Source organism: Erwinia sp. INIA01 (genome assembly GCF_025947915.1).
In the GTDB taxonomy this organism is placed as follows: domain Bacteria; phylum Pseudomonadota; class Gammaproteobacteria; order Enterobacterales; family Enterobacteriaceae; genus Erwinia; species Erwinia coffeiphila.
Map to the genome: position 1 here is coordinate 1 of NZ_JAPDNC010000018.1, position 57,100 is coordinate 57,100.

A 57,100-nucleotide genomic window follows, 5' to 3' on the forward strand; every position below is an offset into this window, starting at 1 on the left:
GGCGGCCTCAGCCCGGAACAGTTCGAAAACCAGACCCTCGCTTAGGGACGTGTCCACATTACGTGGGTAAGATCAAACAGCATGCCAATCAACTGGTGGTAATGGCGCTCCTCTTCGATTCCAGAAGCATGTTCTAACTTTTGAAGAAGCCGCGTACAAATCGCCTTACGGTTGAGGTTTTTACCTGAAACGAGTATCTCTGTGACGATACGACCTAAAGTCTCTTGCCTAGTAGGGATCATACCTTGAGCAAAATACTGCGCTATCTGGTCAGCAGTCTGGGGATTGTCTTCACCATGATGCATGCTCACTTTCCTTCATGATTAATTTGTAAGCTATCCATGAACTACAAGTTATACAAAAATCACAATCTTGTACAGCACCAATAAAAATAACACTCAAAAAAAATTAGCAAAAAGTGCTTATCATTTAAATTCAACAAGTTAAAAACAACAGCTTACACATTCAAGATCAATCCTCTTGGCAAGATGTACAATAGAGAAAATATTTTCAGGACCAATCTTTCTTTGAGAGAAACTGATATAGTGGTTCCTGAAATATGTCAGGAGGTTCCTTGAGAGATGGTGTCGATAGTTTAAATGAACTCAGGTACGTGATCGGCAGTGCCGTTTCTCGTTTGCTGAAAATCAGAGAAGAGCCCCATATTGAAAACATAATGTGTATGTTGCAAATTATGAGTATTGAAAGTCAGGAGGATAAATTAAAAGAAGTCTGCGCTGAGGCAATCAAAATGTTATCGAGGAAATGATTGGCCTGTGGTAAAAGGTTCTGTGTGAGTTCAGCTTCTCGCTGATAGTCTGCATGCCTATTGCCATACAATTTACTTATTATGCATAAGGTTATCTAAAACCAGTACTATTCCATCTTCTGAATTATTCTCACCGACTGACTGTCCCCCGGTAGCAGTGAAACGTGATTGTTTATTAGCATGCAGGCTACCATGCCTTTTGTGATTATTTAACCATTTCACTGTTTGTTGAATGCATTCTTTGCGTGCATTGTTCGCAGAAGAGTTTTCCAACAAGTTTTTAAGCTCATTGATAAGCCCTTCGACCGTTATCTCTTTACCTTCAGAAACGAGATTCACAGCGACTTCCCCAAGAAGTGTTTGCTGCATTGTTTCTTTAAATTCGTTCAATTTTTTTCTCCTATCCCCTGACTCAATTCGATGATCACATTACAAACCATCAAAAAAAACATATATTTTCATAGTCTTAAAAAATTCGTATATTCAGACTTAGAATTTGCCATTAACCTGGCAGGAGGCAGTCAAAACCCACTAAAGAACGCTCCATCAATAACATACTGTAAAGCTTATCGAAAATCACAATTGTTGTATCAAAGATGACATTTTAACGGATGTTTCGCTATCATGGCAAAAGGAAAGTTCCTAACTTTTACAACAGAGTTTTTCAGAACCATTTTAAGCCATTGACATAGTAACGAATATAATTGTAAAACATTGACATTAATTTATTCTGAAGTTTTCATCCTTACTGTAAAAATCAAAAAAATTAAATAGCATGTAGTTACATAAAACAGATCAGCATCAGGGCTGGTGAAAAACGGAGCCTAATCGACAGGGATGTCTTTTTTCCTCACTAACTAATTGAAATGAATTAATATTTAACAACCAGCTTCGGCGAAACCGATTTCCAATCATTTGTTTTCTGTACTCTCTCTGTCAGGGGCATTTAACGATAGCGTGACATGTTGGTATGTGAAAATGAATGATCCTCACTTTTTTTGCCTTGCTTAATTGTTTCCCTGTACTAACCTTTCAAATGACATCTTGTTTTCCCTCCTATTGCTCTTCTTTTTTTAATATACCCGCATGTCAGTGCGGGTTTTTTTCATAAAAACATCAAGCAACACTACGAAATCTTGTCTGAGACCACCACTTGCAATCAGACCAAAGTTCATCCATTAGCCTGGTCTATGCTTTCTTCTTCCAGACAAAATTCAACATACTTTCAAGTACATAAAATAATTCATCTGTGATTATTAAAACCGATAATCGAGTGTTTCAGCTCAAGAGCGGCGGTAGGCGCCTGGGGTTTGTTATTGAAAAGATCCGCTGATGTTTCACCTGATTTTGGTACGAAGTAACAATTGCATACGGGACAAAAAACTATCACTCAGGATAACTTGCCGGGCAGTTGCGATGAAAAGAGACTACGCTGACTGTAGAGTTCAATGAAATCACTAAGTAGAGAATGTACATGGAAAATCAAGAAAATCGTTGTCCTACGCGGGGTATCAACCATATTGGACTGACAGTGCCTGACCTGGATCAGGCAACAGATTTTTTGAGGAATGCGCTAGATGCAAGATTTGTTTATGACGGGCTTACAACCAATGATGCTCCCAGAAAAGGGTCTGATACCGAGAGACAGTTGGGACTAAGTTCAGGCACGATGATTATCAAACAGAGATTGTTGAGAATTGGAAATGGTCCTAACCTGGAAATATTCGAAATCGTTAGTGAAAAACAATCACGCCCTGTAGGTTTGCAGGATGTAGGCTGGAATCATATTTCATTTTACGTAGACGACATCAATTATGCTGTTCAAAAGGTCAAAGCAGCGGGAGGAGAGTTTCTTTCAGAAATACACGGGAACTCACGCCATGAAGATACCGAAGGAAATGCCAGCGTATACTTCTTTGCTCCCTGGGGTAGTCTGATTGAATTGCAGTCTATACCTAACGGGTATTACTACCCGAAAGAAAATGAAGCAGAAACATGGATCCCTGAATCGCAGTCTTCAGATTGAAAGGCATTCATTCGGATTTTTTACAAAAATCTTTAGTAAAATCCGGTCCTATTATTAAATCCGATGTGCTCAAGGGCACATCTTTATACGTTGAGTACCTCAGGTAGTAATATCTAATATACGCAAGTTCTTAACAATTGCTGTAGTACAAAACTATAATACTATCAACAGCTTGATTCAGATCGGTTATCATCAAATCATCCCAGCTATGCAACACTCTGTTGTAAAAAACCATTAGCATTACATCTGCTTTCATCTATCGATATCCGCCACCTCTTATAAAAAATGATCTCGCCTGAGGTATTGCTCGACGTGTCGAACTGGTCCCCGGATTAATCACCCGTAAACCCAGTCCATCGTAAGTATCAGAACTGGCGTGGAAATGGCCGAAAATAACGTGGTCAAAAGCATGCTTGTCGCAGCCGGTCCGGTCAGAGCGTTAAACTGCTGCGACATAAGATACACGTTCACGCCCACCGCCATTGAGGCCAGCAGAACAACCACTTTACTCTCCAGCGGCGGCAGGCCCAGCAGCCAGGCCAGCCCCCACACTACCAGCGGATGCACTACCAGCTTGATCACGCTCAGTACACCGCCGATAGCAAGGCCGTCTTTAATGCGATAGCACGCCAGGCTCATACCCAGTGCCACCAGCGCCAGCGGCACGGCGATCTGGCCGAGCATGGATACAGGCTGGTCAATCATCTGAGGCAGCGGCAGCCCGGTAAGGCTGAACAGCGTGCCGCTGAGGATGCCGATAATCAGCGGGTTGCGCAGCACGCTGACTGCCGTTTTGCCAAAGCCCTTCACACTTAGCGAGCCGTGCTTGAACCACTCAACCGAAACGGTTGCCAACGTCCACAGCAGCAGGCCGTTAAATACCAGCACCAGCGCCACCGCAGGAATGGCTTCGTCACCGAGCATCACGCGTGCAATCGGCAGGCCGAGCAGAACGTTATTGGAGAAGATACCGCCCAGCGCAAACACCGAACCGGACACGCCATCAAGGTGGAACACCCGGCTGGCAATCACCCTGCCGAGAATAAACACCAGCAGGCAGCCGCCAAAGAACGCCAGCAGTAGGCGGGCATCCACCGGCGGGCCGCTGCTAAAATCGCACATCAGGCGGAACAGCATTGACGGCAGCGCCACGCGAAACACCAGCCGGTTCATCGCTTCGGTAATGCTTTCCGGCCAGCGCCGCCAGCGCACCAGCAGCCAGCCGAGGCCGATCAGCACAAACAGAGGGATCGCGATAAGAAACTGGTGCCACAGCGAGCTGCCGAACGCTAACATAAAAATCCTTGATGAAGGTTAGATCAGCCGCGCTGCCCGCAGTTCACTTTTCAGATAGGCGTAGTAAACCGGTGCCGCCACCACGCCCGCCAGCCCGAAGGCAGATTCAAACACCAGCATCGCCAGCAGAATTTCCCAGGTTTTGGCGCTGATGCGGGTGCCGAAAATACGCGCGTTGATAAAGTACTCCAGCTTGTGAATCAGGATCAGATAGACCAGCGCAATCAGCGCCGCCTCGAGCGAGATGGAAAGCCCGATCAGCACGATCACCGTATTGGAAATCAGGTTGCCAATAATCGGCAGCAGCCCGGCAATAAAGGTCAGCACCACCACGGTTTTGGCGAACGGCAGATGCAGGCCGAACAGCGGCAGAATGCCAAACAGGAAGCCGCAGGTCAGCACGGTATTGACCAGCGAAACTTTGATCTGCGCAAACACCACGTTATGGAAGGAGTCGGCCAGGGTACGCAGGCGGTCGAGCATCGCCTCTTTCAGCGGCGCGTCGTCGCTGCGGAGCTTGCTGTTGCGCAGAGAGATAATTGCACCGAGCAGCATGCCGATCAGCATGGTGGCAAAGGTGTGTGCGGCGCTGCGGCCGAAGGTCTGCACCACCACCAGATGCTCGCGCAGCCAGGTGATCACCTTATGCTGAAGTTCATCGATGTCAGCAGGCAGGTAGCGGGTCACCACCGGCGACAGGGTATGTTGAGCATCCTCAAGGATTTTAGTGGCGGTGGCGTGAAACATCGCCGGGTTCTGGAAGTCGTGCAGCAGAAAGCTAATCAGTTTGGTAATGCCGGTAACCAGTCCGAGGATAATCACCATGCTGAGGAATAAGATGCTGATCCAGCGGGCAATCGGTCCTTTCACCAGACGTTCAATGTACGGGGTCATCGCCAGAATGATTTCATAGACGATGAACCCGGCCAGAAAGCACGGCAGCAGCCGCAGAGGGAAAATGGCAAACAGCGCGATAAAAATCAGCCCATAGCTAACGGTCTGGCACCACTGCGTTTTGATGGCATGACGAATTTCCATGACGTACCCTGTCTGAAAGAAGAAAAGTAATGCGAATTCAGACAGTATACTATGCCATCACGCTATGGTGCTGAATTAACGACGATGTGCCAGGCTTCTTACCAGCCGGTCGCCGGTCATTTGCACAACCTGCACCAGCGCAATCAGCACGACCACGGTGGCAATCATCACCGGCTGGTTAAACCGCTGATAGCCGTAGCGAATCGCCAGATCGCCCAGCCCGCCGCCGCCGATCACCCCGGCCAGTGAAGAGAAACCAATCAGCATCACCACCGTCAGCGTCACACCGGCCAGCAGCGCGGGCAGCGCCTCCGGCAGCAGTACCTTGCTGACCACGTGCCAGTCGTTGCCGCCCATCGACAGCATCGCCTCGATGCGCCCTTTCGCCACTTCATCCAGCGCGCTTTCTACAATACGGGCGAAAAACGGTACCGCGCCGATGGTGATCGGCACAATCGCCGCGCTGCTGCCGAGTGTGGTGCCGACAATAAAGCGGGTTGTCGGGATCAGCGCAATCAGCAGCACCAGAAACGGCAGCGAACGGCCAACGTTAACTATCGCCCCAACGACCGCATTCACACGCGGCAGCGGCAGAATGCTATCGCGACGGCTGATAAACAGCAGCACGCCCAGCGGCAATCCAATTACCAGGGTAAACAGCCCGGAAAAACCGACCATATACAGCGTTTCCAGGGTTGCCTGTAGCATCAGCTGCCACAGGTCTTCAAGGCTCAGGCTACCGCGCACAGTGGACCTCCTTCAATACCGTGTCGTTGCAGGAAGCGGCGTTCGCTCTCCGCATCGTGCAGTAGCGCGTTTCGCAGTAAAGAATCCTGCTGCCGCAGCAGCGTGCTCAGCGCACCGCTCTCCCGTAGTCGCCCCCGCTCCAGCAGCGCGGCGTGATCGCAGATTGATTTCACTACCTCCAGCTGGTGGGTGATCATCACAATCGTCAGGCCAAACTGCTGATTGATTTGTTGCAGCAGCGCCAGTACCGAGGCGGTGGTTTCCGAATCCAGCGCGCTGGTGGCTTCATCGCACAGCAGGTAATCAGGCCGGGCCGCCAGCGCGCGGGCAATCCCCACGCGCTGCTGCTGTCCGCCGGAAAGCTGTGACGGCCAGGCAGTCGCTTTTTCACTTAGCCCCACCAGTTCAAGCAGTTCGCTCACCCGCTGCTGGCGCTGCGGGCGTTTCACCCCGGCGATCTCAAGCGGCACCGCGACGTTATCGGCCACGGTTCGCGAATGCAGCAGGTTGAAATGCTGAAAAATCATCCCGCTGCGCTGACGCTGCTGCCGGAGTGCGCGCGGCGTCAGCGCGGTGATATCCTGGTCGTCGATCAGCACGCGCCCGGACGTTGGCCTTTCCAGTAAATTAAGACAGCGGATCAGCGTACTTTTTCCCGCACCGCTGCGGCCAAGAATGCCGTAGATTGCCCCATCGGGGATAACCAGTGACACATCATCCAGTGCCGGGGGTTGCCCCCCGGCGTAAATTTTACTGACCTGCTCCAGGCGAATCATTTTATTTACCCGCTACCGGGATCACCGATCCGCGATAGTTCTGCTGAATAAAATCGGCCACCTCTTTTGACTCCAGGTCCTTCGCCAGCTGGCGAATACGCGGGTCATCAGCCAGTTTTGGCGTGGTCGCCAGAATGTTGGCATACGGGTTGTTGGTAGCGCTTTCCAGGCCCAGCGCATCTTTCGATGGCGTCAGCCCCGCTTCCAGCGCGTAGTTGCCGTTGATCACCGCCAGGTCAACGTCATCCAGCGCGCGTGGGATCTGCGGTGATTCCACTTCCAGAATCTTCAGCTTCTTCGGGTTTTCGGCGATATCTTTCGGCGTCGCCTGATCCTTCGACGGATCGTTATAACCCGCTTTCAGTTTGATCAGCCCCTGAGCCTGCAACAGATACAGCGCACGGCTCAGGTTGGTGGTGTTGTTCGGTACGGCGATGGTTGCGCCTTCCTTCACATCCTTCAGGCTTTTCACCTTGCGGGAATAGATGCCCAGCGGTTCGATATGCACCGTGGCGGCCACGGTGAATTTCTGGCCCAATGCCTTTTCCTGATCGCGCAGATACGGCACGTGCTGGAAATAGTTGGCATCCACATCACCGTGCGCCAGCAGTTCGTTGGCGTTCACGCCGCTGCTCAGCTCGATAATTTTGAGATCCAGCGACGGATCGAGTTTTTTCACAAAGTTAAGGATCTCGGCGTGCGGCACCGGGTCGGCAGCCACGCGCAGCGGTTCGGCAGCGTTAACGCTGAAAGCCATCGCCACGGATAAGGCAATCCCTGAGAATGATAAAGCGGCAAAACGTTTGTTCATTGTTGTTCCTTAAATCAGGCTGTGTGTTGAGGTTGTTGTTGTAATAATTCGTTGTACCAGCGCTGCGCCACATCGGGATGGGAACGCAGACGCCCTTTCAGGTAGTTCCAGCCCACGTCGCGCAGCAGCGGATTGAGCGGGTCGCTGGCCGGGCCAAGCGCCAGTCGGGCAAGCGGTTCCGGCAGATTGAATACCGGCACCACCGCATCGAGCTGCGCGCCGAGGAAGAAGGCGATCGACAGGCGATCCTGATCGGCAGGCGGTGCGACCACGCGATGCACCGTGGCACGCAGATAGCCGTTGCTGGCCAGCTCCAGCAGTTCACCAATGTTCACCACAAAGGCACCGTTAAGCGGCAGGGCATCCACCCACCGATCGGGAGCCACTTCCACCTGCAAACCGCGCTGCTGATCCTGCAACAGGAAGCTGAGGAAGCCGGAGTCTTTATGCGCGCCCACGCCCTGGCTCGACGTTTCCGCCGTCTGGCCCGGATAGCGGATCAGTTTGATATGTTCGTTTGGTTTATCGCCGTACAGGGAATCGAAGGCGTCGGGAGCCAGTTCCAGAGCACGGGCAAAGGCACGCAGCAGGCGCAGCGACATGGTGGTCATCGCTTTTTGCCATGCCAGCAGCACCGGCTTCAGCTCCGGCAGCGCTTCCGGCCACAGGTTCGGCCCCTGCAGGCGTTTCCAGCCTGCGTCGCCGCTATCCAGCGGCAGCGGCTCGCGTTCCGCACCGACGTCGAACTGCTCGCGCCAGTCCGGCTGGCTGCGCGTCAGTTCGGAACCGGCGCGGTTGTAGCCGCGAAAATGCGGCGAGTGGATCATCGCCACCTGCTGCTTGTCCGCCTCCGACAGCGCAAAGAAGCGGCGGGAAAGCTGCTGCACCTGTGCCGACAGCTCGGCATCAATGCCGTGGTTGATCAGATAAAAGAAGCCGACGTCGCGGGCGGAACGGCCCAGCTTGTCGAGGAACGCCTGCTGCTGCTCGGCGGTGCCGTCCAGCTGCGACAGGTCAAGGATCGGTAACGATGTAATCTGGCTCATGAAAATTCTCTGCGTCGGATTATGAAGCGTTTTTTATTTGTTGATTACTGACCAGCGCAGCAACCTGCAGCTGGCCGGGGGTAATGTCATGGTTAAACAGGCCGGTGGAGAGATAGCTCAGGCCGCTGTCCGCCAGCACCACCACGATGCGTTTGCCGTGATTTTCAGGCCGCAGCGCCACCGCGCGAGCGGCATGCAGTACGCCACCGGCGGATTCGCCGATCAGAATGCCGTCGCTGACCGCCACTTCACGGGCGGCGGCGGTTGCCTGCCAGTGCTCCACCGGGAAGGCCTCATCGACGATGCTGCGGTCGAGGGTTGGCGGCACGCGCTCCGGCAGCACCTCGCTGAAGGCGTGCACGCCGGTTAATTCACGCTGCTCAGGGCGATCTGCGGTCGGAATAGAATGCGGGCCGGGTTCGACGGCAATCACCTGAATCGCCGGATTGTGCTGCTTCAGATAGCGGCCGATGCCGGACACCGTGCCGCCGGTGCCCACCGCGGCGATAACGATATCCACCTGCCCTTCGGTCTGCTGCCAGATTTCCGGACCGGTGGTGCGATAGTGCGCCCCCGGGTTAGCCGGGTTTTCCAGCTGGGCGGTATGAAAGACGTTGGGCTGACGATTAATCACGTTTTCCGCCAGCCAGCGCGAGGCGGCAACAAAATCGCCGTCGCTCTGCTCCAGCACTTCGGTAAAGCCTTCGATCTGGCTGAAGGGGATCACTTCGGCCCCCAGCGCGCGCAGGATCTGGAAGCGCTCTTCGCTCAGCTTGTCGTGCAGATAGACGCGGAACGGGTAGCCTTTGGCCGCCGCAATGGCCGCCAGCCCGATACCGGTGTTACCGCTGGTCGAGTCGGCGATGGTATCGCCCGGTTTGAGTCGGCCACTGCGTTCTGCCTCTTCGATCATCGACAGCGCGATGCGATCTTTTACGCTGTGGTTAGGATTGAAGTACTCCAGCTTAGCGAGGATCTCCGCAGGCAGTTCAAACTGCTGGCGAAAGCGAGACAGTCGCAGCAGTGGCGTGTTGCCCACCAGCTCGGTAATGGAATTATTAATGGTCATTATCAGCATCCTCGGTCACTTCAGTGGCTTCAGCACCCAGCAGCGCCAGCGCTTTCGATCGCAGCGCGATCAGGCGCGGATCGTTGCGGCGGCGTGGGTACGGCAGATCGACATGAATAGTTTCAATAATTCGCGCCGGGCGCGGGCTGAAGACCACCACCCGGTTCGCCATCAGCAGGGCTTCCTCAACATCGTGAGTCACCATCAGCGCGGTAAAGCGCTGTTCGCGCCACAGCTCCACCAGCTCGTGCTGCATACGAATGCGGGTTAGCGAGTCCAGCTTGCCCAGTGGCTCATCCAGAATCAGCAGTCGCGGATGATTCACCAGCGCGCGAGCCAGCGCGGCGCGCTGCGCCATACCGCCCGATAACTGATGCGGCCAGGCGTTAGCAAACTGACTGAGGCCCACTTTTTCCAGCGTCTGGTCGATGCGTTCGCGCCCTTCCGGCGTCAGTTTACCCTGCGTTTGCAGGCCGATGGCGACGTTGCGCCATACCCGGCGCCACGGATAAAGCGTCGGGTCCTGAAACACCACCACCCGGCTGGGATGCGGGGCGGTCAGCGGCTGTCGATCCTCAAAGATCTCGCCCTGGGTTGGATGATCCAGGCCAGCCACCAGCCGCAGGAGGGTTGATTTCCCGCAGCCGGACGGCCCCAGCAACGCAACGAATTCCCCCGCATCAACCTTCAGAGACACATTGTCTAAAACCGCCAGGCTCTGCCCGTCGAGATGAAAAGCATGGCTGACCTGATTGATGGTTAATTCAAGCCCGAAGGCCGTATCCAGTTGTTCTGCCAGTGACATCGGTTCACCTCATTTATCCGTAATACGCTGACTATTCCGTTTTTTTTACCGTGCGTGAAATATCAATAGTGGCAAAGGTTTACAGCCCGGTGGATAACGCGAATTCGCAATTGAAAATGAGGGATTGTTATTTTGGCGATGTAAAAAAAATTGCCATAGTGCGGACATAATTCAGTCAACAGGGATAACAAGCATGACGATTTCACGTGGGATTTCACGGCGTAGTTTTATTCAGACTCTGGGTGTGGTGGGTGCAGGACTGGTGGCAGCACCGGCGTTACCGGTGTGGGCAGCGGGTGATGACACCAGCAAGTTAACCACCGTTAAGCTGGCCTGGGGCCAGACGGCGGTGTGTCAGTCGCCGATTTCAGTCGCACTGAAGCAGGGGTTCTTTAAAAAGTACGGTCTGAACGTTGAGCCGGTGAACTTCAGCGGCCCGACGGATGCCCTGCTGCAGGCGATTGCCACCGGTCAGGCGGATGGCGGTATTGGTATGGCGCTGCGCTGGCTGAAACCGCTGGAACAGGGCTTTGATGTCGATCTGACCGTCGGGACGCACGGTGGCTGTATGCGCCTGCTAACCAGCAAAGACAGCGGCATTAAAAGCGTGCGCGATCTGGTAGGGAAAAACGTGGCGGTGACCGATCAGGCCAGCCCGCTGCGTAACTTCTTTGCCATTCAGCTGGCAAAACTCGGCATCGATCCCGACACCCAGGTGAACTGGGTGCAGTACCCGGCCGACCTGTTCGGCGAGGCGCTGCGCAAGGGCGAAGTGCAGGCGCTGGCGGCGGACGATCCTCAGGGCTGGCTGATTAAAAAGCATGACGGCCTGATTGAAGTGGATAACAACCTGAACGGTGAATATCACAACCTCGCCTGCTGCGTGCTGGGGCTGCGCGGTTCGCTGGTACGTGAACAGCCGGAGGTGGCGCGAGCCATTACCCAGGCGATTATCGACGCGCAGCAGTGGACGGCGGATCACCCGGCAGAAACCGCGAAGATCTTCGCGCCGTTCGTGCCGGGCAACGTTTCCCCGGATGATATCGCCGCCATGCTGCGCGAACATACCCACAACCATCACTCCACCGGCGAACAGCTGCGCAAGGAAGTGGTGACCTATCTGAACGAGCTGAAAACCATCAAGGTGATCCGCGAAGATACCGACGCACAGCGCTTCGCAGCTCACTATGTGCCTGACGTGCTGCCTGCTGCTCCGGCGCACCAGCATTCAGCATAAGGAGGAAGTATGTCCAGTGAAACCCTGACGCCACCGCGGACAGCCAGCCGCTCCGCATCGGTCCGGCTTAACCCGGCGCTGATCCTGGCGGTTTTTGCCTGGTGGGGTCTGGTGGCACTGATGATTTACTGGCCGGATAAGCCGGTGGGGTTCGCCCCACCGCGTTTTGTTGCTGAAACGCACCGGGTATTTTTCATCCTTGCTGCCGCACTGACGTTGATCGTGCTGTTCGGTCGCCTGCTGGCTATCCCCAAGCTTCTCGCTCCGTTGCAGCGCGGCGGGCGCTGGCTGGTGGCGCTGGCGATCCTGATCGGCATCTGGGAGGCGGCAACCGCCAAGCTGGCCCTGCTGCCTGCCCCGTTCTTCGCGCCGCCGCGTGCACTGGTTGAAGCCTGGGCCACGGACTGGTTCCGCCTGGGTGACAGCGTGCTGAATTCGCTGCGTCTGCTGGCGCTGGGGTTTGTTTTCGGCAGCGTCACCGGCTTTATTACCGGAGTGGCGATCGGATGGTCGCGAGGCCTGGGCTACTGGGTGCATCCGCTGCTGCGCTTCCTCGGCCCGGTGCCATCGACCGCGCTGCTGCCGCTGTCGCTGTACTTTTTCCCGTCCAGCTTCTCCGCTGCCGTATTCCTGATCGCGCTGGCCACCTGGTTCCCGGTGACGGTACTGACCTGGTCGGGCGTCGCCAGCGTTGACCAGCGCTACTACGATGTGGCGCGCACGCTGGGAGCCAACACACTGTTTCTGGTGCTGCGCGTGGCGGTGCCGGCATCGCTGCCACAGGTGTTTGTCGGGCTGTTTATGGGGCTGGGCGCATCGTTCTCGGTGCTGGTGGCGGCCGAAATGATGGGGGTGAAGTCGGGACTGGGCTGGTATTTACAGTGGGCTCAGGGCTGGGCGGCCTATGCCAATATGTACGGGGCGCTGATTGTGATGGCCCTGCTGTTCTCGTCGCTGATTAGCCTGCTGTTTGCCATTCGCGATCGTTCACTGGCTTGGCAGCGCGGAACGGTGAAGTGGTAGGACATTAACACTGCCGGCGGTGGAGCGGAATTCCGCTCCGCCTGCCAGCAATAACACTATCAGGCGTGAGCAGCGATCTGAACCTGGCGGCGCCATGCGCCCGGTGACTGACCAAACTGACGTTTGAAACTGCGATTAAACGACTGCTGCGAATCAAAACCAAAACTGATAGCGACATCCAGAATCGGCTCACCGCCCCTGGCGAGGCGTTCAGCGGATTTTTTCAGGCGACGTTCACGAATATACTCACCCAGCGCATAGCCGGTATGCTGCTTAAACATCCGCTGTAAGTGCCACTTCGAATAGCCCGCGCGATCGGCAACGGTATCTAAATCCATCTTCCCTTCAATATGGGTATCGATCCATTTTACAAGATCGTTAATAAAATCATCATGGCTCATCGGTCTTCCCCTGATGTTGTTAAATTTGGTGTTGTTATCAACCTGATGTGCCCCGACCTGATTCTCGCTGAGAGTAAAAGGCAACTATGATGAGTGCACTTAACAACGGTAAGACAACGCCGATTTTAATGCAAGTTTTATTGTTGCATTAAATGCTGTTTAAATCGTAATTCATCCATTATTAGCGACTACAGACGGGCAAAACTTAAATCAGAAACGTCATTAACCCGCAGCGATACCGGCCTGCGGGAGGGAATTTTTAAGAGGAAAAATCAGGAGGCGCAGCGCGCTTCGGTGTCGGTCCAGTCTCGCTGCATAATTTCACGCAGCGCATCGGCAACGGTACGCCGGGCCAGCACGTCAAGGGACGCCTGCTCAGCCTCTTTCGCCAGCTCTTTAAAAAAGCGGCAGGCGTTAGCGCTGACCACGCAGCGCGCCGGGACTTCCGGTCGGCTGGCCATCAGCGGCTTATCATTGGTCACCGAGGTGTAGATTTCGCACAGGGTAATCTGCTCTGCCGGGCGACCAAGACGAATGGTGCCACAACGGCCCAGCGTGGAAACAATAATACCGTCGCGAGTCAGCGGCACCATCAGTTTACGTACGAAACTCGGGTTGGCGTCGAGGCCATCGGCGAGAATCTTGCTGGTGCAGCGCTTATCCTCGCTATCCGCCTTGGCAATGCAGAGCACCATTTGCAGGGCGGTAGGAAAACGATTATCAAGCATGATGTGATCCTGGCTTTTTGCCGTCCATCTGCGGATGAAACACTGGAATAAAAAGCATTAAAAATCAGTTAACTATAAAATACATCAGGCTAATAATATAACAAACCTGGTTACACTTTTGAAGCCGCTCACTAAGCACTATGGGCTATTGGTTCTATCATAATGATTTGACGGGAAATATTGTCGGGGTGCCGAACAGCACCCCGTTAGATCAGGCCTTATTTTCCTGTAAATAGCGATAAATTACCGAGAGGTCTTTCTCACCGTATCCGGCATCGACCGCCTTCTGCCACAGAGCGGCGATAGTTTCCAGGCCCGGCATCGCGGTATCGCCTGCGGCCTCCAGCGCCAGTCGTGCATCCTTCAGCGCCCAGATCAGATGCATCTGCGGTGGATACTCGCCCCCGGCAATCATCGCCAGCTTGCCTTTCACATACGGGGCAGCCAGCGGACCGCCGTCCAGCACCTGCCAGAAATCATCCGGCGAGAAGCCCAGCTGCTCGGCCAGGCGGGTACTTTCCGCCAGACCTTCAACCATGGAAACAAGCCACGCATTGGCCACCAGCTTCATTTTTGAACCGGCACCGGCTTCGCCCAGCCATTTCGCCCCTTTGGAGATCGCGGCAAATACCGGCTCGATGGCCGCCGCACGCTGACGATCGCCGCTGGCGAGGATCAGGATCTGCGCATTCTCCGCCGGTGCCTTGGTGCCGGAAACCGGAGCGTCAATAAATACCGCATCCGGGCGACGCTGATTAAAGGTCTCAATAAGCCGATCCGTTGCCGCAATGCCAATGGTGCCCATCTGGCAGACTACCGCGCCCTGCTTCAGCTGCGGTAAGACATCATTAAGCACCGCCTGAGTGGTGTCGCCGTCAGACAGCATGGCAATCACTACATCGGCGGACGCTACCGCCTGCTCCGCACTGTCGGTCAGCTGTAATCCCGCAGCCAGCAGATCCTCACCGCGCGCCCGGGTTCTGTTCCAGCCAAAAACGGTAAAATCATTTTTCAGCAGATTGGCGGCAAAGGCGTGCCCCATCGCGCCAAGACCCAGCACGGCAACCGTTGGACGTTGATTCATCAGTGTGACTCCCTGTTAAATGAAAACGGCGGCATAATCATGCCGCCTGACCCGTCCAGGGTAACGCAAAATAACAGGGAATGGGGACTTTTCTGTTGAATATGACGACTCAATCGTTCAGGTATTTTTCTGCTAACCAGAGTGTCTCCGTCGTTATCGTTCATTTGCGCTCAATCGAGCGGCTCAGTCCGTAATGCTGCGCAGCGCAGCGGCACTCTCTTCATCGTTAGGAATGTATACCAGCAGGCGATCGCCATTGCGCGGTGCCGACCACCAGTTATTCTGCCTGAGCGTCATCATGCCGGTCCTGGGATGATAAAAACGCTTCACCTGATTATCTATGGCACGGATTTCATAGCGCGGCCACAGGTCGCGAAACTCTTCGGACTCCGCCATCAGCCGCTCCAGCAGCGCCTGCCAGCGGGGATCGTCGAGGTGATCCGCCATCTGGGTGCGAAACAGCGCCACCATATGCGGCATCAGTACGTCCTGATCGGCAATCGCCGCGCGCCACTGCGGGTGGGTAAACGCCAGCAGGATGCAGTTACGATCGCTCTGCGGGATGGTTTCCAGTTCAACGTTCATCAGCCGGCACCACGCCGGGTTGTAGCCGATGATATCGAAGTGCAGCGACTGAATAATCGCCGGTAGCGGATTCAGGCTGTCCAACAGGATCTGCCCATGGGCGGAAACGGTGGCGCAGGTTTTCGCCGCTACCGAGGCGGGCGATGCGTGCCCGGCCAGCTGGAACAGATGCTGGGTTTCTGCTTCGTTACACTGTAACGCAGTAGCAATCGCCGACAGGGTTTTGGCCGAGACGTTAATTTCGCGCCCCTGCTCCAGCCAGGTGTACCAGGTTACGCCGACGTCGGCCAGCTGCGCTACCTCTTCCCGGCGCAGGCCAGGGGTTCGGCGCGGGCGATGATGCGGCATCCCGAGGCGAATCGGGTCCAGGTTTTCACGACGGCTGCGCAGGAAGGTGGCCAGCAGCTGACGGTTTTTTTGCGCCGTGCTGGCGGGCAGCTGGATCTCACTCACGGGTTTTCTCCTCGTTGACGGGTAGCGCCAGTACTATGATAAGCAGGATCTGGTACCCGTTTAAATTTTCCCTGATGCTATGCCCGGTCACTGATTAACACAAGGGTTATGCAAGATGAAAAGCGGGATTGATTCCACCACACTGGGGCAAGGCGGGCTGATTGTGCTGCTGGCGGGTCAGCTGTTGCCAATGATTGATTTTTCCATCGTAAACGTGGCGCTTGACGCCATGTCCGCCACTCTGCATGCCAGCCCCATCCAGCTTGAGCTGATCGTTGCCGTTTACGGTATTGCCTTTGCCGTCAGTCTGGCGATGGGCGGCCGTATGGGCGATAACTTCGGTCGCCGCCGGGTGTTCAGTACCGGTGTATTGCTGTTCGGCATTGCTTCACTGATCTGCGGTATTGCTCCCAACGTCTGGGCGCTGCTGCTGGCGCGCGCGTTGCAGGGTATTGGCGCAGCGCTGATCGTGCCGCAAATTCTAGCAACGCTGCACGTCACCCTGCACGGCCGCGAGCACTCCCGGGCGCTGGGGCTGTACGGCGGCATTGGCGGCATGGCATTTATTATCGGCCAGGTACTCGGTGGATTCCTGATAAATGCCGATCCCGGCGGCTACGGCTGGCGCAGCGTTTTTCTGATCAACATCCCGCTGTGCCTGGCGATCCTGCTGCTGGCTCCGCGCAGTATTCCCGAGACACAGAACGACCGCCGCGTTGCCATTGACTGGCCCGGCACGCTGTATCTGGTCGGTGCGATTGGCTGTCTGCTGACCGCGCTGGCGCTGGGGCCGCTGCTGCACTGGAGCTGGCCGTGCATTGTGCTGCTAGTGGCCTTCCCCCTGCTGCTAAGCCGACTGTGGCGCGTTGAGCAGGCACTCGAAAAACGCGGCGGTGCGCCATTGCTGCCCCCGGCACTGATGCGCCTGCACGGCGTGCGTTTTGGCCTGATCATCGCGGTACTGTTTTTCTGCTGCTGGAGCGGGTTTATGTTCGTGGTGGCGCTGACCCTACAGTCCGGCCTTGGGCTGAGCGCCTTCCAGTCAGGAAACGCCTTTATCGCGCTCGGCGTCGCCTACTTTATCAGCTCCCTGCTTTCCGCACGGGTGGTTGAACGGCTGGGTAAGGTTCCCACATTGATTACCGGCTGTGCGATCCAGATGACCGGGCTGCTCGGTCTGGCGTGGACGTTTAATCACGGCTGGCCGCACGTGGGTATTGCGCAGTTAATTCCGGCAACCGCGCTGATTGGTTTCGGTCAGGCGTTTATCGTCAGCTGTTTCTTCCGCATCGGGCTGGCGGAAGTGCCAAAAAGCCATGCCGGAGCGGGAAGCGCAATGCTGTCAACGGTACAACAGGCGGCTTTCGGCCTTGGCCCGATGGTGCTGGGTGCGGTATACAGCCACGGGCTACTCTCAACAGGAAATTACCAGCACGCCGTACTGTCCTCACTGGGCACCGAGTGGGCAATCATGCTGATACTGGTTATCAGTGCGGTTATTTTGCGACGCGGCACAACTCAGGGAAATGCTAACGTTCAGGGAAGCGCACCGTCGTTAAAGCCTGCCGTTTGCGCTGCCAGGGATAAAGCGGAGTGATATCGGGGAGTTTAAGGACAACCGGTGGTTTACAGGCCGGGTAAATGACAAATGACCAGGCGGATTACACTGAGCGATCCGCCTGGCTTAACGCCAGATATCTCACGGAGAAGCATAAGGCTGACGCTTCGAAACGCTTTCAGGCTTTCAGGCTTTCAGGCTTTCAGGCTTTCAGGCTTTCAGGCTTTCAGGCAGGCATTTTTATCGCCTGATTACTGGACAACCCTCCTCGCCTCAACCTGCTGCGCGGGATGGAAGCGCAGTCGGCTGCCGCTCATGGTCCAGACTTCAATACTCTGCGGCGTGGTTCGGATCATCGCCAGTTTCACCAGGTTGCCAAACTGGCACAGCTGATGGTTCAGAGTCAGCTGACGTGCTGGAATGCTCATCTCATTGTTCACTTTGCACAGTCCTCGCGCCATAAGTGTTAATTCACTGCGCGAAATATTAGCAAATTGTGCTGCAAAAGGCTTTGAGCTGGATCAACAATTGAGAACCAGAGCCAACTGGCTCAAGAGTAGAAAAAAATCTGCATAAGCCCGCTGTTAAAGTCAGAAAATTGAACGACCGATGCGGTCGGCAAGCAGTTCCAGCGCGGCGGTGCCCGCCAGCGAATTACCGGAAGCATCCAGCTCCGGCGACCAGACCGCGATACTCATTTCACCCGGAACAATCGCGATAATCCCACCGCCCACGCCGGATTTTCCCGGCATGCCGACCCGCCACGCAAACTCGCCGGCACCGTCGTACATCCCGCTGGTGACCATCAGCGCGTTGATCTGCCGGGCCTGTTTTGGCGTCAGCAGCGGTTCGCCCTGCCCCAGGCCTCGCCCCTGATTGGCAAGATATAAAAAGCAGCGCGCCAGTTCGCCGCAGCTCATGGTCATCGCGCAGTAGTGAAAATAGGTATGTAACACCGTCTGAACGTCATTGGAGAAATTGCCAAACGACTTCATCAGCCAGGCAATTGCCGCGTTTCGTGCAGAATGATCGAACTCAGAACGGGCAACGTGGCGGTCGTAATTGATATCCGGCTGCTGCGTCAGAACCCGTACCAGTTCCAGCATGCGCTGGCGAGGCGCGGTCAGACGAGTCTCCAGCATATCGCACACCACCAGCGCCCCGGCGTTAATAAACGGATTACGCGGTTTGCCCTGCTCCAGTTCCAGCTGTAACAGCGAATTAAACGGCTGACCGGACGGTTCTTTCCCCACCCGCTGCCAGATTTCACTGTCCTGATAGCGCGTAAGGGCCAGAGTCAGAGAAAGCACTTTGGAGATCGACTGAATCGAAAAACGCTCATCCGCATCGCCCGCCTGATAAAGCGTGCCGTCCAGCATACAAACCGCAATTCCCAGCCGATCGGCGGGCACTTCGGCCAGCGCAGGAATATAGCTGGCCACTTTACCCTGACCAATTAGCGGCCTCACCTGTTGCAGGATCTCCTCCAGCAGGACATTATTCAGAACGCTCACGATATCTCTTCCTCGACGGCTGCCTTTACGGCCTGATTTTCTTCGCGATTCTGCGGCCTGGCAGACCAAAGGTCAAACCCGCTCAGACGGAACTGCGATGACGGACGGTAATAGTAAAGGATTAATTGATTCGCTTAAGTTATATATAAATTCTGATTTACAAATTTATTGAATTTTCTGTTTCATCTGTCACATAAATAAAAGACAATATCCCTACTAAATTTATGATCCATAATTTGGATTAACACTTCATCAACACATCGTTAACTTCAATAATGCATCCAAACACTGTTTCTCGTAAGACCGCATGGCTACGCGTAGTTATGCTGGCTATTGCTGCGTTTATTTTTAACACCACCGAATTTGTTCCGGTCGGCCTGCTGTCTGATATTGGCGAAAGTTTCTCAATGCAGACGGCACAGGTTGGCCTGATGCTGACCATCTACGCCTGGGTCGTGGCACTGATGTCGCTGCCGATGATGCTGTTAACGCGCAACGTTGAGCGCCGTTTTCTGCTGATAGTGATTTTCACCCTGTTTGTTGCCAGCCATGCGCTCTCTTCCGTGGCGTGGGATTTCACCACCCTGGTGGCTTCCCGCATTGGTATTGCCTTCTCGCACGCCATTTTCTGGTCGATTACCGCATCGCTGGCCATCCGCGTTGCCCCGTCGGGTAAAAAAACCCAGGCGTTAAGCATGCTGGCCACCGGTACGGCGCTGGCGATGGTGCTTGGCCTGCCGCTCGGCCGCATGATCGGCCAATTGCTGGGCTGGCGTATGACCTTCGCGGTGATTGGCGTGGCGGCGCTGGTAACCATGGCGCTGCTGTTTAAGCTGCTGCCTAAACTGCCAAGCGAGCATACCGGTTCGTTAAAAAGCGTGCCGATGCTGTTCCGTCGCCCGGCGCTGGTGTCACTCTATTTGCTGATTGCCGTTACGGTGACCGCGCATTACACCGCCTACAGCTATATTGAGCCGTTTATTCAGAGCGTCGCGGGGTTAAGCGGCGGGTTCACCACTTTCCTGCTGTTAATTTTCGGTGCCGCAGGCATTGTTGGCAGTATTCTGTTTAGCATGTTCGGAAATAAATATCCGGCCAGCTTTTTACTCGGTGCGATCCTGTTAATTAGCGTGTGTATGCTGTCACTGTATCTTGCCGCCACGCACGATCTTGCCATCTCCACCCTGTGCATCGTCTGGGGCATGGCGATGATGATCATTGGCCTGGCGGTTCAGGTACGCGTACTGGCTCTGGCGCCGGACGCCACCGACGTGGCGATGTCCCTGCTGTCGGGGATTTACAATATTGGTATCGGCGGCGGCGCACTGCTGGGCAGCCAGGTCAGCGTGCATCTGAATATGGCCAGTGTCGGCTACGTCGGCGGTGCTATCGGCGTGCTGTCGCTGTGCTGGTGCGCATGGAGCATGAAGCGTTACCCGCAGCTGAGAATTAACGGCTAAATTACTACCCGCGTTAACGATAAAAACGACAAAGCCCCTGACCGGCATGAAAACGGTCAGGGGCTTTTTGTTGATAAGCGGTCAACGGCGATTCAGGCGATCGACAATAAAATCAACCGTCGCCTGAACTCGCTTCGCCCGCTGGCTTCTTGGCAGGTAGTAAAGACAGACCGCCGGAAAGGTCGGCCAGTAGTTATTCATCACCGGCTGCAAATGCTCGTAGCCGGACATATTATTCCGCAGCGGTTCGAACAGCCTGCCGATGCCAATGCCGTCAGATATCGCATCGCGAACGGTATCAATATCATTGCATATCATCGCATTATCCATATCGGGCGATATCGTCACACCGTGACTTTGCAGGATCAGCTTCGAAAGGCGCTTCGAAGTACCGAAGCGATAGGTGATCAGCCGGTGTGTCGCCAGCTCCTCCGGAGTGGTCGGCGTGCCGTGGCGCGCCAGATACTCATCTGAAGCATAAAGCCCCATTCTGAACGGCGGGAAAATTTCTCTGGCCACCATCCCTTCGCTCACCGCATTGCCAAACCGAATGCCCAGATCAAATCCCTCCTCGACCAGGCTGACGCTGCCGTCATTGACCGAAACCTCCAGCTGGATGTTTGGGTAAGTGCGATAAAAATCGGCCAGCAGCGGGCGGAGAATCAGCTGCCAGGCAAAGCGCGGCAGCGTAATGCGCACCGGGCCGGAGGGCGCACCGCTGATATTCAGCACCTCTTCCAGCGCCGTATCCAGCTCGGCCATCGCACCTTCCGTTCGCTTTAGAAGCGCCATACCGGTCTCGGTCAGGCTGATTTTTCGCGTGGTGCGGGCAAACAGCGGCACGCCGGTTTTCTGCTCCAGCAGGCGCAGGGATTTGCTGACCGAAGGCACGGTGACGCCGAGCTTGCGCGCCGCTGCAGAAATGCTCTGTTCACGTGCAATGGTGTGAAATACCGCCAGCTGGCCGTAGGTTGTGGTGTCCATTATTAACTTTGAGTTAACAGTTCAGGTGATAAAAGCAGTCTACTCGCCTTTTAACGATTGTCCTACATTACCAACTGCCGAGACAGGGCGAAGGCATAATCCGTTACTCACTGAAAACAGAGGCACAATGACCAGGGCACTAATCATCTCAGGGCATCCGAACCTGAAAGAATCCATCGCAAACGCAACCATCCTTACCGCGGTCGCTGCCGCGCTTCCTGAAGCAGAAATCCGCTATCTCGATTCGCTGTATCCCGATTAACGTTTTGATATCGAGACGGAACAGCAGGCTTTACTGCGTGCGGATGTGATTGTCTGGCAGTTCCCGTTTTCATGGTATGCCCTTCCCGGGCTGATGAAGCTGTGGATTGATGAAGTGTTCCTGCACGGCTTCTCGCACGGTTCAACCAGCAAACTAAACGGCAAAAAGCTGCTGCTGTCGTTTACAACCGGTGCGCCGCAGGAAGCCTTCAGCGCAGAAGGATGGTTTGGGCACGATCTGGACGACTACCTTCTGCCCTTCAGAACAACCGCCGGGCTGTGCAATCTGGAGCTGCTGCCGCCGATTCACACCAGCGGAGTCAGCTACATGGCGCGAATTGAGGAAAGTCAGATTAGTCAGCAAAAAGAGGCGGCGCGGGAACATGCCGCGCGGCTGGTGGCGGCTATTAAGGCGCTGAGTTAAAAACAGCGGCCAGTACATAAGGCGTTAACCCCGCTGAGAATTCAAGGCGAAATCAACATCCCGCGTTAGCGATAAGAACGAGAAAGCCCCTGAGTCAGGGGCTTTTGCCGGTAATCACGTTAAGAAAAGTGAGTTACGCTAAGTAAAACACCGACGGCAGCTCGCTGCTGACCGGGCTGTGATCCGCATTGGACGGCATCAGCTCGCTCATCGACCGCCACCAGCGCTGGCACACCTCCGTGGCAGCCACCGCGCTCCAGCGCTCCTCGGATTCGATCTCCACATACGCAAACAGCAGATTGCGTGAGGCATCGAGGAAAATGCTGTAGTTGTGCGCCCCGTGATCCTTCAGCGTTTGCGCCAGTTCGGGCCAGATTGGGCTGTGCCGCTGCTGGTACGCCTGATGCTTGTCAGGATGCACCTGCATCACAAACGCCTTACGCAACATGAGAGTGCTTCGCTTCCAGCGCCGCCGCCCACGGTTTAACCCCGAAACGCTCACCCAGGGCGATCAGCTCTTCGGTGGTAATGCTCTGCCTCATGCCGCCCATCGACAGCACTTTCACCACTACCTCCGACGATTTCTCGGCGGTATCGATCAGGCCAAAGGTTTCATCCAGCGTCGGCCCGGTGCCGAAAATACCGTGGAACGGCCACATCACCAGCGTATGAGAAGCCATCTGTTCGGCGGTTTTGGTGCCGATGCCGTCGGTGCCCGGCACCATCCACGGCACAATACCCACGCCGTCCGGGAACACCACCAGGCACTCGGTGCTGCCTTCCCACAGCAGGCGGGTGAAGCTGGCGGCGTTAAGTTCGGCCACGTAGCTCAGCGCCATGAAGTTGGTGGCGTGGCAGTGCATAATCACCCGATCCGCGCCGTTGGAAACTTTCTTACGCACGCTGTGCGACTGGAAGTGCGAGGCCAGCTCAGAGGTCGGTACACCGCCGTTGCTCAGCCCCCAGTGAATGGTATAGGCCTGGCCGTCGGCGCTGACGCGCAGCAGCACCAGGTTATCGGCCGGGTCGAGCTGTACGTTACGGAAAAACTTGCCTGAACCGGTCACCAGGAACCAGCAGTTTGCCAGCTCCGGCGCGGGCTGGCTGAGTTCCAGCGTGCGCGGCTCGGCATAGAAATCAGCGGCGAACGGCTGCACTTCTTCGTCCAGCAGGCGCAGCGAAACGTTGCCGCCGTTGCGTTCGTCCCAGCCCTTCAGCCACATATCACTGGTTGCTTTGACCATGCCCTGTACGAACCAGGAGTTGAGAATCTGATGCATGTTTTTACCCTTAACGTTGGCTGAGAATCTGTTGTTCATAATGACGGACGTCGCCTAACCAGCTGGCACCCGCCGGGACATCATGGCGCAGGCACCAGGCTTCCCAGACCGCCTGCCACGGCAGGGATTTTTGCTCTTCCAGCAGCGCCAGGCGCGCGGTGTAATCCCCCTCAAGCTCCAGCTTTTTCAGCTGGTCGACCGGCTCCAGCAGCGCCCGCAGCAGCGCTTTTTTCGCATTGCGGGTGCCGATAACCCAAGCGGCGATGCGGTTGATGGAAGCATCGAAGAAGTCCAGCCCGATATGCACTTTGTCAAACAGCTTCTGGCGGACAATTTCGCTGGCGATCGCCTGAGTTTCATCATCCAGCAGCACCACGTGGTCGCTGTCCCAGCGCACCGGGCGGCTGACGTGCAACAGCAGGCGCGGCACATAGAGCATGGCGGTAGAAATCTTGTCGGAAATCACTTCGGTCGGATGGAAATGCCCGGCGTCCAGCGTCAGCGCGGTCTGGCGGCTGGCGGCGAAGCCGAGGCAGAATTCGTTAGAGCCGACGGTATAGCTCTCGGCACCGATGCCGAACAGTTTGCTTTCCACCGCGTCGATATGGTAGGCGGGGTTTAGTTTTTCGCTGATGATTTCATCCAGCGAGTTCATCAGACGCTGGCGCGGAGCAAGGCGATCCACCGTCAGATCCTTCATGCCGTCCGGCACCCAGATGTTCATCACCGACGGCGTGCCCAGCTGTTCACCAAACCACGCGGAGATTTTGCGGCTGGCCTTGCAGTGGTCGATCCAGAACTGGCGAATTTCCGCGTTGGCATGGGCCAGGGTAAAACCGTCAGCGCTCAATTCATGCGAGAAGCAGGTCGGGTTAAAATCCAGCCCGATTTTCTGCTGCTTCGCCCACGCCACCCAGCCGGCAAAATGCTCGGGTTTGATTTCGTGGCGATCCACTGCCTGCTCGCTTTCCAGATAGATGGCGTGCAGATTCAGCCGCTTCGGACCGGGGATCAGCGCCATAGCCTGTTCCAGATCGGCGCGCAGTTCTTCCGCGCTGCGGGCGCGGCCCGGATAGTTGCCGGTTGCCTGAATGCCGCCGGTCAGCGCGCCCTGCGGATTTTCAAAACCGCGCACGTCATCGCCCTGCCAGCAGTGCATGGAAACCGGCAGGCGATCGAGCTGCGCCAGCGCGGCCTCCACATCAATACCGATATCGGCAAAGCGCTGCTTAGCCAGCGCGAAAGCCTGTTCAATAGCCTGGGTCATATACATAGCTCCTTATCTGAATGGGTCAGTGCCTGAAAGCGCGCCTGACTGCGGCGAAACGCCTCACTGCCCTGGAAATCGAAACGAATGAGAGGGAAATTATGGTTAATCAGCTGGCGGAAGGCGCTGACATCCGCCACATCGCCAGCGGCAATCAGTTGGCAGCCGATATTGCCGAGCGTGGAGGCTTCAACCGGCCCGGCATACACCGGGATACCGCAGGCGTTGGCGCACAGCTGGTTAAGAAACTGGTTCTGGCAGCCGCCGCCGACAATATGCAGCTGGCTGAATGCCCTGCCGCGCAGGCGTTCCAGCTGCTGCAGGACTTCCCGGTAGTACAGCGCCAGGCTGTCGAAAATGCAGCGGGCCAGCTCGGCGGGCGTGGCGGGAACCAGCATCGCCTGCTCGGCACAGGCGTCCTGAATTTCTCGCACCATGCTGGCCGGATTCAGGAAGCGGTCGTCATTGGGATTGATCAGCCACTGGCAGACCGGCTGCCGTTCGGCATCGGCAATCAGCTGGCAGAGATCGTCAATCGCCAGCTCGTCACACACGCGCTGCAGCAGCCACAGCCCCATAATGTTTTTCAGCACCCGATAGCGGCCTTCGGCACCGCCTTCGTTGGTGATATTGGCAGCCTGCGCCGCCCTGGAAGTAAACGGCTCGCGGCTCTCAAAGCCCATCAGTGACCACGTGCCCGAACTGAGGTACGCCGCCTGCGCATCGGCCAGCGGAGCCGCCAGTACCGCACTGGCGGTATCATGGGTGGCGACCGCAATCACCGGAATCGCCTGCCCGGACGGACTGTGCCAGTGCCCCACCTCGCGCCCCGGCTGCGACGGCTGGCCGAACCATGCCGGATTTGCGCCGGTCCAGTTCAGCAGATCGCGATCCCATTCGCCGCTGCGGATGTTCAGCAGCTGGGTGGTGGTGGCGTTGGTGTATTCCCAGTTCAGCTTGCCGGTCAGGCGGAAGTGCAGATAATCCGGGATCAGCAGCGCATGCGCCACGCGTGACAGTTCAGGCTGATTGTCGCGGCACAGCGCGCGTAGCTGATAAAGGGTGTTAAACGGCAGAAACTGAATGCCAGTGCGCTGATAAATATTCTCATGGCCCAGTTCGCGTGCCGCTTCGGCCATCACCCCGTGAGTGCGATCGTCGCGATAGGCAATCGGCAGCCCGACGCGCTCCCCCTGCTCATCCAGCAGTACATAGTCCACGCCCCAGGTATCAATGCCGATACTGTCCACCCGGATACCCTGGCGATCCAGCGTCTCCAGCGCGGCAACGATAAAGTCTTCCAGCGCATCCAGATCCCAGCACTGGTGATTATCGACGCTGATCAGCTGGTTCACACAGCGGCTCACCTCTTCGAGGGTAATGCTCTGGCTGTGCAGATCGTGGCGGGCCAGAATAACGCGACCGCTTGATGCGCCAAGGTCAACGGCCACAAGGTGACGAACAGTCATATGATTTACTTCCTGATGATTCGATGTCACCAGTGTAAAACAGCGCGATTTTGCCACCTTCTTGCTACTGCCAGCACATTTCCCCTGCTGGCAGGATGGCAAAGATGAACGTGAAGCAGTTCACATTTTCACATCCTGAACCCGTTGCAGAGCGGGATGTGATGCCTGCCGCATTTCTCAATGTTTCCGGTCATTTCTTTAAAAATTAGCGCCCTGGCGGAGATTTACTGTCAAAAATTCAAGGTGGCAACGCTCACGGCTTCGTACACTCTGTTGCTGGCATGTTACGAGGAAACAATCATGACCGTGTTACACAGCGCCGATTTCTTCCCCTCCGGGCACTGCCCGGTTGCTATCGAACCTCGAGCACCGCAGGGGGCGTTCCCGGAGCATCATCACGATGACTTTCATGAAATTGTGATCGTCGAACAAGGTGCCGGTATCCACGTTTTTAACGGCCAGTCGCAGCCGCTGTGCAGCGGCTGCGTTTGCTTCGTGCGTAATCATGACCGCCATATGTATGAGCAAACGGACAACCTGACGCTGACCAACGTGCTGTATCGCGGGCCGGAGTCATTCCGTTTTCTCACCGGGCTTCAGCACCTGCTGCCCGCCGAGCATGACGGGGTTTATCCGTCGCACTGGCGCATCGGTAATAAAGTGCTGGCGCAGGCCAGGCAGCTGATTGACGGACTGGTCGCTTCACCTTCCCCGGCGGGCATTGCCGGGCAGGCGGAACAGGAGATGCGCTTTATGCAGCTGCTGGTGCTGCTGCATCAGGGCCGCAGCGCGGCGCAGAGCGACGATCAGGACAGCCGCCTGCGTGCGCTGCTCGACTGGCTGGCCGACCATTACAGCGAAGAGGTTGACTGGGAAAATCTGGCGGACAGCTTTTCACTGTCCCTGCGTACCCTGCATCGCCAGCTGAAGCAGCAGACCGGCAGTACGCCGCAGCGCTACCTCAACCGCCTGCGCCTGCTGGAGGCGCGCCACCTGCTGCGCCACAGTGAAATGCGGGTGACGGATATTGCCTTCCACTGCGGTTTTGGTGACAGCAATCACTTTTCTACGCTGTTTAAACGGGAGTTTGGCTGCTCTCCGCGTACACTGCGGCAAAATGACTGAAAAGGACATGCATGGTGACTGCCCCTCTGCGGCTGGCCAAAGCCGACTATATTCCTTCCGAACAGATGCCGGTTGCGGTTGCCGAGCGCACGCCGCAGCCCTCCTTTCCGCCCCACGTTCACGAATTTAATGAGATCGTGCTGGTCTGGCGCGGTAACGGCCTGCACGTCATGAACGATCGTCCCTGGCCGGTAACCTGCGGGGATATCTTTTATCTGCACGCCGACGACTGCCACAGCTACGAGTCGGTGCAGGATCTGGTACTGGACAATATTATCTACTGCCCGGAACGCTTTCAGCTGGCGCTGGACTGGCAGCAGCTGCTGCCTGCCCGCAACGAAGGATGCTGGCGGCTGACCACGCGTGGTATGGCGCTGGCGCGCGGGGTGATTAAGCAGCTGGAGGTGGAGAGCCGCAAAAGCGACCTGCTCTCAAGGCAGCTGACCGAAGCGCTGTTTTTACAGCTGGCATTGATACTACAACGCCATCGCTACGCCTCCGATCTGCCGTGGCAGTTGCCGGAAGGCGAACAGCTGGATCTGCTGATGGCCGCCATTCAGGGGCATATCGCCAGCCCGTTCGATCTGGCCACGTTCTGCCAACAGCATCGCCTGTCCGAACGGGCGCTGAAGCAGCTATTCCGCCAGCAAACCGGCATGACCATTGGCCACTATCTGCGCCAACTGCAGCTGTGTCAGGCAAAATATCTGCTGCGCAGCGGCGATCTGCTGATTGGTGAAGTGGCCTCGTGCTGCGGCTTTGATGACAGTAACTACTTCTCGGTGGTGTTCACCCGCGAAACCGGCTTTACCCCCAGCGCCTGGCGCCAGCGCTTTATCAGCGGCGGCGAGGCGCATCGGCTGCATAACGCAAAAGGCTGACCCGAAGGTCAGCCTTATGTGACGTTGTAACGAATTTACGACACCATTCCCATCCCGACGATGTTGGCAGCGAGGATAATCACCACGCAGCCCACGCTCAGCACACGAACCGGTCTGCGCCCAACGTTGCTCCACTCTTTCAGCAGCAGCCCTACCAGCCCACCGCACAGCACGTAGAAGCTCATATGCAGCATCCAGCTGACGAAATCGTACTGCGCCGGAATGCGGGCATGGCCCCAGGCATAGAAGAAGAACTGCAGATACCACATCGTCCCGCCAAGCAGCGACAATCCGATGTTGGCGATAAGCAGCGGTTTTGCCACCGAGAAGTCGGCTTTAACCGACAGGTTAGATTTGGTTGCCAGGCGAATAAAGCAGTACCCGAGGTTGATCAGCGCCCCGCCGCCCATAATCACCACGTAGCTCGGCAGTGCCACGTACAGCGGATCGATACCCGCAGCCGCGGCTGCTTCATGCATCGGTTTGGCCGCATCCATGGCGAAGGACATACCGGCAGAGAAAATGCCGCACAGCACCGCCAGCACCAGGCCTTTCTTCAGGTTAAAGTCCTCCGCCGCTATGCCCATCGCCCGCTCTTTCAGCAGCCCGGCGCGGGAAACGATCGCCACCCCAATCAACGCCACCAGCACACCCAGCAGCGTCAAACGACCACCGGTGGAACTGAACAGCTCAACGAAGCGCCCCTGTAATAGCGGCGTCATCAGCGTGCCAACCACCAGCGTAATGCCGATGGCAATGCCGATACCCATCGACATGCCGAGATAGCGCATGGTTAAACCGTAGTTAATGTTACCGATGCCCCACATCGCGCCAAACAGAAACACCGGCATCAGCTGGGAGAGAGAGAACGAATTGTAGTAGCCCCAGAAGCTGGGCAGCAGCATGGCGCTGATTGCCCACGGCAGTATAATCCACGACATCACCCCGCCCACTGACCACATGGTTTCCCACGACCAGTTGCGGACCTTCTTAAGCGGAGCATAAAAGCAGGCGGCGCTGGCCGCACCGACCAGATGCCACAGAATACCCGAGAGAATGGCTTCACTCATTTTGTTTTCCTTCGTTGTTGTTTGCCCTGTATGACGAAGGAGTCTACGGATAAGCGCCACCGGGCAACCTTACGCTGGCTGCCCCACCGGCGGCAGATCTGGCAAAATTCAGCGCCTTCAGCCGACCTCGATCACAATTCGCTTATCTGATGCCCGGCCACTGCATTCACTCGGGTTTTACGTTAAGTTGCTCATATTTATCATTAAATATAAAAAATGCCAGATCGGTCAGCTGCTTCTTTTCGTTTTTGCCACCCGGCTCTCATTGCTGGCAGCCAGTTCAAGGTGATTGCGCCACAGCTGTTGCACTTTCTAAGACCTGTAACAGTTATTCCGCTGTTAATTAACACACCGATAAAAAATGCTTCACGGAGAACCTGCCATGAACCCAGTTCAGCAACAAATGTATATCAACGGTCAGTTTGTCGAGAATCGCTCCGATCGCTGGATAGATGTGATCAACCCGGCCACCGAGGTGCTGCTGTCGCGTATTCCCGAAGGTAGCGTTGAGGATGCGCAGCGGGCGATCGATGCCGCAGCGGATGCACAGCCGGGCTGGGAGGCGCTGCCGGCCATTGAACGCGGAAACTGGCTGCGTAAAATCGCCGCAGGCGTGCGCCAGCGCGCGGCAGAGCTGACCGCCACTATCGTTGCCGAAGGCGGTAAAACCCAGGAGCTGGCCGAAACCGAGGTGTTCTTTACCGCCGATTACCTCGACTATATGGCCGAGTGGGCGCGCCGCTACGAAGGTGAGATCGTGCAGAGCGATCGCCCGCAGGAAAATATTCTGGTGTTCAAAAAAGCCATTGGCGTCACCACCGGAATACTGCCGTGGAACTTCCCGTTCTTCCTGATTGCCCGCAAGGCGGCTCCGGCGCTGCTGACCGGCAATACCATTGTGATCAAGCCCAGCGAACTGACGCCGAATAATGCCATTATCTTCGCCGAAATCGTTAATGAGATCGGCCTGCCCGCCGGGGTGTTTAACCTTGTGACCGGCTACGGCCCGGTAATCGGCCAGGAGCTGGCGGCCAACCCGAAAGTGGGCCTGGTCAGCCTGACCGGCAGCGTAAACGCCGGGATCGCCACGATGAAAGCAGCGGCGCAGAACGTCACCAAGGTGTCGTTAGAACTGGGCGGCAAAGCTCCGGCTATCGTGATGAACGATGCGGATTTAGACCTGGCGGTGAAGGCCATCGTTGCCTCACGCATGATCAACACCGGGCAGGTGTGCAACTGCGCCGAGCGGCTCTACGTGCAGGACGGGGTTTACGATGAAGTGGTTAAGCGCCTGACCGCCGCATTTGAGCAGGTTAAATTTGGCGATCCCGCCACGCAAAAAGGGCTGGATATGGGCCCACTGATCACCGCCGCAGCCCTGCAGCGCGTGGAGCAGAAAGTCGCCGATGCGGTGGCGGCAGGCGCAACGGTGGTCACCGGCGGCAAACGCGCAGGCAGCAGCGGCTTCTTCTTTGAACCCACCCTGCTGACCAACGTTAACCAACAGATGAACATTATGCAGGAAGAGACGTTCGGCCCGGTGCTGCCGGTGATGAAGTTCAGCACCTTCGATGAAGTTATCGCGCTGGCTAACGACAGCGAGTACGGTCTGACTTCGTCGATCTTCACGCAAAACCTGAATACCGCCATGCAGGCGCTGAAGCAGCTGAAGTTTGGCGAAACCTATATCAACCGCGAAAACTTCGAGGCGATGCAGGGCTTCCACGCCGGTTGGCGTAAATCCGGCATTGGCGGTGCCGACGGCCGCCACGGCCTGGAAGAGTATCTGCAGACCCACGTTGCCTATCTGCAATATCAGTAAATGATTTGACGCGGCATCTTCACACCCGAGATGCCGCCTCTCTGTGCTTACCCTGTCAAACTGATGTATTTATTCGGCAGCGCAATCTTCTGTGCTCTTCACATTCCTGACACATCGCCGTGTTCATTCTGCTCCGCAACGTTCCTGTTCAATCCTTCAATTCTTTCTACTCCGATATGTTCACTTTCCGCGTCGTTATGTTCCTGACGCATATCGTTATCAGATCAACTCGCTAAGCCGCCTTCATGCATTTTGATATGTTTTTCTGACAGCGCTTATCACTTCGGGAAATAACATGAATAAAGCACTTCTTAGCGGCCTGATTAGCGGTCTGGTGATTGCCACCACCGTTTCGGCTAATGCAGCGGAAAAACTGCCGGAAACGGTGAATATCGGCTATCAGAAAGCCAACATCTTCGCCCTGCTGAAATATCGCGGCACGCTGGATGAACAGTTTAAAAAACAGGGGATCGCGGTGAAGTGGGTTGAATTCCCTGCCGGTCCGCAGATGCTGGAAGGGCTGAACGTCGGCAGTATCGATCTGGCCGCCACGGGCGATGCGCCGCCTACCTTTGCCCAGGCGGCAAAAGCCGACCTGGTGTACCTCGGCCACTCCCCGGCGAACCCGAAAACGGAAGCGATTGTCGTTCCCGAGAACTCCCCGGTGAAATCGGTTGCCGATCTGAAAGGCAAGCGCGTGGCACTGAATAAAGGCTCGGACGTCAACTATCTGCTGGTTCGTGCGCTCGAAGATGCCGGGCTGAGCTATAAGGATATCACCCCGGTTTATCTGCCGCCGGCGGATGCCCGCGCCGCCTTCCAGCGCGGTGCGGTGGATGCCTGGGTGATCTGGGACCCGTTCCTCTCTGAGGTGGAAACCAACGCCAAAGCGCGGCTGGTGAGAAACGCCGAAGGACTGGTGCCGCACTACACCTTCTATCTTGCCAGCCGCAAGTTTGCCGATACCTGGCCGCAAACCGCTAAGCAGGTCGTAGATGAGTTAGGCACGCTCAGCCAGTGGGCAAACGGTCATCCGCAGGAGGCGGCGAAGATCCTCTCAACCTCTACCGGACTGCCGGAACCCATCTGGCAGCGGGCGCTGGCGAGAATGCCGTACGGCGCAGAACGCATGACCCCGCAGGTATTTGCTGAACAGCAGGCGCTGGCCGATAAATTTACCCAGATCGGCCTGCTGCCGGTGAAAGTGGACGTCAGCAGCGCAACCTGGTCGCTGGATAAGTAATTTTTATTGCCGGTTACCAGCGACTTTGCCGGGCAGCAATGCCCGGTCAATGCGCTGACGGCCTGTTCAGGCGCTGGCCTTGCTGTCTCCGACGGGCAATATCGATCTCCACCGCCAGCTTAATTTCATCCTTCTGCGATTCTATCTCGCTGATGTCCTGCTCCATGCTTTCAAGCTGCGCTTCCAGCGCTTTGATTTTAACCGGATCGCGTTCATATTTCAGCATCACTTCCGGCTCGATCATTTTTATTTTGATATCCTGGATGCGCTTATTATGCGGTTCGGTTTTCTCGTTTATTATTCTGAGTTTTTCGTTATACCAGAGCAGACTTTCATTGACCTGCGCCAGACCGGTGTTGGCCTCGGACAACACGTTGGCCACCGCCGTTGAAACCGGCCCGGGGGGGTTATTTCTTTTCGCCGACAGCTTCATCAACAGGCCGGAAAGCACAATGACCGGCACGGCGACATACGTTAAATAGACGCCAACGTAGGTCACGGTAAGTAACGTCAGAACATAAAGAATCAACGTTGAGTAAAAAACATACTTTGAGAATGCATGCATGCTGCTGACCAGTGTGGGTTGGCTGTATAACAGGAGCCTGGAATTTTGCTACAGGCCGGGTATGTCGTCCAGCCGTTTCTCAGGCGTGAAATGACCAGCGAATTTGCCGGGCAGCAGTGCCCGGCAGGACAACGCAGATTACTGTCGGTTTATCATAAATTTGATGTTTTTTGTCATGCCTTTATACGGCTTATTGGGTTCGTATTTCCAGCCCGAAATGGCATTCAGCGCTTCCCGGTTAAACGCGCCATTAGCCGTATCAGACACCACTACCGGATTAATCACATTGCCGTTAGCGTCGACATCGTACGACAGCATGACATCGCCCGTAAGTCGTTGATGAAACGCAGCCGCTGGGTAAGCGGGCCGTTTTATCGCTATCGGTGATGGCACCTCTCCGCGGCTATCATTGTTACCCTGCGTACAGGCGGCTAATAACGCGCAAAAAAGCAGAAGTGTGAATTTATGCATTAAATAGTCCCTTATCGTAAAACAATCAATAACCTGAGCAAGACAGGAAAACAGCATAACAGAAAAACACGCGATAACATGGCGTAGCTTGCTCACTGCGGAAGTTGATCCCCTTCAAACAATCACAAATTCCTATGCCTGAAATTCTGAATTTTGTTGCACAACCCGGCACCTTCTCTCACGATAAGTAGAACGTTCTACTAAAACGTTCTACTCACAATAATAGTGCACAATGTGCGCAGAATAATGGTCGGTAATCGGGGGAAATCGGGATGAGACTGTTATCAGGGTTTATTAAATCGCTATCAAAGCTGTCGATGATTGGCCGCGCGCTAATGCTGCCCATCTCACTGCTGCCTGCCGCCGGCCTGCTGCTGGCGTTCGGTGATAAGTTCCACCTGCCGCTGATGATGAACGCGGGCGGGGTGATCTTCGACAACCTGCCGCTGCTGTTTGCCATCGGTTCGGCGGTTGGCCTGGCGTCGGAATCGGGTATCGCTGCCCTTTCCGCCGCCGTATCGGTGTTTATTACCAACATTACTATTGGAACCGTGCTGTCGATTACGCCGGAAATGGCCTCGCAGGGCGGAAAGTATGCGATGGTGGTCGGTATCCCCACCCTGCAAATGGGCGTATTCGGCGGGCTGATCTGCGGTATTCTCGCCGCCTGGTGCTATAACCGTTTCCATACGCTACAGCTGCCGGAATTCCTCGGTTTCTTCTCCGGGAAACGCTTCGTGGCGATTGCCACGGCGTTTATGTCATTTATTCTCGGCCTGCTGCTGCCCTACGTCTGGCAGCATATCCAGGCGGGTATCGATGCCCTGTCGGTGATCGTCAACGGTGATAATCAGGCGGCGTCGACCTTTATCTTTGGTCTGGTGGAACGCGCGCTGATCCCGCTTGGCCTGCACCATATCTGGTATCCGTCGTTCTGGTACTCGTTCGGCGACTACACCACGCAGGCCGGTCAGGTGATCCACGGCGACCAGACTATCTGGTTCAAAATGCTGGAAGAAGGCACCAAGTCATTCAGCAGCAGCACCTATCAGAATGCCGGTAAGTTTATGCAGGGCGAATTCCCGCTGATGCTGTTTGCACTGCCCGCGGCCTGCCTGGCGATGTATCACGAAGCGCACACTAAAAACAAAAAAATCGCCGCTGGTATTCTGTTCTCCGCCGCGCTGACCTGCTTCCTGACCGGTATAACCGAGCCGGTTGAGTTCACCTTTATTTTTGTTGCGCCGATTCTGTACGTCTTCAACGCCATCATGGCCGGTCTGGCCTATATGTGCATGTATCTGCTGCATGCGCATATCGCCAAGTCCTTCTCCGCCGGTCTGATCGACTACATCTCCTTCGGTATCCTGCCGTCGTTTAACGGCTATCAGACCAACTTCCTCAGCGCGGTGATGATTGGCGTGCCGATGGCGCTGATTTACTACTTTACCTTCCGTTTTGTCATCCGCCGCTTCGACGTGAAAACGCCCGGCCGCACGGAAGTCTCGGCGAATGCCAGCGATAAGAGCGATGACGAGCTGGTTAGCGAAATTATCGGCCTGCTGGGCGGAGCGAAAAATATCGATTCCGTCGGTTCCTGCATTACCCGTCTGCGTATCGAAGTGCTGAACGGCGATCGCGTGGATAAAGAGGGGTTGAACAGCGTAGGCGCACGCGGCGTGGTGTTTGTCGGCGACAAGGGCGTGCAGGTTATTTTCGGTGCTCGTGCGCAGTTTATCGCCCAGGCGATGTCGACAACGCTTGGCAAATAGCCCGGTGCTGTTAAGGTAGCTAAGCCTCCCGTATTCGTACGGGAGGCTTTATTGTTTCCGACTGATTATTCTGGTGTTTCAGGGAGCGAGTTTGAAAAAGGTCAGCATTATTGATGTCGCTAAACTGGCGGGCGTTTCCGTCTCGACCGTGTCGCTGGTGCTGCGCCAGAAGGGAAAAATATCCGAGGCGACCATCGAACGCGTGCACTCGGCGATTAATGAGCTGGGCTACGTGCATAATGTCGCCGCCGCAAACCTGCGTTCCAATACCTCAAATCTGATTGGGCTGATTCTGCGCGATTTCAGCGATAGCTTTTCCATTAAGGTGATGGCCAGCATCGTAAAAGAGCTGGAAAGCCAGGGCTTTATGGTGTTCCTCGGCCAGCCGCAGGATGACCAACAGCATCTGGAGCGCTGCCTGCTCTCTTTCAAACAGCAGGGCGTGGCGGGCGTGATCTATCTTGCCAGTGATGCCACGACCGACCGACTGCCGGAACAACTCTGCCAGTACCCGCTGCCGCTGGTGGTGGTGTCGCAGGCGCTGCCGGAACAGCCTTGTAATCTGGTGATGCGCGATAACCGCCAGGCGGCCAGTCTGGCAACCCGCCACCTGATTGAGCGCGGGCACCGCAACATTGCCTATATCGGCGGAATGGAAAACGATCGGGTGCGCCACCAGCGCCTGCTGGGCATGCACGGCGCACTGAAGCAGAACGGGCTGGCGCTGCGCGATGAGTTCACCCCCGCCTGCCTGGAAAGCACCCATTCGGTCAGCGTGGCCACCCGTCAGCTGTTAGAGAAAAACAATACGATTACCGCACTGCTTTGCCATTCCCCGACGGCGATAATCGGTGCGATCGGCGGCATTCATCAGGTGGGGCGTACCGTCGGTAAGGACGTGTTCCTGACCCAGCAGGTAGCGCTAATCGGCTTTGAGGATATGCTGCACGTTAATCTCACCTCGCCATCGTTTACCTATGTCTCCTCAGCCAGTGAGGAGACCGGTCGCCAGGCGGCGGGGCTGATGATGCGCAAACTGAAAGAGCCGGAACTGCAAACCCAGCGGATCACCCTTTCCGGCCAGTTGGTGATCCAACAATCCGCCTGAAGCACTACCCGTCAGCTTTAGCGCAGATTTTTGAGTCAGGGCCCTGCGCCCGATTCCTGCCCTCCGGCTATCAGCGGGCCGCAACCATCGCCTTAACCGCTGACGGACACGCCAAAATTTATTCTAGCGCCCTTTCTTCTTGCGCCCCGGCTGAGTGAAACGCTTGCGCCCGGCGGCAGCTCCCGCTCCGGCACTTTTCTCGCCCGACTTAGCCCCCGGTTTGGCTCCGGCAGGTTTTTTCTGCGGGGAGGATTTCGGCGGTGACTTTTTAGCCGAGGCGTCTTCCGAGCTGGAGTCTTCAATCAGTTTGAACAGGTCGATCAGCTCGTCATCGGTCAGATCGCGCCATTCGCCCGGCGGCACGCCCTTCAGGCTGACGTTCATGATTCGCGTGCGTTCCAGCTTGGTCACTTCATAGCCGAAGTGCTCGGCCATACGGCGGATCTGGCGGTTAAGTCCCTGAACCAGAATGATGCGGAAAACGAAGGTCGACTCTTTCTTCACCTTACATTTCTTGGTCACCGTGCCCAGCATCGGCACCCCGGCACCCAGCCCGCGAATAAACTCTTCGGTAACCGGCTTGTTGACGGTCACCAGGTACTCTTTCTCGTGGTTGTTACCGGCACGCAGGATCTTGTTGACCAGGTCGCCGTGGTTGGTCAGGAAGATCAGCCCCTGCGAGTCTTTATCCAGTCGGCCGATGGGGAAAATGCGCTTGCTGTGGTTAACGAAATCAACAATGTTGTCTTTCTCGCCGTCTTCGGTGGTACTGACGATACCCACCGGTTTATTCAGCGCAATCAGCACCAGATCTTCGGCATCGCGCGGTTCTATCAGCTGACCGTTAACTTTAACAACATCACCGTCCGACACCCGATCGCCCACCGTGGCGCGCTTGCCGTTGATAAAAACATTTCCCTGTTCGATATAGCGGTCGGCATCGCGGCGAGAGCAGATTCCGCTTTCGCTGATGTATTTATTAAGACGTGTCGTTGAGTTGGTCAGCATGTTACCCCCGTGCAAAAAAGCGGACTATACCTTACCGCCGGGCAAGCCTGGAGTAAAAAATGCAGATTTTGTTGAAAGCGCGACATTCCACCGCCGCGAAGCCGTTTTTCTGGCCTGCGACGGGGAAGACCGTGCTTTAATATTGAATAAAAAACAGGCTTACTGCCCCGATTCCCCCGGCCCGGAGCAAGCTGCCAGCAGCTGGCGGGCAACGCTTTCTGCATGTTCGGCCACCTGCGGCAGCCCCATCAGTTCACCGAAACGACCGCGAGCGGCGGGGCCAGCCACGTAAAGGTGCAGATTCGGTGCGCCAAAGCGATTAATGGTCTGCGAACGGCCGTTAACCTTAATGCCCAGCGCCAGCTCGTCCGGCTGGATCACACCGTCCTGCGCCAGCTGGTGCAGCAGCGCATCGCTTTGCAGCAGCCCGCCGTGCGCCGGTCCGGTGGTGACAATCAGGCGATCGACCTTCAGGGTGCGGACTGCGCCTCGACGGGAACGTAAATCCAGCTGGATCGCGTTCCCTTCCGTCGTAATGGACTGTAAACGCGCGGCCAGCACCTGCAGCTGTCCGCTGCTCTGCCACTGTTCCAGCACCGCATTGACCTGTGGGGCGATGCGGTAGCGGTGAACATCCCACCACGGGCGCAAATGTCGCAGGAAACGCCGCTGTTCGGAGAGCGACAGCTGCTGCCAGATGGCCTGACCATTCTGGCGGATATCATCCAGCACCAGCTGCCACGGCAGCCCTTCTGCGGCGGCAAGTTTCACCTCACGACGAATGCGCCGCAGCCAGCCGAGTGCAGAATCCTGCTGCGGAACAGCGTAATCCAGCACTCTCGGCTCAAAGCTGCCGCTGAGATTAGAACGCGGCAGCAGGCCACGGCGTGAAAAGGCCACAATAGGCCCACGATGACCGTGACGGTGTAACGTTGCCACGGTATCGGCCATGGTCAGACCGCTGCCAATAATCGCAATGGATTCATCAGGCGCGATATCCGCCAGCGCGTTGTTACGCCACGGATCGGCAACCAGTCCCGGATGCCCTTCCAGCGCCAGCGCAATGGCGCGCGGCAGTGCAGGCGGCGGATGGCTGATTGCCAGTACCAGCTCATCCACCCGCAGTCGTTCACCGCTGGCGGTAATGACTTCACCGTTTTCCAGCGCCACGGCGCGGTCGCGCAGATGGCGCAGAACCACCGGTGACTGCCTTTGCGCCTCGGCAAACAGCCCGGCGATGTAGCCGGCGAACTGACCGCGCTGCGGATAAACCCGCCCGTCCTGCCAGCGTGCCGCCGGGTCAGCATCGTAAGCCGCCGAAGCGCGGAACCAGCGGTCAAAGTCGCCCTGTTCCGCAGCGGTCAGCTGCATGCGGTCAGCGGGTACGTTAATGCGGTGCGCCGGATCGCGGCTGCCGTAGGCCACGCCCTGCGCCACGCCGTCGCGCGGTTCAATCACCGTGACCTTCAGCCCGGCATGGCCGCCGCGCGCCAGATGGATGGCCAGCGCGGTGCCGCTGAAACCGCCGCCGACGATCGCGATATGGCGATCAGCCATGCGCCAGTTCCCGCTCTTTCTGCCGTTCCAGCTCGCGCACCAGCGGAATAACCTCACGACCAAAGAACTCCACCTCTTCCTGGAAGTGCAGGAAGCCCAGCAGCATCAGGCTCACACCCGCTTCTTTCAGCGCGATAATGCGTTCGGCGATCTGCTGCGGCGTGCCGATCAGATTGGTTTTGAAACCGTCGTTGTACTGCACCAGATCCTCCAGGGTTGATTTTGCCCAGTTGCCTTCGCCCTCCGGGGAGGCGCTGCCGGCATTTTTCACTTCGTGCTGGAAGCCTTTTACCGCATCCGGGTTGGCGTGGTCGAGGATCTCCTGCAGCACCTGCTGTGCTTCCTGCTCGCTGTCGCGGGCGATAACAAAGCCGTTGACGCCGACTTTAACCTGGTGCTGATTATAGGCCGCCTTGCGCTGAATATCCTCCACCTGCTGACGGATGCCGTCCACGGTGTTGCCGTTGGTGAAGTACCAGTCCGACACGCGCGAGGCCATATCGCGAGCGGCGCGGGAGCTGCCGCCCTGGAAAATTTCCGGGCGCGGCGACAGCGGCTTCGGCTTCAGAGAATAATCACGGTAGCGATAGAAATCACCGGCAAAGGTAAAGCTCTCCTCCTGCCAGATCCCTTTCAGGCAGCGGATAAACTCTTCCGAACGCAGATAGCGCTCTTCGTGATCGAGCCACGGCTCACCGATGGCTTTGAACTCGCCACGGAACCAGCCGCTGACGATGTTAACCGCAATGCGCGCGTTGCTCAGATGGCTGATGGTGGCGATCTGCTTGGCGGCCAGGGTCGGGTTCCACGGACCGGGCAGCAGCGCGGCAATCACCTTCAGTTTTTCCGTCGCCCCCAGCAGCCCCAGTGAAAAGCTGACCGACTCATGCTGGTTATCCGCGCCGTATCCGGCAGTAAAGCGGATCTGGGTCAGCGCGTAGTCAAACCCGGCGCGTTCGGCAATCTGCGCCAGCTTGCGGTTGTAGTCAAAGTCCCAGCTGGTACGCTGCGGAATATTACTGATCACCAGGCCGCCGGAAACGTTCGGTACCCAGTAGGCGAATTGAATAGGTTGTTGGCTCATTGTTGTTCTCCTCAGCTCACGCTGGTCTGCTTTTGTGGCCGGCGGTCGCCGCCAATCGTTTCACCAAATGGTCCGGTATTGACCGTTCCCTGACGTTTTTCACCGTTTGTCGCCAGCGGCAGCAGTGGCATAACCAGCTCGGCAAAACGGTGTGCTTCTTCAAGATGCGGATACCCGGAGAAGATAAAATTGGTGATCCCCAGTGCCTGATATTCGCGGATACGTGCTGCAACCTGCTGCGGGTTCCCCACCAGTGCGGTGCCCGCCCCGCCGCGTACCAGACCAACGCCCGCCCACAGGTTCGGCGCAATGCGCAGGTCGTCTCGCGATCCGCTGTGCAGTGCGCTCATTCGCGCCTGCCCGGTAGAATCCATGCGGGCAAAGATTTTCTGCGCGCTGGCGATGGTGTCGTCATCCAGATGGGCAATCAGTTTGTCGGCTGCGGCCCACGCCTCCTCTTCGGTTTCCCGCACGATAACGTGCAGGCGGATGCCGTAGTCGAGTTGACGACCGCGCTGCTCGGCGCGCTGACGCACCACGGCCAGCTTTTCGGCCACCTGCTCAAGCGGTTCGCCCCACGTCAGGTAGGTATCTACCTGATTGGCAGCCACGTCGATCGCTTCATCCGACGAGCCGCCGAAGTAGAGAGGCGGGCCGTTTTCCTGTACCGGCGGGAAGAGAATTTCAGCGCCTTCCACACGGATATGTGTACCGTCGTAATCTACCTTTTCGCCTTTCAGCAGGCGGGAATAGACATCAAGGAACTCTCGTGTGACCTGATAGCGGTCGGCGTGGCTGAGGAAAATGCCGTCACCCCGGTTCTCGACCGGATCGCCCCCGGTGACCACGTTGATGAGCAGCCGTCCTTCTGACAGGCGGTCAAGGGTTGCCGCCATGCGCGCAGCCAGGCTGGGTGGCTGTAATCCAGGACGAACCGCCACCAGATAGCGCAGGCGGCGAGTCATCGGTGCCAGCGCCGAGGCGACCAGCCAGGAATCCTCGCAGCTTTTGCCCGTGGGGATCAGCACGCCGTAATAGCCAAGATTGTCCGCCGCCAGCGCAACCTGCTGTAAATAGGGAAGATCGACTGCCCGCCCGCCTTCAGCGGTCCCCAGGTAACGCCCGTCACCGTGGGTGGGCAGAAACCAGAATACGTTGATGTTGTCCTGTACCGACTCGCTCATTTGCCATTTCCTATATAACTACATCTGAATTTATTCATTAGAAAGTTACGCTTTGGTTATAAAACACTAAGCAGGAAGTATGCCAATTCTTTATTGAGTTTTTATTGTTAAAAATCAGTGCATTAAAAATTTCTTCGTTATTAATTTTTGCTGCATTTGCAGCAGCGAATGATGATCTTCTGCTGCAATTGCAGCAGCCCGGCCGTTTACCCCTCTCGTCGCCGCTTCCGCGCCAGGATACTCTGGCCGCAGACGCTATCCCGCAGGAGTGAAGCATGCAAAACCCCGCCCCTATACTGATTGACCCGGCCTCTATCGCCTTTCAGAGCGTGCTGGACAGGCTGGCACCGACCGATGCCACGGTGCTGATCGTCGGCGAAACCGGCACCGGTAAAGAGGTGGTGGCGCGCTATCTGCATCATCACAGCGCGCGGCGCGGCGAGCCTTTTCTGGCGGTAAACTGCGGGGCGCTGACCGAAACCCTGGCGGAATCTGAGCTGTTTGGTCACGAAAAAGGCGCTTTTACCGGCGCGGCGGAGCGCCACCAGGGCTGGTTTGAGGCGGCGGAAGGGGGAACCCTGCTGCTGGATGAAATCGGCGAACTGAGCCTGCCGCTTCAGGTGAAGCTGCTGAGGGTGCTACAGGAGCGTGAAGTCACCCGGGTGGGATCGCGCCGCCCGGTGAAGGTTAACGTGCGGGTGATTGCCGCCACCCACGTCGATCTGGCGCAGGCGATCCGCGAACGCCGCTTCAGGGAAGACCTCTATTATCGTCTGAACGTCGCAGCGGTGACCCTGCCGCCGCTGCGCCAGCGCCGCGAGGATATTCCCCTGCTGGCGGATCATTTCCTCAAGGTATATGCCACCCGACTCGGGCGGCCACAGCTGCGGCTGGCGGAGGATACCGTCGCCACGCTGATGGATTATCCGTGGCCGGGCAATATCCGCGAGCTGGAAAATACCCTGCACAATGCCGTGCTGCTCAGCCGCGAGGCGGTGATCGCGCCGCAGCACCTGCGGCTTAACCCGGTGGCGCTGGACCCGCAACCCGCCAGCGAACTGGCGCTGGATCGCTTTCTACGCCAGCAGCTGAGCGTTGACAGCGGGCAGATTTACCAGCGGGTGCTGGATTCGCTGGTGCGTAATGCGTTTGAACTGAGCGACGGTAACCAGCTACAAACCGCCGCACTGCTGGGCGTCAGCCGCAACACGCTGCGCACGCATCTCGGCCATCTGGGGCTGATCAAGGCGCGGCGCAGTACCGCACGCGGCCTGCGTTTCGATGCCGCCCCAGCCGCGCCGCAGGAACGCGAACTGCGCATCGGCTATCAGAAATTCGGCAATCTCGGCATTCTTAAAGCGCGGCAAAGCCTGGAAGCGGAGTTTGCCAGCCGGGGGATCAGCGTACTGTGGAGTGAATTTCCCGCCGGGCCACAGCTGCTGCATGCGCTGACCCATCATGAGATTGATTTCGGCACCACCGGCGAAGTTCCCCCGGTGTTCGCCCAGGCCAGCGGCAGCCCGCTGCTTTACGTGGCCTGGGAACCGGCCGCGCCGCAGAGCGTGGCGCTGATGGTGGCTAACGACAGCCCGATCCGCACGATTGCCGATCTGCGCGGTAAGCGCATTGCGGTGAACAAAGGTTCCAACGTGCACTATCTGCTGGTACAGATGCTGGATGAGGCGGATATGAGCCTCGCGGACGTGCGGGTGGTTTACGCGCCGCCGAAATATCCGCTGACGCCAAGCGATCATCACGCGGTGGATGCCTGGATGATGTGGGACCCGCTACTCAGCGCGGCGGAGTATGACGGACAGCTGCGGGTGGTCGGCGACGGGCGTGGCCGGGTAAACAATCATCAGTTTTACCTCACCCACCGCGAGTTCGCCGCGCACTCTGCCGATCTGCTGCATACGCTACTGGCGGCGTTGGAGCAAACCGGGCGCTATATTGACGGTAATCGTAAAGAGGCCAGCGCGCTGCTGGCAACGGAACTGGGCCTGGCACCGCAGGCGCTGTCGGACGCGCTGGTGCGCCGCAGCCATCAGACGAAGCGGATGGATCTGGCGGTGATCCGCGAACAGCAGACCATCGCCGACCGCTTTTATGCTCTGGGATTGTTGCCTCGCGCGGTGAAGGTGCGCGAGGCGTTATGGCACGATTAGTGACAATGTCACATTTTAAGGATGTTTAGCGTACCCGGCGCTGGCTGTGGAACAATGCCACCGCGCTGAACAGGGCCAGCAGCATCAGATAATAGCTCGGTGCCAGGCTGCTGCCGGTCAGGCTAATCAGCAGGGTACAGATCAGCGGCGCAAAGCCGCCAAACACCGTCACCGCCACGTTATAGCTGATGGCCATGCCGCTGGCGCGGGTGGTCATGGGGAACAGATCGGCCATCATCGACGGTACCGTTGAGAAGTAGACCGATTTCAGCAGCGCCATCCAGCCGACCAGCAGGATCAGCGTGGTTGGACTGGTGTGATTCACCACCAGCAGGAACGCCGGATAAATGGTTACCGCCAGCAGAATCAGCGAGCCCCACATCAGCGGCAGACGCCCGACTTTTTCCGCCCACAGCCCCATCAGCGGCGTCACCACCGTCAGAATAATCCCGGCCACCAGCGTAGCGGTAAACGCCGTCGATCCCGGCAGATGCAGGTTTTTGGTGGCGTAGGTCGGCACGTAGTTGAGCATGTAGTTCACGCCGGTGGAGATCACCATCAGCCCCATCGCCAGCAGCAGCAGGTTTTTCTGCTGGCCCATCAGCGTTTTCAGCGGCGCGGCGTGTTTTTCCTGGCTGACGAAGCTGGCCGGTTCATGCACGTGGCGGCGAATATACAGCCCTACCGGACCGATCAGCAGGCCGAAGGCGAACGGAATACGCCAGCCCCACTCCTGGATCTGCGCTTCGGTCAGCCAGGCCGTCAGCCCCAGGCCAAAGGCAGACGCCATCAGCGTACTGGCCCCCTGCGTGGCGAACTGCCAGCTGGCGATAAACGCGCGGCGCTCCGGGAAATGCTCAACCAGAAACGCGGTGGAGCTACCGAACTCGCCGCCTGCGGAGAAGCCCTGAATCAGCCTTGCCAGCAGGATCATAATCGGTGCAATCACTCCGATGCTGCTGTAGGTCGGCATCACGGTGATGATCAGCCCGCCGACCATCATCAGCATAATCGACAGCAGCAGCGCCTTCTTGCGCCCGACGCGGTCGGCGTAGGCACCCAGCACAATTGCCCCGAGCGGGCGGATCAGGAACGACACGCCGAAGCTGCCGAAGGTTAGCAGCAGCGATACAGATGGATCTTCGGTTGGGAAAAACGCATGGGCGATATAGCTGGCGAAGAAACCGTAAACCGCGATATCAAACCACTCCAGCGCGTTACCGACGCAGGTGGCAAACAGGGTTTTATACAGATTCGGCTTGACCGCCGCAGGTGTCTGAACGGTGGTACTCATTTTGCACCTCCCTGCGCACGATGGGCCTGATGGCGCGCCAGCAGTGCGCTTCCCTGTTCCCCCAGATCCCAGAACAGCCGGGTCATCATCTGTAATCCCTCGCGCGCGATGGACTTCAGCATGTGCTCATCCACCGCGTGCTGGCCGCAGGCCGGATAGGAGTGCGGCACCCACAGCGTGGGCAGGCCGAGGATATCGGCAAAGACATCATTCGGCAGCGAACCGCCCAGATTCGGCAGCAGCGCCGGTTTTTTGCCGCTGGTTTCCGCCATCAGCGCCAGCGCCCAGCCGACCAGCGGGTCGGTCGGATCAAGCCGGGTGGCCGGGGAGCCGCGCAGCACTTCAACCTCAACCTGCGGGAAACCGTGGCGATCCAGATGCTCGCGCAGGTGCTCGCCGATGTGCTGCCAGTCGGTATCCACCACAAAGCGCAGCTGGCACACCGCCGTGGCGCTGCCGGGGATGGCGTTCATCGGCCGCGCCGGGTTGCCGGTCAGGAAGCTGAGCACCTCCAGCGTATTCCAGCCGTAAAGCCGCTCGGTTGGCGTCAGCCCCGCTTCACCCCAGGCGGGATCGATAGCCGGGCCGTCGCCTTCACCCACGGTAATATCATCCAGAATAGCCTTAACCGCCGCGCTGATGGCCGGGGGTTTTAGCGCGGCCACCTGCAGCTGACCGTGCTGATTGACCAGGCAGGCCAGCGCATTCGCAAGCTGGGTGCCGGGATTGGTCAGCAGGCCGCCCCAGTTGCCCGAGTGGTAGTCGCGGTCGCGGGCGTGAATGCTCAGACGGAAGTTCACCGCCCCGCGCGAGCCGAGGAACAGCGTCGGGCGTTCCGCGTTCAGGCGCGGGCCGTCGGAGGCGATAAAGATATCGGCGGCCAGATCGGTCTGGCGATCCCGGCACAGCTGCGCCAGGCCGGGGGAGCTGACTTCCTCCCCCATTTCAAACAGGAACTTGCAGTTAAAGCCCAGCGAACCGCGCGCGGCAATCACCTGCTCCAGCGCGGCGATATTCACCGAGTGCTGGCCTTTATTATCGGCGCTGCCTCGACCGTACCAGCGGTCGCCCTCTTCCACCAGCTGCCACGGGTCCAGCCCGCTGCGCCAGTTTTCATCGTCACCGAACACCACGTCGCCGTGGCCGTAGCACAGCACGGTGGGCAGCGCGGGGGCTTCAATACGCGTCGCCAGCAGGAACGGACGCGCCGGTGCCTGCGGGTTCGGCAGCTGCTGGCAGGCAAACCCCAGCCCCTGCATCGCCGGGATCATCTCTTCGTCATAATAGCGCTGGATAATCTCATCGCGATCGTCGCGCTGGCTTTCACTGCGTATCGCCACGCGCTTCGCTAGCACGCGCTTAAACTCCCCGCTGTCAAAATACGCCGTCGCGCGGGCTACTGCCTGTTCAGCTGTCATAGACTTTTTCCGTAGTTATGTGTTGGTTTGCGTTTTAACGATCTCTTTCGCGGATCGATGTTGTTATCACTCCATCTAAGCTAATATTCAGCTTTGCCACAATTATCAAAATAACAAACGAGACTTGCTTTAAAAGCAATGCTCATCTGCACCATCACCGATCGCGCACCGTTAAAGAGCACCGCTATGCACAGCACTGAAATTCGCTATTTTCTGGCCGTTGCCAGCAGCGGCTCGCTAAGCGCCGCCAGCCAGCAGCTGTTCGTCGCCGTTTCCGCTATCAGTCGCCAGATCCAGCGGCTGGAGGCCAGAGTCGGCGCACCGCTGTTTGAGCGCCATGCGCGCGGCATGGTGCTGAACGACGCCGGGCAAATATTTGAGAACCACGTGCGGAAAAGCATGATGGATATGGAACACGCCATTGCGGAGATTAAGGGGCTGAAGGCGGTGCGGCGCATCGCGCTGCGTGTGGCCTGTACCGACGGCATGGCGTTCAGCCTGCTGCCGGTGCTGTTTACTGAGTTTCGCCAGTTACATCCGGGGGTCAGCTTTCATCTGACGGTAGGCAGCGCGCTGGAGGTGGCGGAAGTGATTCGCCGTGGCGAATGCGACGTCGCCTTTCAGTTCAGCCTGCACCCGGAGCGCGGCGTGGATGTGGTGGCCGCCTGGTCTGCACCGGTGCTGCTGGTGATGCAGCAAAATCACCCGCTGGCACATCAGCGGATTCAACTGTCCGACCTGCTGGCCTGGCCGCTGGCGCTGCCGGATGCGGGCACCACGGTGCGTCAGCTTTTCGATCTCTCCTGCCGGATGAGCGGCACCTTTGTGGAGCCCACTCTGACCTGTAATAACTTCAGCACGCTCTACTCCTTCCTGCTGAGCACGCCGCAGGCCATCACCATCTGCAGCCAGTTTACGGTGATGTACCAGGCCGAAGAACAGGGCCTGGTACTGAAGTCGCTCGGCAGCGAACAGCTCAGCCAGCGCTCGCTACAGGTGCAAACCGCGATTGGCCGCCCGCACTCCGCCGCGCTGGCGCTGTTCCTGGAATTCGCCCAGCATGAGCTGAAGCAGCAGGATGAACGTATAAGAACGCGTTACGACTTTTAGCGATTATTTAATATCCACCGGATAGAAAATATGTTTGCCGAACGGATCAACCTCATAGCCGCTGACCTCTTTGCGCACCGGCTCAAAGATCGTTGAGTGAGCAATCATCACCGCCGGGGCCTGGTCGTGCATAATCTGCTGCGCTTCGCGGTACATCTCCACGCGTTTTTCGTGGTTCTGCTCGGCGCGGGCTTTGGTAATCAGCTGGTCAAACGGCTGATAGCACCATTTCGACGAGTTCGAACCGCCGTTAGCCGAAGTACAGCTAAACAGCGGGCCGAAGAAGTTGTCCGGGTCGCCGGTGGCGGTGGTCCATCCCATCAGCGCCGCCTGATGCTCGCCGTTTTTCACCCGTTTGAGGTATTCGCCCCACTCAAAGGTGACGATAGTGGCTTTGATGCCGACCTTCTGCCAGTCCGCCTGAATCATCTCCGCCATACGTTTAGCATTCGGATTATACGGGCGCTGAACCGGCATCGCCCACAGCTCAACGGCGGTGCCCGGCGCGATACCCGCTTCTTTTAGCAGTGTTTTCGCCTTTTCCGGATCGTATGCGTAGTCCTGCATATCTTCGGCGGCGCTCCACACGCCCGGCGGCAGCAGGTTTTTCGCAGCGGTGCCGGTCCCCTGGAAGACTGCCTCAATAATCGCCGGTTTGTTGATCGCCAGCGTCAGCGCCTGGCGCACTTTGACGTTATCCATCGGCGCTTTCTGGGTGTTGAACGCGAGGAAGCCAGTGTTCAGCCCGGCTTTCTGCTCCAGAGTGATATTCGGGTTTTCACCCAGCCGCTTCAGGTCGGCGGGATTAGGGAACGGCATCACCTGGCACTCGTTTTTCTCCAGCTTGGCGGCACGCACCGAAGCATCCGGCACGATGCTGAAGACCAGTCGGTCAAGCTTCGCCTTGCCCTGCCAGTATTCCGGGAAGGCGCGGTAGAGAATGCGCGAGTCCTTCTGATACTGCACCAGCTCGAACGGACCGGTGCCGATCGGCACGCTGTCCACCTTCTCCGGCGTACCGGCTTTCAGCATCGCGTCGGCATATTCGGCAGAGAGAATCGAGGCAAAGTACCAGGCCAGATCGGCAAGGAACGGCGCTTCGGCATGAGCAAGCGTAAAGCGTACGGTGTGGTCGTCCACTTTCTCGATATTTTTCAGCAGCGAACCAAACTCCAGGCTTTCGAAGTTGGCATAGGTGCCGTTAGAGACATTGTGATAGGGGTTGGCCGGATCTTTCTGGCGCATAAACGAGAAGATCACATCATCGGCGTTAAAATCGCGCGTGGGCTTAAACGCTTTGTTGCTCTGAAACTTGACGCCCTTGCGCAGATGGAAGGTGTACACCGTACCGTCTTCAGAGATATCCCAGCTTTCCGCCAGGCTTGGGATCAGTTCGGTGGTGCCCGGCGTAAAGTCCACCAGCCGGTTGTAAACCGGCACCGCGCTGGCATCCACGCTGGTGCCGGAGGTGTAAAGCTGCGGGTTAAAGTTTTCCGGCGATCCTTCAGAACAGTACACCAGTGTTTTTGCCGATGCCGCAGAGGCCATTGAGATTGCCAGCGCCGTCAACAGCGTGCCCAGTACCGCTTTCTTCATCTCCATCCTCGCTTTTTATTTGACATTGTCAGGGGGTGGTGCGTAAAACCAGAGAGTATCTGAGTGATAAATATGACATAAATACAGCGATATGCTGAGCAACGATTAAGGAATCCTGATGACTGACTCCCTCGCGCAGAAGCTGACCGACCGTTTTTACCGCTATCTGGCGGTCACCAGCCAGAGCGATGCCGCCGCCACCATCCTGCCCAGTACGCCCGAACAGCACGACATGGCCCGGCTGCTGGCGGAAGAGCTGACCCAGCTGGGTTTGCAGGATGTGGTAATCGATGAATTTGCCACCGTGACCGCCGTCAGGCCGGGCAATACGCCGGGCGCACCGAAAATCGGCTTCATAACCCATATCGATACCGTCGACGTTGGCCTGTCGCCGCATATTCATCCGCAGACGCTGCGTTTTGAGGGTAAAGATCTGTGCCTGAATAAGGAGCAGGACATCTGGCTGCGCACCGCTGAGCACCCGGAGATCAACGCCTATCTCGGCCAGGAGATTATTTTCAGCGACGGTACCTCGGTGCTGGGCGCGGACAACAAAGCCGCCGTCACCGTAGCGATGACGCTGCTGGAACATCTGCCTGCCGATGCCCCGGTTGGCGATATCGTGATGGCTTTTGTGCCGGATGAAGAGATCGGCCTGCGCGGCGCTAAGGCGCTGGACCTGGAATCCCGTTTTAAGGTGGATTTTGCTTATACCATTGACTGCTGCGAGCTGGGCGAAGTGGTGTATGAGAACTTTAACGCGGCGGCGGCAGAGATCCGCCTGACCGGCGTGACCGCGCACCCGATGTCCGGCAAGGGTGTGCTGGTCAACCCACTGCTGATGGCGTGGGATTTTATCGGCCACTTCGATCGCCAACAGACGCCGGAGCACACCGAGGGCCGCGAAGGCTACACCTGGTTTAACGATATGCATGCCAACGCCAGCGAAGCGGTGCTGAAGGCATCCATTCGCGATTTCGATCTGGCAAGCTTCGCCGGACGCAAGCAGCAGATCCACGATGTGGCGGAGATTATTCGTAAAAGCTATCCGACCGGGCGCGTTGAGGTGAGCATCAGCGATACCTACAGCAATATCAGCAACGCCATTGGTGAAGATCGCCTGCCCATCGATCTGATTTTTGCGGCGCTGGAGGAGATTGGCGTAGAGCCGAAGGTGATCCCGATGCGCGGCGGCACCGACGGCGCGGCGCTGTCGGCGAAAGGTCTGCTGACGCCGAATTTCTTTACCGGCGCGCATAATTTCCATTCTAAGTTTGAGTTTCTGCCGATTCCCTCGTTTGTGAAGTCCTACGAGCTGGCGGAGAAAATCTGCCTGCTGGCGGCACGTCCTTTCGTTAAGTAACCTGTTAGCGGGCAGGCTCTGCCCGCTTCTGTATCAATGACCCGCCGCCCGGCGCGGCTGTCAGTCACCGATTTTCATGCTGTTATTCCTCGTAAACGTATACGCGCAGGCGGTGACCGTCCGGGTCGCTGCAGGTAAAGGTATAGCCGAAGTCCATTTCGCTCGGCTGCTGGAGGATTTCCGCGCCGTGCTGCTGCCACAGGCGGCAGCAGGCATCCACTTCTGCGCGGCTTCCGAGGGTGAAGACCAGTTCCGACTGGCTTGGGCCTTTGGTTGCCGGCGGCTGGGTGTCGTCGATTGCCCACAGTCCCAGGCGGCTGGTTTGCAGGACGAACATGTAGTAGATGTCCTCCGTCACGACCGGTTCGGTCTGGAACAGGCGCTGGTAGAATTCGGCGCTTTTTTTCGGGTTTTCGACGTAGAGGATGGTGTAATTGAGTGCGTTCATGGTGATTTCCTTTCATTTCGTGGGTTGGTTTGATGTCGGGAAGGATAGCGTTGGGGGGTGACAGTTTCTGTCAGTAGGGATGAGCTGGGTGTGTGCTCGCACTAACGGGTTGGATATGTTGCCTGTGAGTTTAGTGTCCACGCTGGTGGGCGGGTGTCTTACTGCCGGGCCGGTCCTCGCGCAGCTTCGCTGTGCCTTCTCTTCGTTCGTCAGCCTCACGGACCGCCGCAGACGCGCGTCCTGCGCGGCTGCGTCTTTTGCCCACGTCCATGTGGGCAAATCCGGGCTTCCTCTCTGCGTTCAGCGCTGCGGATGGCCCTTCAGTAAGCCACCTGCCCACCTGCTTTGCTGCATAAGCGTCTGCTGTATGGAAATGAAAGAATCACAATTCAGTAATTCAGGCATCGACATCTGGTGAAAAGAAAGCACTCTTTATATTGAAGCCTTGCAGATAGGCTTTGCGGGAAAACACCGGTTAATTACAGAATTGATATGTCCAGGACCTGGGAATATACCGACGATCACGATGTTTAAAATAGCGAGCAGATTACCCTGCAGCAGCAGTAGATACTGGGCCCCGACCATCAATGTAATCGCAACGATCAGCAAAAATCCTGTTCGATCAGACAAAGTTAAACGACAGGAATTTAATACAGCGAGCAGATTGCCCAAAGGGGGGGCAGCCTCTGCTGCTGCGTAAGGGCATCCGCAGCGCCGAGGTGAAGCCATTGAGCCAGGAGACGCCAACAGGGATGTTGGCGTCAGGCCGGGTTTGAACAGGGATGTTCAATCCTGGCCGGTCCGACCGGCACAATGGCGTAACCGAGGGCACCGCAACGCGGCGCGAGGACCGCCCTGGAGCAGCAGCAGAGGCTGGGCACCGACCACCAATGTAACCGCAACGATCAGCAAAAACCCTGTTCAATAAGACAAAGTTACACAACAGGAATTTCATACAACGAGCAGATTGCCCACAGAGGCTATGCACCGAGCACCAATTTCATCGCAAAAAAAACCGCCATCCCCAAGGATAACGGCCAGATAAATGCTCACTCTCCGGCATCTCGCAAAGCGGCATGCCGGAGGTTTAATGGGCTTACTTCACAGAAACATCAATACCCGGGAAATACTTCGCTGCCAGCTTGGTGATCGTACCGTCGGTCTGCACCTTGGTAATCGCCGCATCCAGCTCGCCCTTCAGCTTGGTATCGTCCTTACGCAGACCGAAACCAATACCGGTGCCAAGAATCGTATCGTCCTCAACCGCTTTGCCAATAAAACCGAATCCCTTGCCCTGTGGCTTATCGAGGAAACCAGACTGGCCCGCCGCAGACATCACCAACGTACCGTCCAGACGACCGGCAACCATATCGTTATAAACCTGGTTCTGATCCTGATAGGAGGTTACGGTCACGCCATTCGGCTCCCAGTGCTGCTTGGCGTAAGTTTCCTGAATGGAGCCCTGCAGAACGCCGATGCTCTTACCCTTCAGTGCTTCCGCGGTCGCATCCTTCAGGCCTGCATCGGTTTTACCCACCAGCATGCTTGGAATACGGTAGATAGGCTTGGTGAAGCCGATGCTCTTTGCACGCGCTTCGGTAATATTCATCGCCGAGTTGATGGCGTCGAACTTCTTCGCCGACAGTGCCGGGATCAGCGCATCAAAACTACTCTCCACCCAGCTGCACTTAAAGTTACCGGCCTGGCAAATCGCGTTGCCCAGATCGATATCAAACCCTTCCAGCTGACCGGACGCGTTGCGGCTTTCAAACGGCGGATACTGAGATTCCAGACCGTAACGCAGCGTTTCCTGCGCCAGCGCGGAGACGGATGTCAGCAGGCCAATTGCCACAAACAGCGCATTCAATTTCTTCATTCACTTCCCCTTATGATTTTGATTAGCGAGGCTTGACCTGGCAGAGCGCGCGTGCACCAGCCTGCAAGGTGGCTTCGTCTTTTGCGAAAGAGAGACGGATCAGTTTATTGTCGGTTCCATCGGTATAAAACGCCGACAGTGGGATAGTTGCCACACCGTAATCAACGATGAGACGTTGTACCATTTCACTGTCCGTTTCGTCACTGAAATCCGCATAGCTGGCCAGCATAAAGAACGATCCGGCGGACGGCAGCAGGGTAAACGGCGAATCCTTCAGCAGCGAAGCCATCAAATCGCGTTTTTGCTGATAAAACGCCCCTAACCCGAGATAGTTTTCCGGCTGTTGCAGATAGTCGGCAAACGCTACCTGCATCGGCGTATCGGCAGAGAACATCATAAACTGATGCACTTTCACCACTTCTTCCATCAGCTCTGCCGGAGCCAGCAGATAACCGACTCGCCAGCCGGTAACGTGGAAGGTTTTACCGAAGGAGGAGACAATCACGCTGCGCTGCGCCAGTTCGGGATGCGTCGCCATGCCGTTATGTTTGCGGCCATCAAACAGAATATGTTCATAAACTTCGTCGGAGAGCACCACGATATCGGTGTTGCGGGTCAGTGCGGCAAGGCGGTCAAGATCCTCGCGGCTCAGCACCTGTGAACTTGGGTTGTGCGGCGTATTAATGATAATCATCCGGGTGCGCGAGGTGATCGCCGCGCTGACTTCATCCCAGTTAATGGCGAAATCCGGGACCTGAAGCTTCAGACCGATCGGGGTGGCACCCTGCAGGCGAACGATGGGCGCATAGCTGTCGAAAGCCGGTTCGAAGAAGATCACTTCATCGCCAGGATGCACCAGCCCGGCAATCGCCGAGTACAGCCCTTCGCTGGCGCTGGCGGTGATCAGCACTTCGCTGGCAACATCATATTTTTGGCCGTAAAGCGTTTCGACTTTCTCCGCCAGAATCTGCTTCAGGGCCGCGACTCCGGTCATCGGCGCATACTGGTTATGGCCCTGCTGCATTGCCCTGCTGACGCCCGCTACCAGTGCCGGGTCGCAGGGGAAATTGGGCGCACCCTGCGAAAGGTTAATCGCCTTATGCTGCGCGGAAAGCTGGCCGATCACCGTGAAAATGGTGGTGCCGACGTCGGGTAATTTTGAGCGCTGCTGCACCGAAGAGGTGATAGTCATGGAAGCTCCAGTCAGAGGGTAAACCGTCGGGTGAACTTGCTTATGCTATTCAACGTGGCGAGGCTTGAGGCGACAAGCGAATTGTTGTCATAATAGCTATGACTTTTAAACATAGCTCAGGGTGTACCTATGTCCCAGCGTCCGCTGCCGCTGAACGCCATTCACGCTTTTATTGTCACCGCACGCCACCTCAATCTGACCCGTGCCGCAGGGGAACTGTGCATCACTCAGGGGGCCGTCAGCCGTAAGATCGCTTCACTGGAAGCCTGGCTGGGCTTCAGCCTGTTCGATCGCCACGCGCGTGGGCTGCGCCTGACGCCGCAGGGTTCCGCCCTGCTCCCCGCGTTACAGGCAGGCTATCAGCAGATTTTCGACGCCGCACAGGCCAGCAGGCAACAGGCGGTAATTCGGCTTAAGGCCCCGACCTGCGCCATGCGCTGGCTGCTGCCGAAGCTGGTAGCGCTGGAGAAACTGCGGCCCGAGCTGCACGTTTCGCTGACTACCACCGTCGATCACAGCATTCTGCTGGAACACTATGATGCTGCGATCCTTTACGGCAGCAGCGGGCGCGGCCTGCGTCTGTTCGAGGAGGAGCTGACGCCGGTTCTCGCAGGTGGCCTGCTGACTTCACGTTCCGCAGATGCCGCTACGCTGACCGCCATGACTTTTTTGCATCCCACCGCCGACAGCCGCGACTGGCAGCTGTGGCTGAAATCGCAGCAGATGTCCATTGCCATGCAGCGCAATCAGCATTTCGCCACCATGGATCTGGCAATCAGCGCGGCCATTCAGGGCTACGGCGTGACGGTGGCGGACGTCACGCTGATTGCGGAAGATCTGGCTATGCAGCGGCTGGTTGCGCCATTCAGCGGCAGAGTGAAAACCGGCGCGGCTTACAGCCTGCTCCGCCGACCGGCAGAAGAGTCACCGCCGCTGTTGGATGAGCTGGTAGCGTGGCTTTCTTCGCACGAGTAAACGGTCCTTAGCGCAGAAAAATGAGTCAGGCAGGTCACTTACGTTTCGCTCCCGGCTGGTGAAAATTGATTTGCAGATTATGCTGATAGGAGGCCGATCCTGACGTATGTCACCATCGCCAGCCTGCGGCATACGCCTTTTGCCGCCGAGCATTTCTTCATAACGTTAAGGACTTCACTTATGTTCTCCTCGCTTAATAACGGTTTTACCCGGATCAGCGATCACCCCGATCTGGGCAGGCTGGTACTGCGCGTTTCGCTGGGCGCACTGCTGCTGTTTCATGGCGTATTTAAACTACAGCATGGAGTGGGCTGGATTGCCGGGCTGTTGCAGGCTCACAACGTTCCCGGACTGGTGGCTTACGGTGCCTATATTGGCGAGGTTCTGGCCCCGGCGATGATGATTATCGGGCTGATGACCCGCCCTGCGGCGTTTATTATTGTGATTAACCTGGTGGTCGCCACGCTGCTGGTGAAAACCGGCGCATTCTGGGACCGCACTTCGGTCGGTGCCTGGGCGCTGGAGGGTGAAGCGCTGTATCTGTTTGGCGCGCTGGCAGTGATGCTGCTGGGACCCGGGCGCTTTACGATAGTGCAGGACAGTCGCCTGCAATAAAAGAAAAACCACCTCTGAAATAGAGGTGGTTTTGATTCATGATGACCTGTTGCAAGCGTTTCTCAACGATGCTCAGGACGAAACAATGCGCGCCACGTCGTTAATATTGCCGGTGAGGATATTCACCAGGTTCGACACGCCAATCCGCTGATTTTCCTGCATCGAGAAATCTGAGTAAAAGGCAGCATGCGGCGTAATAACAACGTTATCCCGGCCGACCAGCGGCGATCTGGCAATGTACTCATCACTCTCTTCAACCAGCACATCAAGCCCGGCACCAAATATCAAATTGTTGTCGAGGGCCTCAACCAGCGCCTCTTCATCGATCATCTGACCGCGCGAAACGTTGATAACAATTGGCCTCTGTTCCATTTTGGCAAACGCCTCGCGGTCCAGAATATTTACATTGCCAGCGTTAAGCGACATGGTTAAGCAGATGAAATGACTCTCTTTTAGCAGTCGATCTTTATCTACCAGCGTTATGCCCAGGCCCTCCGCCACTGCTGCCGGGCAGGACGGGGAGAAGGCAATCACCTTCATGCCGAAACCCTGTGCTTTCCTGGCAACGGCCTGGCCGATTTTCCCCAGCCCCATAATGCCGAAGGTGCTCCCTTCCAGCCTGAACATGCCGCTGACGCAGTTGAAGGCATATTTCTGCTTCTGCTCGATGCTGCGCCCGTACGCCTTGATATTCCTCGCCACGGCCAGGCCCAGCGTCATGGCATGTTCACTGACCTCCTGCGTGCAGTATTCAGCAATCACCGCTACCTGAACGTTATTGCGGCTGGCGGACTGCAGGTCGATAAAATTATAACCGGTCGCATTAATCGAAATGCCTTTCAGCCTGCGGCAGGCGGAAATCATGTCATCGGTAAAGGTCACATAGGAAGTCATAATGCCATCTGCATCGGCGATAACTTCGTTTAATGCCTGATTATCGCCGTTGTATTCATGGATAATCACCTCGGTATTCTGACCCAGCTGCTGCTTAAACAAATTAATTTCAGCGGCGACGTCTCTGTCGAGCGATTCTTTATGATCGCAAATCACTATTTTCATTAGAGGAACTCTTTAGATTGCTGCTATTAATTATTCACCAGACGCTCGGAAATTCGATTTTTCTTTACGGCATTTCTCGACAGAACCCATAGAGATAAAATAACCGACAGCACAGCCAGGCAGGCGAGGCTCAGGAAGATTATTTTATACGCGATCATGGTATCCGCACCCTGGTATTTATCCAGCACCTTTCCGTAAACGGTATTCATAAACAGATCCGGTGAATAGCTAATAATTGAAGCAAAGCCGATAGCCGTTCCCGATACCTTGACGGGGACATTAATTTCTTTAAATGACGAGAACATAATGCCGTACATTGACATGACCAGCCAGCCCGGAATAATTGAAATGATACTGGTTAGCTGAAGATTGTCACCGCCGACCATTACCGTAGCGACAATAGAGACGGCCAGCAGAATCGAACCATACATAATCCATTTTAGCGTCGATTTGAAAACTTTATCCGCCAGGTAGCCACCTATTGGCGAGGCAATCATCATCGCCATATTAATTCGCAGAATACTGAGCTCGGCGGAATTATCGGCTGACATCCCCAGCCAGGTCAGATACGGCGTATAATAAGAGCTACAGGTATAAACCGCATAGATACAGAAGAAGATAATCGACACCATCCACACCGAGGGATTTTTTACCACTAGTGAAAGGTCGGCGAATTTAAATTTATCTTCTTCTTTCGTTTCTGACTTTTCGAATCCTTTCAGGAAGAACATCAGGGCAATGGCCGACACACCGGTAAAGCAGGCCATCAGCAGCACGGCCATAAACAGTCCATGGCTGCCGCCGCCGGAATAGCCAAATACTTTCAGACACAGATAATTAATTATCGCCGTTGCGGCACCGTTGGCGCTGTAATAGATGCCATACATTAACCCCTGATCCTGCTCCTCGCTGATTATCCTTACCGCCTTAAGTACGGCGGACCAGAAAACAAACCCGGAAGCAAAGGCCATCAGGAACCAGACCACCA

At 56.7% G+C, this 57,100-nt stretch carries 53 protein-coding genes and 1 pseudogene (1 of these 54 cut by a window edge); 18 read left to right on the plus strand and 36 right to left on the minus strand.

Going from position 1 to position 57,100, the window contains the following annotated elements; genetic code table 11:
• Window positions 1–41: 41 nt before the first annotated feature.
• Both ycgZ and OMR58_RS23340 read right to left on the minus strand, forming a co-directional pair.
• Window positions 42–305 (minus strand): regulatory protein YcgZ, encoded by a 264-nt coding sequence (ycgZ, locus tag OMR58_RS23335; RefSeq protein ID WP_264547099.1) that lies wholly within the window; start codon window positions 303–305, stop codon window positions 42–44.
• Between the two features lie 536 nt (window positions 306–841).
• Complete coding sequence (locus OMR58_RS23340; RefSeq protein ID WP_264547100.1) at window positions 842–1,159, minus strand: hypothetical protein; 318 nt, start codon at window positions 1,157–1,159, stop codon at window positions 842–844.
• Window positions 1,160–2,243: 1,084 nt separating this feature from the next.
• Here OMR58_RS23340 and OMR58_RS23345 point away from each other — a divergent pair.
• A complete protein-coding gene (locus OMR58_RS23345) occupies window positions 2,244–2,795 on the plus strand; it encodes a VOC family protein (protein ID WP_105593748.1) in 552 nt (183 codons plus the stop codon).
• 336 nt (window positions 2,796–3,131) lie between these two features.
• Here the strand turns inward: OMR58_RS23345 and OMR58_RS23350 are convergent, their stop codons facing one another.
• From OMR58_RS23350 to OMR58_RS23385, 8 genes are all read right to left on the minus strand, one after another.
• Entirely contained in the window at window positions 3,132–4,091 is a 960-nt protein-coding gene (locus OMR58_RS23350; RefSeq protein WP_264547101.1) for an AEC family transporter, read from the minus strand.
• A gap of 18 nt (window positions 4,092–4,109) precedes the next feature.
• Window positions 4,110–5,129 (minus strand): AI-2E family transporter, encoded by a 1,020-nt coding sequence (locus OMR58_RS23355; RefSeq protein WP_105593746.1) that lies wholly within the window; start codon window positions 5,127–5,129, stop codon window positions 4,110–4,112.
• 75 nt (window positions 5,130–5,204) lie between these two features.
• The gene (locus OMR58_RS23360) at window positions 5,205–5,876 is read right to left on the minus strand and encodes a methionine ABC transporter permease (RefSeq protein WP_264547102.1); all 672 of its coding nucleotides are present in this window, start codon (window positions 5,874–5,876) and stop codon (window positions 5,205–5,207) included.
• Complete coding sequence (locus OMR58_RS23365; RefSeq protein WP_105593745.1) at window positions 5,861–6,652, minus strand: methionine ABC transporter ATP-binding protein; 792 nt, start codon at window positions 6,650–6,652, stop codon at window positions 5,861–5,863. Before OMR58_RS23365 ends, OMR58_RS23360 begins: the two co-directional genes overlap by 16 nt.
• Window position 6,653: 1 nt before the next feature.
• Entirely contained in the window at window positions 6,654–7,409 is a 756-nt protein-coding gene (locus OMR58_RS23370) for a MetQ/NlpA family ABC transporter substrate-binding protein (RefSeq protein WP_370569501.1), read from the minus strand.
• Window positions 7,410–7,477: 68 nt separating this feature from the next.
• Window positions 7,478–8,509, minus strand: a complete 1,032-nt coding sequence (locus OMR58_RS23375; RefSeq protein WP_264547103.1) for an isopenicillin N synthase family dioxygenase — start codon at window positions 8,507–8,509, stop codon at window positions 7,478–7,480.
• 19 nt (window positions 8,510–8,528) lie between these two features.
• Window positions 8,529–9,578, minus strand: coding sequence for a PLP-dependent cysteine synthase family protein (locus OMR58_RS23380; RefSeq protein WP_264547104.1), 1,050 nt, complete (start codon window positions 9,576–9,578; stop codon window positions 8,529–8,531).
• On the minus strand, window positions 9,568–10,383 hold the full coding sequence (locus tag OMR58_RS23385) for an ABC transporter ATP-binding protein (protein WP_200558917.1): 816 nt from the start codon (window positions 10,381–10,383) through the stop codon (window positions 9,568–9,570). The genes OMR58_RS23380 and OMR58_RS23385 overlap by 11 nt, the downstream gene beginning before the upstream one ends.
• Window positions 10,384–10,576: 193 nt before the next feature.
• On the opposite strand from OMR58_RS23385, the gene OMR58_RS23390 reads away from it, so the two are divergent.
• Complete coding sequence (locus OMR58_RS23390; protein WP_200558918.1) at window positions 10,577–11,620, plus strand: ABC transporter substrate-binding protein; 1,044 nt, start codon at window positions 10,577–10,579, stop codon at window positions 11,618–11,620.
• Window positions 11,621–11,629: 9 nt separating this feature from the next.
• Window positions 11,630–12,643, plus strand: a complete 1,014-nt coding sequence (locus tag OMR58_RS23395) for an ABC transporter permease (protein WP_264547105.1) — start codon at window positions 11,630–11,632, stop codon at window positions 12,641–12,643.
• Between the two features lie 59 nt (window positions 12,644–12,702).
• Here the strand turns inward: OMR58_RS23395 and OMR58_RS23400 are convergent, their stop codons facing one another.
• The 4 genes from OMR58_RS23400 to OMR58_RS23415 all read right to left on the minus strand — a co-directional run bounded on the left by OMR58_RS23400 (window position 12,703) and on the right by OMR58_RS23415 (window position 15,894).
• Window positions 12,703–13,044 carry a helix-turn-helix domain-containing protein gene (locus OMR58_RS23400; protein ID WP_105593739.1) on the minus strand — a complete coding sequence of 114 codons (342 nt, stop codon included), beginning with the start codon at window positions 13,042–13,044 and terminating at the stop codon, window positions 12,703–12,705.
• Between the two features lie 272 nt (window positions 13,045–13,316).
• Window positions 13,317–13,772 (minus strand): RrF2 family transcriptional regulator, encoded by a 456-nt coding sequence (locus OMR58_RS23405; RefSeq protein WP_105593738.1) that lies wholly within the window; start codon window positions 13,770–13,772, stop codon window positions 13,317–13,319.
• A 211-nt stretch (window positions 13,773–13,983) separates the two neighbouring features.
• Window positions 13,984–14,856 carry an NAD(P)-dependent oxidoreductase gene (locus OMR58_RS23410; RefSeq protein ID WP_264547106.1) on the minus strand — a complete coding sequence of 291 codons (873 nt, stop codon included), beginning with the start codon at window positions 14,854–14,856 and terminating at the stop codon, window positions 13,984–13,986.
• Window positions 14,857–15,039: 183 nt separating this feature from the next.
• Window positions 15,040–15,894, minus strand: a complete 855-nt coding sequence (locus tag OMR58_RS23415; protein ID WP_205064526.1) for a helix-turn-helix transcriptional regulator — start codon at window positions 15,892–15,894, stop codon at window positions 15,040–15,042.
• Window positions 15,895–16,009: 115 nt separating this feature from the next.
• Between OMR58_RS23415 and OMR58_RS23420 the strand changes: the two genes are divergently transcribed.
• Window positions 16,010–17,491 (plus strand): MFS transporter, encoded by a 1,482-nt coding sequence (locus OMR58_RS23420; protein WP_264547107.1) that lies wholly within the window; start codon window positions 16,010–16,012, stop codon window positions 17,489–17,491.
• 212 nt (window positions 17,492–17,703) lie between these two features.
• On the opposite strand, the gene OMR58_RS23425 is transcribed toward OMR58_RS23420, so the two are convergent.
• Window positions 17,704–17,880: a hypothetical protein gene (locus OMR58_RS23425; RefSeq protein ID WP_264547108.1), complete on the minus strand. Its 177-nt coding sequence runs from the start codon at window positions 17,878–17,880 to the stop codon at window positions 17,704–17,706.
• Window positions 17,881–18,042: 162 nt separating this feature from the next.
• Entirely contained in the window at window positions 18,043–18,969 is a 927-nt protein-coding gene (glsB, locus tag OMR58_RS23430; RefSeq protein WP_105593846.1) for a glutaminase B, read from the minus strand.
• 272 nt (window positions 18,970–19,241) lie between these two features.
• On the opposite strand from glsB, the gene OMR58_RS23435 reads away from it, so the two are divergent.
• On the plus strand, window positions 19,242–20,426 hold the full coding sequence (locus OMR58_RS23435) for a sugar transporter (protein WP_264547109.1): 1,185 nt from the start codon (window positions 19,242–19,244) through the stop codon (window positions 20,424–20,426).
• An 81-nt stretch (window positions 20,427–20,507) separates the two neighbouring features.
• Here the strand turns inward: OMR58_RS23435 and OMR58_RS23440 are convergent, their stop codons facing one another.
• Window positions 20,508–21,410: a LysR family transcriptional regulator gene (locus OMR58_RS23440; protein WP_264547110.1), complete on the minus strand. Its 903-nt coding sequence runs from the start codon at window positions 21,408–21,410 to the stop codon at window positions 20,508–20,510.
• 127 nt (window positions 21,411–21,537) lie between these two features.
• Here OMR58_RS23440 and OMR58_RS23445 point away from each other — a divergent pair.
• Window positions 21,538–22,095, plus strand: a pseudogene (locus OMR58_RS23445) (NAD(P)H-dependent oxidoreductase).
• Between the two features lie 133 nt (window positions 22,096–22,228).
• Here the strand turns inward: OMR58_RS23445 and rhaM are convergent.
• From rhaM to rhaB, 4 genes are read right to left on the minus strand one after another with little or no spacing between them, the layout of a single operon-like run.
• A complete protein-coding gene (gene rhaM, locus OMR58_RS23450) occupies window positions 22,229–22,543 on the minus strand; it encodes an L-rhamnose mutarotase (RefSeq protein WP_264547111.1) in 315 nt (104 codons plus the stop codon).
• A complete protein-coding gene (gene rhaD / locus OMR58_RS23455) occupies window positions 22,533–23,375 on the minus strand; it encodes a rhamnulose-1-phosphate aldolase (RefSeq protein ID WP_105593729.1) in 843 nt (280 codons plus the stop codon). The genes rhaM and rhaD overlap by 11 nt, the downstream gene beginning before the upstream one ends.
• Before the next feature lie 10 nt (window positions 23,376–23,385).
• Window positions 23,386–24,642, minus strand: coding sequence for an L-rhamnose isomerase (locus tag OMR58_RS23460; protein ID WP_264547112.1), 1,257 nt, complete (start codon window positions 24,640–24,642; stop codon window positions 23,386–23,388).
• Window positions 24,639–26,111 carry a rhamnulokinase gene (rhaB, locus tag OMR58_RS23465; protein ID WP_264547113.1) on the minus strand — a complete coding sequence of 491 codons (1,473 nt, stop codon included), beginning with the start codon at window positions 26,109–26,111 and terminating at the stop codon, window positions 24,639–24,641. The genes OMR58_RS23460 and rhaB overlap by 4 nt, the downstream gene beginning before the upstream one ends.
• A 300-nt stretch (window positions 26,112–26,411) precedes the next feature.
• On the opposite strand from rhaB, the gene rhaS reads away from it, so the two are divergent.
• Both rhaS and rhaR read left to right on the plus strand, forming a co-directional pair.
• Window positions 26,412–27,236, plus strand: a complete 825-nt coding sequence (gene rhaS / locus OMR58_RS23470) for an HTH-type transcriptional activator RhaS (RefSeq protein WP_200558929.1) — start codon at window positions 26,412–26,414, stop codon at window positions 27,234–27,236.
• 11 nt (window positions 27,237–27,247) lie between these two features.
• Complete coding sequence (gene rhaR, locus OMR58_RS23475; RefSeq protein ID WP_264547114.1) at window positions 27,248–28,117, plus strand: HTH-type transcriptional activator RhaR; 870 nt, start codon at window positions 27,248–27,250, stop codon at window positions 28,115–28,117.
• Window positions 28,118–28,152: 35 nt separating this feature from the next.
• On the opposite strand, the gene rhaT is transcribed toward rhaR, so the two are convergent.
• On the minus strand, window positions 28,153–29,187 hold the full coding sequence (gene rhaT / locus OMR58_RS23480; RefSeq protein ID WP_264547115.1) for an L-rhamnose/proton symporter RhaT: 1,035 nt from the start codon (window positions 29,185–29,187) through the stop codon (window positions 28,153–28,155).
• Between the two features lie 382 nt (window positions 29,188–29,569).
• Between rhaT and aldA the strand changes: the two genes are divergently transcribed.
• Window positions 29,570–31,009, plus strand: a complete 1,440-nt coding sequence (gene aldA / locus OMR58_RS23485; RefSeq protein WP_264547116.1) for an aldehyde dehydrogenase — start codon at window positions 29,570–29,572, stop codon at window positions 31,007–31,009.
• Between the two features lie 295 nt (window positions 31,010–31,304).
• Entirely contained in the window at window positions 31,305–32,252 is a 948-nt protein-coding gene (locus OMR58_RS23490) for a sulfonate ABC transporter substrate-binding protein (protein WP_264547117.1), read from the plus strand.
• 46 nt (window positions 32,253–32,298) lie between these two features.
• Here OMR58_RS23490 and OMR58_RS23495 read toward each other — a convergent pair whose 3' ends face one another.
• Together OMR58_RS23495 and OMR58_RS23500 are read right to left on the minus strand one after the other, a co-directional pair.
• Window positions 32,299–32,817, minus strand: coding sequence for a hypothetical protein (locus OMR58_RS23495; RefSeq protein WP_264547118.1), 519 nt, complete (start codon window positions 32,815–32,817; stop codon window positions 32,299–32,301).
• Between the two features lie 138 nt (window positions 32,818–32,955).
• Window positions 32,956–33,288 carry a TonB family protein gene (locus OMR58_RS23500; RefSeq protein ID WP_264547119.1) on the minus strand — a complete coding sequence of 111 codons (333 nt, stop codon included), beginning with the start codon at window positions 33,286–33,288 and terminating at the stop codon, window positions 32,956–32,958.
• A 272-nt stretch (window positions 33,289–33,560) separates the two neighbouring features.
• Between OMR58_RS23500 and OMR58_RS23505 the strand changes: the two genes are divergently transcribed.
• Together OMR58_RS23505 and malI are read left to right on the plus strand one after the other, a co-directional pair.
• Window positions 33,561–35,060: a PTS transporter subunit EIIC gene (locus OMR58_RS23505; protein WP_200558936.1), complete on the plus strand. Its 1,500-nt coding sequence runs from the start codon at window positions 33,561–33,563 to the stop codon at window positions 35,058–35,060.
• A 91-nt stretch (window positions 35,061–35,151) separates the two neighbouring features.
• Window positions 35,152–36,168, plus strand: a complete 1,017-nt coding sequence (malI, locus tag OMR58_RS23510) for a Mal regulon transcriptional regulator MalI (RefSeq protein ID WP_264547120.1) — start codon at window positions 35,152–35,154, stop codon at window positions 36,166–36,168.
• A gap of 123 nt (window positions 36,169–36,291) precedes the next feature.
• On the opposite strand, the gene rluF is transcribed toward malI, so the two are convergent.
• The 4 genes from rluF to ssuD form a co-directional block, all read right to left on the minus strand.
• A complete protein-coding gene (rluF, locus tag OMR58_RS23515) occupies window positions 36,292–37,176 on the minus strand; it encodes a 23S rRNA pseudouridine(2604) synthase RluF (protein WP_200558938.1) in 885 nt (294 codons plus the stop codon).
• Window positions 37,177–37,335: 159 nt separating this feature from the next.
• Entirely contained in the window at window positions 37,336–38,733 is a 1,398-nt protein-coding gene (locus OMR58_RS23520; RefSeq protein ID WP_264547121.1) for an FAD/NAD(P)-binding protein, read from the minus strand.
• A complete protein-coding gene (gene sfnG / locus OMR58_RS23525) occupies window positions 38,726–39,817 on the minus strand; it encodes a dimethylsulfone monooxygenase SfnG (protein WP_264547122.1) in 1,092 nt (363 codons plus the stop codon). Before sfnG ends, OMR58_RS23520 begins: the two co-directional genes overlap by 8 nt.
• An 11-nt stretch (window positions 39,818–39,828) precedes the next feature.
• Window positions 39,829–41,001: an FMNH2-dependent alkanesulfonate monooxygenase gene (ssuD, locus tag OMR58_RS23530; RefSeq protein ID WP_200558941.1), complete on the minus strand. Its 1,173-nt coding sequence runs from the start codon at window positions 40,999–41,001 to the stop codon at window positions 39,829–39,831.
• Window positions 41,002–41,105: 104 nt separating this feature from the next.
• Between ssuD and OMR58_RS23535 the strand changes: the two genes are divergently transcribed.
• Window positions 41,106–41,273, plus strand: coding sequence for a hypothetical protein (locus tag OMR58_RS23535; protein WP_264547123.1), 168 nt, complete (start codon window positions 41,106–41,108; stop codon window positions 41,271–41,273).
• A 3-nt stretch (window positions 41,274–41,276) separates the two neighbouring features.
• Entirely contained in the window at window positions 41,277–43,166 is a 1,890-nt protein-coding gene (locus OMR58_RS23540; protein WP_264547124.1) for a sigma-54-dependent Fis family transcriptional regulator, read from the plus strand.
• A 25-nt stretch (window positions 43,167–43,191) separates the two neighbouring features.
• Here the strand turns inward: OMR58_RS23540 and OMR58_RS23545 are convergent, their stop codons facing one another.
• Both OMR58_RS23545 and OMR58_RS23550 read right to left on the minus strand, forming a co-directional pair.
• Window positions 43,192–44,460: an MFS transporter gene (locus OMR58_RS23545; protein ID WP_264547125.1), complete on the minus strand. Its 1,269-nt coding sequence runs from the start codon at window positions 44,458–44,460 to the stop codon at window positions 43,192–43,194.
• Window positions 44,457–45,878 carry a M20 family metallopeptidase gene (locus tag OMR58_RS23550; RefSeq protein WP_264547126.1) on the minus strand — a complete coding sequence of 474 codons (1,422 nt, stop codon included), beginning with the start codon at window positions 45,876–45,878 and terminating at the stop codon, window positions 44,457–44,459. The genes OMR58_RS23545 and OMR58_RS23550 overlap by 4 nt, the downstream gene beginning before the upstream one ends.
• A 186-nt stretch (window positions 45,879–46,064) precedes the next feature.
• Here OMR58_RS23550 and OMR58_RS23555 point away from each other — a divergent pair, with 186 nt between their 5' ends.
• A complete protein-coding gene (locus OMR58_RS23555; protein WP_200546921.1) occupies window positions 46,065–46,988 on the plus strand; it encodes a LysR family transcriptional regulator in 924 nt (307 codons plus the stop codon).
• A 3-nt stretch (window positions 46,989–46,991) separates the two neighbouring features.
• Here OMR58_RS23555 and OMR58_RS23560 read toward each other — a convergent pair whose 3' ends face one another.
• Complete coding sequence (locus tag OMR58_RS23560) at window positions 46,992–48,584, minus strand: ABC transporter substrate-binding protein (RefSeq protein WP_264547127.1); 1,593 nt, start codon at window positions 48,582–48,584, stop codon at window positions 46,992–46,994.
• A gap of 118 nt (window positions 48,585–48,702) precedes the next feature.
• Here OMR58_RS23560 and pepT point away from each other — a divergent pair, with 118 nt between their 5' ends.
• Window positions 48,703–49,947, plus strand: coding sequence for a peptidase T (pepT, locus tag OMR58_RS23565; RefSeq protein ID WP_264547128.1), 1,245 nt, complete (start codon window positions 48,703–48,705; stop codon window positions 49,945–49,947).
• Between the two features lie 82 nt (window positions 49,948–50,029).
• Here pepT and OMR58_RS23570 read toward each other — a convergent pair whose 3' ends face one another.
• The 3 genes from OMR58_RS23570 to OMR58_RS23580 all read right to left on the minus strand — a co-directional run bounded on the left by OMR58_RS23570 (window position 50,030) and on the right by OMR58_RS23580 (window position 53,463).
• Window positions 50,030–50,395, minus strand: coding sequence for a VOC family protein (locus OMR58_RS23570; RefSeq protein WP_264547129.1), 366 nt, complete (start codon window positions 50,393–50,395; stop codon window positions 50,030–50,032).
• A gap of 1,096 nt (window positions 50,396–51,491) precedes the next feature.
• Window positions 51,492–52,271, minus strand: coding sequence for a transporter substrate-binding domain-containing protein (locus tag OMR58_RS23575; RefSeq protein ID WP_105594639.1), 780 nt, complete (start codon window positions 52,269–52,271; stop codon window positions 51,492–51,494).
• A gap of 22 nt (window positions 52,272–52,293) precedes the next feature.
• Window positions 52,294–53,463, minus strand: a complete 1,170-nt coding sequence (locus OMR58_RS23580; RefSeq protein WP_264547130.1) for a methionine aminotransferase — start codon at window positions 53,461–53,463, stop codon at window positions 52,294–52,296.
• Window positions 53,464–53,592: 129 nt separating this feature from the next.
• On the opposite strand from OMR58_RS23580, the gene OMR58_RS23585 reads away from it, so the two are divergent.
• Together OMR58_RS23585 and OMR58_RS23590 are read left to right on the plus strand one after the other, a co-directional pair.
• Window positions 53,593–54,438, plus strand: a complete 846-nt coding sequence (locus OMR58_RS23585) for a LysR family transcriptional regulator (protein WP_264547131.1) — start codon at window positions 53,593–53,595, stop codon at window positions 54,436–54,438.
• Window positions 54,439–54,618: 180 nt separating this feature from the next.
• Window positions 54,619–55,053 carry a DoxX family protein gene (locus tag OMR58_RS23590; protein ID WP_264547132.1) on the plus strand — a complete coding sequence of 145 codons (435 nt, stop codon included), beginning with the start codon at window positions 54,619–54,621 and terminating at the stop codon, window positions 55,051–55,053.
• 72 nt (window positions 55,054–55,125) lie between these two features.
• Here OMR58_RS23590 and OMR58_RS23595 read toward each other — a convergent pair whose 3' ends face one another.
• Together OMR58_RS23595 and OMR58_RS23600 are read right to left on the minus strand one after the other, a co-directional pair.
• A complete protein-coding gene (locus tag OMR58_RS23595; RefSeq protein ID WP_264547133.1) occupies window positions 55,126–56,112 on the minus strand; it encodes an NAD(P)-dependent oxidoreductase in 987 nt (328 codons plus the stop codon).
• A gap of 26 nt (window positions 56,113–56,138) precedes the next feature.
• On the minus strand, window positions 56,139–57,100 hold the 3' portion of the coding sequence (locus tag OMR58_RS23600) for an MFS transporter (protein WP_264547134.1). The gene runs 298 nt beyond the window's last position; the window shows 962 of its 1,260 coding nt (coding positions 299–1,260); its start codon lies off the right edge, out of view; it ends in the stop codon at window positions 56,139–56,141.

Excerpts from the sequence above, each read along its gene's own strand:
- OMR58_RS23355 (WP_105593746.1), bottom strand. The coding sequence starts at position 5,129 with ATGGAAATTCGTCATGCCATCAAAACGCAGTGGTGCCAGACCGTTAGC.
- OMR58_RS23585 (WP_264547131.1), top strand. The coding sequence starts at position 53,593 with ATGTCCCAGCGTCCGCTGCCGCTGAACGCCATTCACGCTTTTATTGTC.
- OMR58_RS23405 (WP_105593738.1), bottom strand. The coding sequence starts at position 13,772 with ATGCTTGATAATCGTTTTCCTACCGCCCTGCAAATGGTGCTCTGCATT.
- OMR58_RS23540 (WP_264547124.1), top strand. The coding sequence starts at position 41,277 with ATGCAAAACCCCGCCCCTATACTGATTGACCCGGCCTCTATCGCCTTT.
- rhaM (WP_264547111.1), bottom strand. The coding sequence starts at position 22,543 with ATGTTGCGTAAGGCGTTTGTGATGCAGGTGCATCCTGACAAGCATCAG.
- aldA (WP_264547116.1), top strand. The coding sequence starts at position 29,570 with ATGAACCCAGTTCAGCAACAAATGTATATCAACGGTCAGTTTGTCGAG.
- OMR58_RS23400 (WP_105593739.1), bottom strand. The coding sequence starts at position 13,044 with ATGAGCCATGATGATTTTATTAACGATCTTGTAAAATGGATCGATACC.
- OMR58_RS23545 (WP_264547125.1), bottom strand. The coding sequence starts at position 44,460 with ATGAGTACCACCGTTCAGACACCTGCGGCGGTCAAGCCGAATCTGTAT.
- OMR58_RS23550 (WP_264547126.1), bottom strand. The coding sequence starts at position 45,878 with ATGACAGCTGAACAGGCAGTAGCCCGCGCGACGGCGTATTTTGACAGC.
- rluF (WP_200558938.1), bottom strand. The coding sequence starts at position 37,176 with ATGCTGACCAACTCAACGACACGTCTTAATAAATACATCAGCGAAAGC.
- OMR58_RS23570 (WP_264547129.1), bottom strand. The coding sequence starts at position 50,395 with ATGAACGCACTCAATTACACCATCCTCTACGTCGAAAACCCGAAAAAA.
- OMR58_RS23420 (WP_264547107.1), top strand. The coding sequence starts at position 16,010 with ATGAAAAGCGGGATTGATTCCACCACACTGGGGCAAGGCGGGCTGATT.
- ssuD (WP_200558941.1), bottom strand. The coding sequence starts at position 41,001 with ATGAGCGAGTCGGTACAGGACAACATCAACGTATTCTGGTTTCTGCCC.
- OMR58_RS23460 (WP_264547112.1), bottom strand. The coding sequence starts at position 24,642 with ATGACCCAGGCTATTGAACAGGCTTTCGCGCTGGCTAAGCAGCGCTTT.
- ycgZ (WP_264547099.1), bottom strand. The coding sequence starts at position 305 with ATGCATCATGGTGAAGACAATCCCCAGACTGCTGACCAGATAGCGCAG.
- pepT (WP_264547128.1), top strand. The coding sequence starts at position 48,703 with ATGACTGACTCCCTCGCGCAGAAGCTGACCGACCGTTTTTACCGCTAT.
- OMR58_RS23490 (WP_264547117.1), top strand. The coding sequence starts at position 31,305 with ATGAATAAAGCACTTCTTAGCGGCCTGATTAGCGGTCTGGTGATTGCC.
- OMR58_RS23370 (WP_370569501.1), bottom strand. The coding sequence starts at position 7,409 with ATGGCTTTCAGCGTTAACGCTGCCGAACCGCTGCGCGTGGCTGCCGAC.
- OMR58_RS23380 (WP_264547104.1), bottom strand. The coding sequence starts at position 9,578 with ATGACCATTAATAATTCCATTACCGAGCTGGTGGGCAACACGCCACTG.
- OMR58_RS23575 (WP_105594639.1), bottom strand. The coding sequence starts at position 52,271 with ATGAAGAAATTGAATGCGCTGTTTGTGGCAATTGGCCTGCTGACATCC.
- OMR58_RS23345 (WP_105593748.1), top strand. The coding sequence starts at position 2,244 with ATGGAAAATCAAGAAAATCGTTGTCCTACGCGGGGTATCAACCATATT.
- OMR58_RS23500 (WP_264547119.1), bottom strand. The coding sequence starts at position 33,288 with ATGCATAAATTCACACTTCTGCTTTTTTGCGCGTTATTAGCCGCCTGT.
- OMR58_RS23440 (WP_264547110.1), bottom strand. The coding sequence starts at position 21,410 with ATGGACACCACAACCTACGGCCAGCTGGCGGTATTTCACACCATTGCA.
- OMR58_RS23505 (WP_200558936.1), top strand. The coding sequence starts at position 33,561 with ATGAGACTGTTATCAGGGTTTATTAAATCGCTATCAAAGCTGTCGATG.
- OMR58_RS23580 (WP_264547130.1), bottom strand. The coding sequence starts at position 53,463 with ATGACTATCACCTCTTCGGTGCAGCAGCGCTCAAAATTACCCGACGTC.
- OMR58_RS23395 (WP_264547105.1), top strand. The coding sequence starts at position 11,630 with ATGTCCAGTGAAACCCTGACGCCACCGCGGACAGCCAGCCGCTCCGCA.
- OMR58_RS23425 (WP_264547108.1), bottom strand. The coding sequence starts at position 17,880 with ATGAGCATTCCAGCACGTCAGCTGACTCTGAACCATCAGCTGTGCCAG.
- OMR58_RS23560 (WP_264547127.1), bottom strand. The coding sequence starts at position 48,584 with ATGAAGAAAGCGGTACTGGGCACGCTGTTGACGGCGCTGGCAATCTCA.
- OMR58_RS23390 (WP_200558918.1), top strand. The coding sequence starts at position 10,577 with ATGACGATTTCACGTGGGATTTCACGGCGTAGTTTTATTCAGACTCTG.
- rhaR (WP_264547114.1), top strand. The coding sequence starts at position 27,248 with ATGGTGACTGCCCCTCTGCGGCTGGCCAAAGCCGACTATATTCCTTCC.
- OMR58_RS23385 (WP_200558917.1), bottom strand. The coding sequence starts at position 10,383 with ATGTCACTGGCAGAACAACTGGATACGGCCTTCGGGCTTGAATTAACC.
- rhaS (WP_200558929.1), top strand. The coding sequence starts at position 26,412 with ATGACCGTGTTACACAGCGCCGATTTCTTCCCCTCCGGGCACTGCCCG.
- OMR58_RS23350 (WP_264547101.1), bottom strand. The coding sequence starts at position 4,091 with ATGTTAGCGTTCGGCAGCTCGCTGTGGCACCAGTTTCTTATCGCGATC.
- OMR58_RS23495 (WP_264547118.1), bottom strand. The coding sequence starts at position 32,817 with ATGCATGCATTCTCAAAGTATGTTTTTTACTCAACGTTGATTCTTTAT.
- rhaB (WP_264547113.1), bottom strand. The coding sequence starts at position 26,111 with ATGACTGTTCGTCACCTTGTGGCCGTTGACCTTGGCGCATCAAGCGGT.
- OMR58_RS23555 (WP_200546921.1), top strand. The coding sequence starts at position 46,065 with ATGCACAGCACTGAAATTCGCTATTTTCTGGCCGTTGCCAGCAGCGGC.
- OMR58_RS23365 (WP_105593745.1), bottom strand. The coding sequence starts at position 6,652 with ATGATTCGCCTGGAGCAGGTCAGTAAAATTTACGCCGGGGGGCAACCC.
- rhaT (WP_264547115.1), bottom strand. The coding sequence starts at position 29,187 with ATGAGTGAAGCCATTCTCTCGGGTATTCTGTGGCATCTGGTCGGTGCG.
- OMR58_RS23375 (WP_264547103.1), bottom strand. The coding sequence starts at position 8,509 with ATGAGCCAGATTACATCGTTACCGATCCTTGACCTGTCGCAGCTGGAC.
- rhaD (WP_105593729.1), bottom strand. The coding sequence starts at position 23,375 with ATGCATCAGATTCTCAACTCCTGGTTCGTACAGGGCATGGTCAAAGCA.
- OMR58_RS23590 (WP_264547132.1), top strand. The coding sequence starts at position 54,619 with ATGTTCTCCTCGCTTAATAACGGTTTTACCCGGATCAGCGATCACCCC.
- OMR58_RS23595 (WP_264547133.1), bottom strand. The coding sequence starts at position 56,112 with ATGAAAATAGTGATTTGCGATCATAAAGAATCGCTCGACAGAGACGTC.
- OMR58_RS23435 (WP_264547109.1), top strand. The coding sequence starts at position 19,242 with ATGCATCCAAACACTGTTTCTCGTAAGACCGCATGGCTACGCGTAGTT.
- sfnG (WP_264547122.1), bottom strand. The coding sequence starts at position 39,817 with ATGAGCCAACAACCTATTCAATTCGCCTACTGGGTACCGAACGTTTCC.
- OMR58_RS23520 (WP_264547121.1), bottom strand. The coding sequence starts at position 38,733 with ATGGCTGATCGCCATATCGCGATCGTCGGCGGCGGTTTCAGCGGCACC.
- OMR58_RS23410 (WP_264547106.1), bottom strand. The coding sequence starts at position 14,856 with ATGAATCAACGTCCAACGGTTGCCGTGCTGGGTCTTGGCGCGATGGGG.